Origin of the sequence: Parabacteroides sp. AD58, assembly GCF_023744375.2 — a bacterium.
In the GTDB taxonomy this organism is placed as follows: domain Bacteria; phylum Bacteroidota; class Bacteroidia; order Bacteroidales; family Tannerellaceae; genus Parabacteroides; species Parabacteroides absconsus.
The window spans coordinates 1,440,197-1,496,324 of the sequence record NZ_CP146284.1 but is presented as its reverse complement, the minus strand read 5'-3'; the positions used below and the strand labels follow the sequence as shown (position 1 = coordinate 1,496,324).

67 protein-coding genes and 4 pseudogenes (2 of these 71 cut by a window edge) are annotated in these 56,128 nt (G+C 44.8%); 35 read left to right on the top strand and 36 right to left on the bottom strand.

The genetic code is table 11. From position 1 onward, the window contains the following. The 13 genes from NEE14_RS06580 to NEE14_RS06520 form a co-directional block, all read left to right on the top strand. A protein-coding gene (locus NEE14_RS06580; protein WP_251967053.1) for an N-6 DNA methylase crosses the window boundary here: on the top strand, positions 1–1,286 show its end. It extends 1,717 nt beyond the left edge of the window; 1,286 of the gene's 3,003 nt are visible here — the last part of the coding sequence; the start codon falls outside the window, past its left edge; its stop codon occupies positions 1,284–1,286. An 11-nt stretch (positions 1,287–1,297) separates the two neighbouring features. After that, positions 1,298–1,507 carry a hypothetical protein gene (locus tag NEE14_RS06575; RefSeq protein ID WP_225226238.1) on the top strand — a complete coding sequence of 70 codons (210 nt, stop codon included), beginning with the start codon at positions 1,298–1,300 and terminating at the stop codon, positions 1,505–1,507. Between the two features lies 1 nt (position 1,508). Continuing rightward, positions 1,509–2,000: a hypothetical protein gene (locus NEE14_RS06570; RefSeq protein WP_251967054.1), complete on the top strand. Its 492-nt coding sequence runs from the start codon at positions 1,509–1,511 to the stop codon at positions 1,998–2,000. Positions 2,001–2,012: 12 nt separating this feature from the next. Beyond that, positions 2,013–2,327, top strand: coding sequence for a hypothetical protein (locus NEE14_RS06565; RefSeq protein WP_029426909.1), 315 nt, complete (start codon positions 2,013–2,015; stop codon positions 2,325–2,327). Between the two features lie 12 nt (positions 2,328–2,339). After that, on the top strand, positions 2,340–2,627 hold the full coding sequence (locus NEE14_RS06560) for a hypothetical protein (protein WP_251967055.1): 288 nt from the start codon (positions 2,340–2,342) through the stop codon (positions 2,625–2,627). Between the two features lie 84 nt (positions 2,628–2,711). Beyond that, complete coding sequence (locus NEE14_RS06555) at positions 2,712–3,644, top strand: hypothetical protein (protein WP_251967056.1); 933 nt, start codon at positions 2,712–2,714, stop codon at positions 3,642–3,644. Positions 3,645–3,679: 35 nt separating this feature from the next. Beyond that, positions 3,680–4,261 carry a hypothetical protein gene (locus tag NEE14_RS06550; protein ID WP_251967057.1) on the top strand — a complete coding sequence of 194 codons (582 nt, stop codon included), beginning with the start codon at positions 3,680–3,682 and terminating at the stop codon, positions 4,259–4,261. 13 nt (positions 4,262–4,274) lie between these two features. After that, a complete protein-coding gene (locus NEE14_RS06545; RefSeq protein ID WP_122121518.1) occupies positions 4,275–4,505 on the top strand; it encodes a hypothetical protein in 231 nt (76 codons plus the stop codon). A gap of 9 nt (positions 4,506–4,514) precedes the next feature. After that, positions 4,515–5,111 carry a hypothetical protein gene (locus tag NEE14_RS06540; protein ID WP_251967058.1) on the top strand — a complete coding sequence of 199 codons (597 nt, stop codon included), beginning with the start codon at positions 4,515–4,517 and terminating at the stop codon, positions 5,109–5,111. An 11-nt stretch (positions 5,112–5,122) separates the two neighbouring features. After that, positions 5,123–5,332 (top strand): hypothetical protein, encoded by a 210-nt coding sequence (locus NEE14_RS06535; protein ID WP_005801761.1) that lies wholly within the window; start codon positions 5,123–5,125, stop codon positions 5,330–5,332. A gap of 11 nt (positions 5,333–5,343) precedes the next feature. Next, positions 5,344–6,414: an LPD29 domain-containing protein gene (locus NEE14_RS06530; protein WP_251967059.1), complete on the top strand. Its 1,071-nt coding sequence runs from the start codon at positions 5,344–5,346 to the stop codon at positions 6,412–6,414. Then, on the top strand, positions 6,411–6,743 hold the full coding sequence (locus NEE14_RS06525; RefSeq protein ID WP_251967060.1) for a hypothetical protein: 333 nt from the start codon (positions 6,411–6,413) through the stop codon (positions 6,741–6,743). Before NEE14_RS06530 ends, NEE14_RS06525 begins: the two co-directional genes overlap by 4 nt. A gap of 4 nt (positions 6,744–6,747) precedes the next feature. Next, on the top strand, positions 6,748–7,449 hold the full coding sequence (locus NEE14_RS06520; RefSeq protein ID WP_251967061.1) for a hypothetical protein: 702 nt from the start codon (positions 6,748–6,750) through the stop codon (positions 7,447–7,449). Positions 7,450–8,164: 715 nt separating this feature from the next. Here the strand turns inward: NEE14_RS06520 and NEE14_RS06515 are convergent. The 6 genes from NEE14_RS06515 to NEE14_RS06490 form a co-directional block, all read right to left on the bottom strand. Continuing rightward, on the bottom strand, positions 8,165–8,464 hold the full coding sequence (locus NEE14_RS06515) for a hypothetical protein (RefSeq protein WP_251967062.1): 300 nt from the start codon (positions 8,462–8,464) through the stop codon (positions 8,165–8,167). A gap of 276 nt (positions 8,465–8,740) precedes the next feature. Further along, positions 8,741–10,873 (bottom strand): outer membrane beta-barrel family protein, encoded by a 2,133-nt coding sequence (locus NEE14_RS06510; protein ID WP_251967063.1) that lies wholly within the window; start codon positions 10,871–10,873, stop codon positions 8,741–8,743. 30 nt (positions 10,874–10,903) lie between these two features. Beyond that, positions 10,904–11,287, bottom strand: a complete 384-nt coding sequence (locus tag NEE14_RS06505) for a hypothetical protein (RefSeq protein ID WP_251967064.1) — start codon at positions 11,285–11,287, stop codon at positions 10,904–10,906. Continuing rightward, the gene (locus NEE14_RS06500) at positions 11,284–11,772 is read right to left on the bottom strand and encodes a hypothetical protein (RefSeq protein WP_251967065.1); all 489 of its coding nucleotides are present in this window, start codon (positions 11,770–11,772) and stop codon (positions 11,284–11,286) included. Before NEE14_RS06500 ends, NEE14_RS06505 begins: the two co-directional genes overlap by 4 nt. Beyond that, positions 11,769–12,248 (bottom strand): RNA polymerase sigma factor, encoded by a 480-nt coding sequence (locus NEE14_RS06495; RefSeq protein WP_251967066.1) that lies wholly within the window; start codon positions 12,246–12,248, stop codon positions 11,769–11,771. Before NEE14_RS06495 ends, NEE14_RS06500 begins: the two co-directional genes overlap by 4 nt. A gap of 419 nt (positions 12,249–12,667) precedes the next feature. Continuing rightward, on the bottom strand, positions 12,668–13,012 hold the full coding sequence (locus tag NEE14_RS06490; protein ID WP_251967067.1) for a hypothetical protein: 345 nt from the start codon (positions 13,010–13,012) through the stop codon (positions 12,668–12,670). Positions 13,013–13,345: 333 nt separating this feature from the next. Between NEE14_RS06490 and NEE14_RS06485 the strand changes: the two genes are divergently transcribed. From NEE14_RS06485 to NEE14_RS06455, 7 genes and pseudogenes are all read left to right on the top strand, one after another. After that, positions 13,346–13,636 carry a DUF4120 family protein gene (locus tag NEE14_RS06485; protein WP_055300440.1) on the top strand — a complete coding sequence of 97 codons (291 nt, stop codon included), beginning with the start codon at positions 13,346–13,348 and terminating at the stop codon, positions 13,634–13,636. A 45-nt stretch (positions 13,637–13,681) separates the two neighbouring features. Then, complete coding sequence (locus tag NEE14_RS06480) at positions 13,682–14,605, top strand: DUF932 domain-containing protein (protein ID WP_251967068.1); 924 nt, start codon at positions 13,682–13,684, stop codon at positions 14,603–14,605. Positions 14,606–14,785: 180 nt separating this feature from the next. Continuing rightward, positions 14,786–15,403 (top strand): annotated as a pseudogene (locus NEE14_RS06475) (sugar O-acetyltransferase); the annotation flags it as partial. A 12-nt stretch (positions 15,404–15,415) separates the two neighbouring features. After that, positions 15,416–15,919, top strand: coding sequence for a GNAT family N-acetyltransferase (locus NEE14_RS06470; protein ID WP_251967159.1), 504 nt, complete (start codon positions 15,416–15,418; stop codon positions 15,917–15,919). Positions 15,920–15,946: 27 nt separating this feature from the next. Next, positions 15,947–16,261 (top strand): hypothetical protein, encoded by a 315-nt coding sequence (locus NEE14_RS06465; protein ID WP_251967069.1) that lies wholly within the window; start codon positions 15,947–15,949, stop codon positions 16,259–16,261. 194 nt (positions 16,262–16,455) lie between these two features. After that, positions 16,456–17,061 (top strand): annotated as a pseudogene (locus tag NEE14_RS06460) (sugar O-acetyltransferase); the annotation flags it as partial. Between the two features lie 48 nt (positions 17,062–17,109). Continuing rightward, positions 17,110–17,544 (top strand): GNAT family N-acetyltransferase, encoded by a 435-nt coding sequence (locus NEE14_RS06455; RefSeq protein ID WP_251967160.1) that lies wholly within the window; start codon positions 17,110–17,112, stop codon positions 17,542–17,544. A gap of 197 nt (positions 17,545–17,741) precedes the next feature. Here the strand turns inward: NEE14_RS06455 and NEE14_RS06450 are convergent, their stop codons facing one another. Both NEE14_RS06450 and NEE14_RS06445 read right to left on the bottom strand, forming a co-directional pair. Next, the gene (locus tag NEE14_RS06450; RefSeq protein ID WP_251967070.1) at positions 17,742–18,413 is read right to left on the bottom strand and encodes a response regulator transcription factor; all 672 of its coding nucleotides are present in this window, start codon (positions 18,411–18,413) and stop codon (positions 17,742–17,744) included. A 38-nt stretch (positions 18,414–18,451) separates the two neighbouring features. After that, positions 18,452–19,915 (bottom strand): sensor histidine kinase, encoded by a 1,464-nt coding sequence (locus tag NEE14_RS06445; protein WP_251967071.1) that lies wholly within the window; start codon positions 19,913–19,915, stop codon positions 18,452–18,454. A gap of 359 nt (positions 19,916–20,274) precedes the next feature. Here NEE14_RS06445 and NEE14_RS06440 point away from each other — a divergent pair, with 359 nt between their 5' ends. After that, positions 20,275–22,605: an outer membrane beta-barrel family protein gene (locus tag NEE14_RS06440; RefSeq protein WP_251967072.1), complete on the top strand. Its 2,331-nt coding sequence runs from the start codon at positions 20,275–20,277 to the stop codon at positions 22,603–22,605. Positions 22,606–22,685: 80 nt separating this feature from the next. On the opposite strand, the gene NEE14_RS06435 is transcribed toward NEE14_RS06440, so the two are convergent. From NEE14_RS06435 to NEE14_RS06380, 12 genes and pseudogenes are all read right to left on the bottom strand, one after another. Next, entirely contained in the window at positions 22,686–23,198 is a 513-nt protein-coding gene (locus NEE14_RS06435; protein WP_251967073.1) for a lysozyme, read from the bottom strand. A 13-nt stretch (positions 23,199–23,211) separates the two neighbouring features. Further along, complete coding sequence (locus NEE14_RS06430) at positions 23,212–23,715, bottom strand: DUF3872 domain-containing protein (RefSeq protein WP_422394684.1); 504 nt, start codon at positions 23,713–23,715, stop codon at positions 23,212–23,214. 34 nt (positions 23,716–23,749) lie between these two features. Beyond that, a complete protein-coding gene (locus NEE14_RS06425) occupies positions 23,750–24,628 on the bottom strand; it encodes a toprim domain-containing protein (protein ID WP_251967074.1) in 879 nt (292 codons plus the stop codon). Between the two features lie 6 nt (positions 24,629–24,634). Continuing rightward, positions 24,635–25,207 (bottom strand): conjugal transfer protein TraO, encoded by a 573-nt coding sequence (locus tag NEE14_RS06420; RefSeq protein ID WP_251967075.1) that lies wholly within the window; start codon positions 25,205–25,207, stop codon positions 24,635–24,637. 2 nt (positions 25,208–25,209) lie between these two features. Next, entirely contained in the window at positions 25,210–26,181 is a 972-nt protein-coding gene (gene traN / locus NEE14_RS06415) for a conjugative transposon protein TraN (protein ID WP_132215647.1), read from the bottom strand. A gap of 20 nt (positions 26,182–26,201) precedes the next feature. After that, positions 26,202–27,494: a conjugative transposon protein TraM gene (gene traM, locus NEE14_RS06410; RefSeq protein WP_251967076.1), complete on the bottom strand. Its 1,293-nt coding sequence runs from the start codon at positions 27,492–27,494 to the stop codon at positions 26,202–26,204. 16 nt (positions 27,495–27,510) lie between these two features. Then, the gene (locus NEE14_RS06405; RefSeq protein WP_251967077.1) at positions 27,511–27,792 is read right to left on the bottom strand and encodes a TraL conjugative transposon family protein; all 282 of its coding nucleotides are present in this window, start codon (positions 27,790–27,792) and stop codon (positions 27,511–27,513) included. A 13-nt stretch (positions 27,793–27,805) separates the two neighbouring features. Further along, positions 27,806–28,429, bottom strand: coding sequence for a conjugative transposon protein TraK (gene traK, locus NEE14_RS06400; protein ID WP_251967078.1), 624 nt, complete (start codon positions 28,427–28,429; stop codon positions 27,806–27,808). A 33-nt stretch (positions 28,430–28,462) separates the two neighbouring features. Further along, positions 28,463–29,467 (bottom strand): conjugative transposon protein TraJ, encoded by a 1,005-nt coding sequence (traJ, locus tag NEE14_RS06395; protein WP_025279141.1) that lies wholly within the window; start codon positions 29,465–29,467, stop codon positions 28,463–28,465. Between the two features lie 18 nt (positions 29,468–29,485). Continuing rightward, the gene (locus tag NEE14_RS06390) at positions 29,486–30,118 is read right to left on the bottom strand and encodes a DUF4141 domain-containing protein (RefSeq protein WP_151939916.1); all 633 of its coding nucleotides are present in this window, start codon (positions 30,116–30,118) and stop codon (positions 29,486–29,488) included. 43 nt (positions 30,119–30,161) lie between these two features. Beyond that, complete coding sequence (locus NEE14_RS06385) at positions 30,162–31,211, bottom strand: hypothetical protein (RefSeq protein ID WP_251967079.1); 1,050 nt, start codon at positions 31,209–31,211, stop codon at positions 30,162–30,164. 21 nt (positions 31,212–31,232) lie between these two features. After that, positions 31,233–32,426: pseudogene (locus NEE14_RS06380) on the bottom strand (TraG family conjugative transposon ATPase); the annotation flags it as partial. A 459-nt stretch (positions 32,427–32,885) separates the two neighbouring features. Here NEE14_RS06380 and NEE14_RS06375 point away from each other — a divergent pair. Together NEE14_RS06375 and NEE14_RS06370 are read left to right on the top strand one after the other, a co-directional pair. Further along, positions 32,886–33,467, top strand: a complete 582-nt coding sequence (locus NEE14_RS06375; RefSeq protein WP_008645841.1) for a Crp/Fnr family transcriptional regulator — start codon at positions 32,886–32,888, stop codon at positions 33,465–33,467. A gap of 154 nt (positions 33,468–33,621) precedes the next feature. Next, a complete protein-coding gene (locus NEE14_RS06370; RefSeq protein ID WP_251967080.1) occupies positions 33,622–34,032 on the top strand; it encodes a hypothetical protein in 411 nt (136 codons plus the stop codon). Positions 34,033–34,825: 793 nt separating this feature from the next. Here NEE14_RS06370 and NEE14_RS06365 read toward each other — a convergent pair. From NEE14_RS06365 to NEE14_RS06315, 11 genes and pseudogenes are all read right to left on the bottom strand, one after another. Beyond that, positions 34,826–35,545 (bottom strand): hypothetical protein, encoded by a 720-nt coding sequence (locus tag NEE14_RS06365; protein WP_008645846.1) that lies wholly within the window; start codon positions 35,543–35,545, stop codon positions 34,826–34,828. A gap of 4 nt (positions 35,546–35,549) precedes the next feature. Further along, positions 35,550–36,464: a relaxase/mobilization nuclease domain-containing protein gene (locus tag NEE14_RS06360; RefSeq protein WP_008645850.1), complete on the bottom strand. Its 915-nt coding sequence runs from the start codon at positions 36,462–36,464 to the stop codon at positions 35,550–35,552. Then, positions 36,430–36,813, bottom strand: a complete 384-nt coding sequence (locus NEE14_RS06355; protein ID WP_004315361.1) for a MobC family plasmid mobilization relaxosome protein — start codon at positions 36,811–36,813, stop codon at positions 36,430–36,432. The genes NEE14_RS06360 and NEE14_RS06355 overlap by 35 nt, the downstream gene beginning before the upstream one ends. A 145-nt stretch (positions 36,814–36,958) precedes the next feature. Further along, the gene (locus NEE14_RS06350) at positions 36,959–37,924 is read right to left on the bottom strand and encodes a toprim domain-containing protein (protein ID WP_007656447.1); all 966 of its coding nucleotides are present in this window, start codon (positions 37,922–37,924) and stop codon (positions 36,959–36,961) included. 162 nt (positions 37,925–38,086) lie between these two features. After that, positions 38,087–39,160: an AAA family ATPase gene (locus tag NEE14_RS06345; protein WP_007656440.1), complete on the bottom strand. Its 1,074-nt coding sequence runs from the start codon at positions 39,158–39,160 to the stop codon at positions 38,087–38,089. Beyond that, positions 39,150–39,503: a helix-turn-helix domain-containing protein gene (locus tag NEE14_RS06340; RefSeq protein WP_005856071.1), complete on the bottom strand. Its 354-nt coding sequence runs from the start codon at positions 39,501–39,503 to the stop codon at positions 39,150–39,152. Before NEE14_RS06340 ends, NEE14_RS06345 begins: the two co-directional genes overlap by 11 nt. Before the next feature lie 252 nt (positions 39,504–39,755). Further along, positions 39,756–40,136 (bottom strand): MerR family transcriptional regulator, encoded by a 381-nt coding sequence (locus tag NEE14_RS06335; protein WP_259320644.1) that lies wholly within the window; start codon positions 40,134–40,136, stop codon positions 39,756–39,758. A gap of 27 nt (positions 40,137–40,163) precedes the next feature. Next, positions 40,164–41,393, bottom strand: a complete 1,230-nt coding sequence (locus NEE14_RS06330; RefSeq protein ID WP_007656426.1) for a site-specific integrase — start codon at positions 41,391–41,393, stop codon at positions 40,164–40,166. Between the two features lie 176 nt (positions 41,394–41,569). Continuing rightward, positions 41,570–42,889, bottom strand: a pseudogene (locus NEE14_RS06325) (TraG family conjugative transposon ATPase); the annotation flags it as partial. Beyond that, entirely contained in the window at positions 42,886–43,218 is a 333-nt protein-coding gene (locus tag NEE14_RS06320; protein WP_005801790.1) for a DUF4133 domain-containing protein, read from the bottom strand. The gene NEE14_RS06320 and the pseudogene NEE14_RS06325, both read right to left, overlap by 4 nt. A gap of 2 nt (positions 43,219–43,220) precedes the next feature. Next, on the bottom strand, positions 43,221–43,517 hold the full coding sequence (locus NEE14_RS06315; RefSeq protein WP_005801791.1) for a DUF4134 domain-containing protein: 297 nt from the start codon (positions 43,515–43,517) through the stop codon (positions 43,221–43,223). Between the two features lie 545 nt (positions 43,518–44,062). On the opposite strand from NEE14_RS06315, the gene NEE14_RS06310 reads away from it, so the two are divergent. The 5 genes from NEE14_RS06310 to NEE14_RS06290 all read left to right on the top strand — a co-directional run bounded on the left by NEE14_RS06310 (position 44,063) and on the right by NEE14_RS06290 (position 46,430). Next, positions 44,063–44,644 carry a Crp/Fnr family transcriptional regulator gene (locus tag NEE14_RS06310; RefSeq protein WP_239496967.1) on the top strand — a complete coding sequence of 194 codons (582 nt, stop codon included), beginning with the start codon at positions 44,063–44,065 and terminating at the stop codon, positions 44,642–44,644. Positions 44,645–44,752: 108 nt separating this feature from the next. Then, complete coding sequence (locus NEE14_RS06305; RefSeq protein ID WP_072531853.1) at positions 44,753–45,172, top strand: hypothetical protein; 420 nt, start codon at positions 44,753–44,755, stop codon at positions 45,170–45,172. Positions 45,173–45,279: 107 nt separating this feature from the next. After that, positions 45,280–45,570 carry a hypothetical protein gene (locus NEE14_RS06300; RefSeq protein WP_251967081.1) on the top strand — a complete coding sequence of 97 codons (291 nt, stop codon included), beginning with the start codon at positions 45,280–45,282 and terminating at the stop codon, positions 45,568–45,570. A gap of 24 nt (positions 45,571–45,594) precedes the next feature. After that, a complete protein-coding gene (locus NEE14_RS06295; RefSeq protein ID WP_251967082.1) occupies positions 45,595–45,951 on the top strand; it encodes a DUF4377 domain-containing protein in 357 nt (118 codons plus the stop codon). Between the two features lie 32 nt (positions 45,952–45,983). Next, on the top strand, positions 45,984–46,430 hold the full coding sequence (locus NEE14_RS06290) for a GNAT family N-acetyltransferase (RefSeq protein ID WP_251967083.1): 447 nt from the start codon (positions 45,984–45,986) through the stop codon (positions 46,428–46,430). A gap of 545 nt (positions 46,431–46,975) precedes the next feature. Here the strand turns inward: NEE14_RS06290 and NEE14_RS06285 are convergent. The 5 genes from NEE14_RS06285 to NEE14_RS06265 all read right to left on the bottom strand — a co-directional run bounded on the left by NEE14_RS06285 (position 46,976) and on the right by NEE14_RS06265 (position 50,681). Then, positions 46,976–47,881: an energy transducer TonB gene (locus tag NEE14_RS06285; protein WP_251967084.1), complete on the bottom strand. Its 906-nt coding sequence runs from the start codon at positions 47,879–47,881 to the stop codon at positions 46,976–46,978. A gap of 382 nt (positions 47,882–48,263) precedes the next feature. After that, positions 48,264–49,019, bottom strand: coding sequence for a DUF4122 family protein (locus NEE14_RS06280; RefSeq protein ID WP_251967085.1), 756 nt, complete (start codon positions 49,017–49,019; stop codon positions 48,264–48,266). A 2-nt stretch (positions 49,020–49,021) separates the two neighbouring features. Next, positions 49,022–49,477 (bottom strand): DUF3408 domain-containing protein, encoded by a 456-nt coding sequence (locus NEE14_RS06275; protein WP_251967086.1) that lies wholly within the window; start codon positions 49,475–49,477, stop codon positions 49,022–49,024. A 2-nt stretch (positions 49,478–49,479) separates the two neighbouring features. Continuing rightward, complete coding sequence (locus NEE14_RS06270) at positions 49,480–49,917, bottom strand: DUF3408 domain-containing protein (protein WP_151940027.1); 438 nt, start codon at positions 49,915–49,917, stop codon at positions 49,480–49,482. Beyond that, a complete protein-coding gene (locus NEE14_RS06265) occupies positions 49,914–50,681 on the bottom strand; it encodes a ParA family protein (protein ID WP_251967087.1) in 768 nt (255 codons plus the stop codon). Before NEE14_RS06265 ends, NEE14_RS06270 begins: the two co-directional genes overlap by 4 nt. A 126-nt stretch (positions 50,682–50,807) precedes the next feature. On the opposite strand from NEE14_RS06265, the gene NEE14_RS06260 reads away from it, so the two are divergent. The 7 genes from NEE14_RS06260 to NEE14_RS06230 form a co-directional block, all read left to right on the top strand. Next, positions 50,808–50,939, top strand: coding sequence for a hypothetical protein (locus tag NEE14_RS06260; protein ID WP_262922355.1), 132 nt, complete (start codon positions 50,808–50,810; stop codon positions 50,937–50,939). 415 nt (positions 50,940–51,354) lie between these two features. Continuing rightward, on the top strand, positions 51,355–51,825 hold the full coding sequence (gene mobA, locus NEE14_RS06255; RefSeq protein WP_251967088.1) for a conjugal transfer protein MobA: 471 nt from the start codon (positions 51,355–51,357) through the stop codon (positions 51,823–51,825). Continuing rightward, positions 51,815–53,071, top strand: a complete 1,257-nt coding sequence (gene mobB / locus NEE14_RS06250) for a conjugal transfer protein MobB (RefSeq protein ID WP_251967089.1) — start codon at positions 51,815–51,817, stop codon at positions 53,069–53,071. The genes mobA and mobB overlap by 11 nt, the downstream gene beginning before the upstream one ends. A gap of 34 nt (positions 53,072–53,105) precedes the next feature. Further along, positions 53,106–55,139 (top strand): conjugal transfer protein MobC, encoded by a 2,034-nt coding sequence (gene mobC, locus NEE14_RS06245; protein ID WP_251967090.1) that lies wholly within the window; start codon positions 53,106–53,108, stop codon positions 55,137–55,139. A gap of 230 nt (positions 55,140–55,369) precedes the next feature. Continuing rightward, positions 55,370–55,627 carry a hypothetical protein gene (locus NEE14_RS06240; RefSeq protein ID WP_057282044.1) on the top strand — a complete coding sequence of 86 codons (258 nt, stop codon included), beginning with the start codon at positions 55,370–55,372 and terminating at the stop codon, positions 55,625–55,627. A 10-nt stretch (positions 55,628–55,637) separates the two neighbouring features. Then, a complete protein-coding gene (locus tag NEE14_RS06235) occupies positions 55,638–55,889 on the top strand; it encodes a DUF6926 domain-containing protein (RefSeq protein WP_251967091.1) in 252 nt (83 codons plus the stop codon). 12 nt (positions 55,890–55,901) lie between these two features. Continuing rightward, positions 55,902–56,128, top strand: partial view of a hypothetical protein gene (locus NEE14_RS06230; RefSeq protein WP_251967092.1) — the start only. The gene runs 280 nt beyond the window's last position; 227 of the gene's 507 nt are visible here — the first part of the coding sequence; it begins with the start codon at positions 55,902–55,904; the stop codon falls past the right edge of the window.

The following is a 56,128-nucleotide window of genomic DNA, read 5'->3' as shown; positions in this document are numbered from 1 at the left end:
GGAAACTGAAAAGAGGACTGATGCGTTTCGTGAAACGCACTTCCGGCAAGCTGTGCCTTGTCTTCGACGAGTCGGACGAAATCACCAATCCCACATCGCAGCGTACAAGAAACATCCTGTGCATATTCAGGAGGCTCAGGTACAAGATCCTCGACACGGGAACAACCACCCGCAACAACATCGCGGAACTGTACAGCCAGTTCGAACTACTCTACAACAACTCCGTAAACATGATATGCTGGAGCCCGCAGGTCTACCACGAAAACAGGGACCACGAGATAGAGGAAGAGAACAACCCGGATTACGGAACACCGTTCCCCGCCTTCAGGGGGCATGTCCTTTTCCGTGCCTGCCACTGTCCGGGGAAAGCCACTGTATTCGGCATCGAGAAACAGAACCAGGACGTGTACAACAAGGACGAACTCTCCGAACTTATCGGCAAGACGGTCATCACCCGTAAATTCAGGGACTTCGCAGGAGAGAAATACCGGATACGGACACATACCGTCCGTCCCTCGGAAGGAGAACACGAGGTATACCGTGTCATAATCGAGGAATTCTGCCGCATCTGTGAGCTGTACTACAATAACACGGGAGACACGAAAAAGGATGCAGGACTGAGACTCATGAGGCAGATCAAGCTGCTTATCAAAGCCTGTTCGGTACCTCACCTGATAGAGGGATACTACGGTGACAGTTATCCTTCCAAGACCCGCTATATTGAAAGGCTCATAAGGACAATACCGGGTAAGGTTGCCATCGGATGTACCACATTGGCGGCCTTCGACCTCTACGAGAGCTATATCCGGGAACATTTTCCCGACAGACCTGTATTTGTGGTCAAGGGAGATGTAGCCTTCAAGAAACGACAGAGCATCGTGACCGAATTCGACTCCACCATCAACGGCATCCTGATATGCACACAGCAGAGCCTGAGCAGCTCCGTGAACATACCTACCTGCAACGACGTGATACTGGAATCCCTGCAGTGGAACATCCCCCGTATGGAACAGTTCTACTTCCGTTTCATCCGTCTCGATTCCAAAGAAATGAAGGATGTCCACTACGTCACCTACGAAGATTCGGTCGAACAGAACCTGATGGCACTGGTACTGACCAAGGAGCGTCTGAACGAATTCATCAAGACCGGTGAGGTCAAGGAACAGTCAGAAATCTTCGAGGAGTTCGACATCACAATGTCTGTCATCGACAGCCTGCTCATCCGCACGCAGGACAGTGAAGGCAAAATACACATCAGCTGGGGAAGCCAGCGCATAACAGAATAAATATGAACCGTATGAAGAAGACCGGGAGTTCCATTCCCACCGACAAAGGTAAGCCGCGTCCCCATCGGCTGAGCAAGGTCAGGCCGCAGGCGGTTTTCAGGAAAATCATCCTCGCGGAGCTGCGGTATTTTCCCGAAAAACCCTGCACAGCCGGGACACGGCACCTTGTCGAGGTCGGTGGAATGGAATCCCCGGCATCCACATACATAAAAGACAAGTAATATGGATCTGAACAATGCAGAGATTGCCGTGACCACACAGCATCTCATGGACATAAAGGATTACAGGGACTACTGGCTGCACCTGTCCGACTACAGCGACATGGGCGAGTTCCTGAGTGCCTGTTCCGACCTGTTTCCCGGGGAAAAGGAACCGGAATACCGGTATCCGAAATGGGAAAACATTCCGGACACACTGATCAGCCGTGAATGGCTCTGTCCCAACTTCTTCGAGATCAGGGATGCCCTTGAAAGGCTCGAAGAGGAAGAAACGGAGTTTTTCATAAGCTGGAGCAGAAGTTACGGATATGACATCACCACGGATGACCCGCACATGATGGTATCACACTACCATGACCTGTACGGGGATACCGTCACGGAAACGGAAGAAGACGCGGACACGGGAGAAGATGCCCTGATATACACGGGCGTATCAAGCTACTACTGCGACATGCTTCCCTTCCGATACGAGATATTTGATGACAATTATAACTAAAAGACAAAAGATATGGAAATCAACTTCAAAGGACCTGTAATGCCTATCGACCCATACTCGCAGCTGGCATTCGTGGAAATACTGAACATACTACTGACGGCGGGACACATCGTGGACGTGAACCGCTTCCTCATAAGCAGGAATGTCAATCCGCAGTTCGGCTCACTGTCAGGCTATTTCAGATGGTCGTTCGCCGGAGACCGCTTCACGCTCTGGCAACGCACGGACTACAATTCAACACTGTGTTTCAACCACAGGATACTCGACCTGCCTTTCGGTGTCCTGGCAGCGAAAGACAACGGAAAAGACATGGAAACGGCAAACTGAAAATGAAACGATATGGAAACTACGGTAAAAATACCCAACCGGGAAATCGCGCTCGCGGCATTTGACAGGCTCCGCAGGGAACAAAGGAAGGATGCCGCACTGAGGCTGGCCGGTTGTATGCTCAGAGGGACATACATATCCCTCGGAATCGGTGATACCGACTGGGAAATAGATACCGCCCTGCACAAATGCGGCGGTGAGCCTAAAACCGGATACGGTCATACGGCACATTTCCACTTCGACGGCGAGACGGAAATGGAAACAGAGAAATATGAAAGGCTCAAGCAAGAGAACGAATGACAAGGGAGCGGCCGAAAGGTCGCTCTTCTCATTTATAAACGACATGTACGGGAAACAGAATCCTGCCGTACACAGGTAACAGAAATGGAAGAACAGGAAAGACTGACAATGGAATTCGTGAAATCGCTCATGGACAAGTCCTACACGCTGGTATGGGTGGACTACAACGACAATCTCGACAACTGCCGTGACATCATCCAGAAGTGTCTGGAAGAAAGGAGCTGTGAAAGTCTGTGGGAGAAAGTGGACGAATGGTACGGTGACGCCGAATGGGAAAGCGTCCGTGAAATCATCTCAAAGCTGAAGGATGAGTGCACCGGCTTCCACGGCTTTGAGGAAGAGGAAGTGGACAAGTTCTTTGAAGAACACGAAGACGAAATCAGGGAAGAAATCTATGACAGAAATGACTCTGACACGCTGAAAGAACTTCTCAAAAACACGGATGACATCCTCGTGCGTGTCGAGATGCTGTCCAACTACGACTGCATCAATTCCAACTGGCTGGAATCGCAGGAAGGCTACCGGTACAAGGAATCCTATTTCGGGGATATGATAGACGCGCTGAACCTCAATCCCGCCAAGGTGAAGAAGATGCTGGTGGAGAAAGGCTACTCGGTGTACGGCCGTTTCCCCGACAAAAAATACAGGGACGGCAAGGAACAGGTATCCTATAAGCAATTCTACCAGGAACTCATCAACTCCTGCTGCGGTGCCAACCTGCTGACCTATATCGGCAAGGTAAACCTGCAGGAACTTTATGATGCCGGATTCTCGCTTGGGGAAGTCATTATCCCCAAAGGCAACTGCTGCGGCATCTTCAGCTCCATGTACGGCGGCGGAAGCCTCCTGGAGATGGAACTCAAAAAGGATGTCAGGCTGAAACTGGAAGTCAGGGACTATCACGGATTCCGATTCCGGCTTGATAACGAAAGGTCAGAATATGAATGCTCCATCAAGCATGTGTACGGGGTATGCGACTCCTTTTTCGGTGAAAGGATAGCTCTTGTCGCTTCATAAACAATTCATTTAACAACAATCAAATCATAAGAATTATGGCAAAGTACGAAGTAAGAGTAAGGTACGCCTTCGAGGGTACCTACAAGGTCGTGGCGGAAGACCGCGACGAGGCGGAAAGAATGGTAGAGGAAGACTGCGGTCTGGTATTGGGAGGCAATATCCACACTACCCGCGATGATGACGAGGTGACAGACTGGAATTTCGGCTCTCACCCCGACATGCAAATCCTCTCTGTCAGGGAACGGAACAATAAAGGCAAGGTAAGATACACGGCCATGTGTTTCAGAGACAGGATTGAAGAACTGCGGAAGGACATAATCGAGGCCATCAGACAACTGCTTGATGCGCACGGCCTGAAAGAAATCAAACTTACCGATAACGGAGAAGACCCTGTATGGATTATCTGGTTCGACGATAATGCTGATCCATACGAATGTTATGTTACGGGAATTGAGGTTACTGACAAACATCTTACCGTAATGGCAACAATAAAGGACAGTATGGAAGAGGTTTGCAGCCAGGCTCCCTTCGAACTTGGAGCCAGCAACATAGATTGGCTTAATCAGATGTACGAAGCGGTCAGGCTTCAACTTGAAAATACAAACGGGAACTCTTGAAATGAAAGACGATATGGCAACAAAAGTCAATATGGACAGACACGTCCGGGAAGGATGGACTGTCGGAGCGTTCATCAGAGAGCTGACCCCGCAGGTGGAAATGATCATGAGCGGGCAAAGCTGGAGGGAACCTTTCAGGAACAAACAGGAACTGGCGGACTGGTGCAGGGACAACCAGCCCTATTACAAGAAAAGGATTCCCGAAGTGAACAGCCATTTTGCAAGAATGTATAACCTCAAATAAATCGGAAGTATGAAATATCAAGCGGAAAATGCAGTGTCCAGCTTCTTCTACTACATGTGGAATGCTTGGAGTGAGGAAGAGTGCAGGACAGTCTTCAAGGAAATGTACCCACATTTTTGGGAAAAATGGAGTCTGATGACGGACAAGGGTGTATTCGGAGCCTCCGAACGGTTCTATGCGGAACTGACGGACCATTACCGGGAAAAACTGGTGGAACGGGCCGTCAGTCTCTATGACGGCAAGGCCAGACGCAAGCTCCCTGACGATTCAAGAATTCGGGTATGCAGCGACTGCGGTTCTGCAGAGATTGAGATACAGGCATGGGTGGACGTCAACACGAACGAATACCACAGTGACGTGGACGACGACATCTGGTGCTCCCGGTGCGCGGACAATGTGGAGACCTGCTCCAGACAATCCTTTCTTGAAAAGATGCAGGAATGGTGGAAGTCCAACAATACCGAAGCTCTTGAATACCTGACCGGACTCAAGGCGTCCGACTTCCCTTCAGACGATTCCGGGCAGACATTCGCCGAGGCCGCCGATGAGTGGTGGAACGGCAAAAGCTATGACGGGAAACGGGACATATACCTGACAAACAACTAAAGACAACGGATATGGCACGGAACATCATTGACCTGATCTGCAACTCATGCAGTTGCGGCAAGGAAGAGGCACAGGAATACCTGGACGACGAGATAAGGAACCTGCAGGAACTTCAGGAGGACAACGACCTGAGAAGCGAAGACTTCGAGATCGCGTGCAGCAACCTCGGACTCGACCAGGACTGGCAGATATATTTCATCAACCGTCTCGCGGGACTTTAACATCTACGATCATGACTTATTTTCAGAACATACACTCACTGGCGGACCTGAAGAAGGAATACCGCCGACTGGCAATGCTTCACCACCCCGACAAGGGTGGTGACACTGTCCTCATGCAAAAACTGAACACCGAGTTTGAGAAACTTTTCGAGATATGGAAAGACAGGCCTGGTGTCTCCTCTGCCGCTACAGGGTATGAACACGACTATCAGGATGCCACCGCAAGGGAATACACCGAGTACGTGTACAATGAATACCGCTGGAAAGGGCGTAACTATACCGGACAGTCCTCGCCGGAAATCACGGAACTGGTCAGGACATGGCTCAAGGAGACCTATCCGAGATACACCTTCTCGGTCCGCAGGGACGGATACAGCTCAATCCTTGTCCGGCTGATGAAAGCGGACTTCGAGGCTTTTACAAAAGAATCCGGCAAGGTACAGGGAGACATCAACCACTACAACATCCAGGCATCGGACAGTCTGACCGACCGGGCCAAGGAGGTGATGACAAACGTCAGGGATTTTGTGATGTCATACAATTTCGATGAAAGCGACCCTATGACGGACTATTTCCACACCAACTTCTACCTTACGCTCGGAATCGGCAGCTACAGACAGCCGTACCGGATGGAACTGCCGAAGATTACGGGAAAAGACAGTCCTGAAGTGTTCCGCCATCCCGAAGGATCGGCACACAAGGCAATGCGCCAGGCACTGGGCAAGGCCCGGTTCGGCTTCATCGAGAGCCGGAGACATATCGGAGAAATGATACTCGGAGAAGACTTTTACGGCTCACAGGGAGAACATTATTTCTGGCCCAAGGAATATTCGAGTGCGAAGACGGCACAGAAACGCATCGGGAAACTGGAGGCAGCCGGAATGCGCTGCGAACTGACAGGCTGCAACGGCGGATACATACGCCTGCTCGGATATACTCCGGAAACGGAAAGCAGTCTGGAACGGGAAAGGCAGGAATATACCACGGCATACCGGAAGTGGATGTCAGAACACGGCGTATCCTCAAATACGGGAAGCATACACCAGAACATTTCAAATCCAATCAGACAGATACAATTATGACAAACAGGGAAATCATCAGAGAACTGAAACGCCGCGGCTACAGCCGGGTGGACATTGATACGGACAGTAGAGCCGCAAAGACTTTCTATACCTACCATGGCGGGGTTCATATCAACGGTACGGAAAATCTGTCATTCCATATCGTACCGCCACAGGACAGTTTCGGACTGGGACGGTTTGCAATATGCGCTACCCGGAACGGGGAAAGCTCACAGCTGGGGACAGACCATGCCCCGTTCTTTTTCCGGCGGCTGCTTGCCTTCCTCAAAGGTGAGAGAAAAGAGAATGAGATAATAGATGAAATTTGTAACGACAGAAAAACTGAATAGAAATATGAAAACAAAAGTATTGAAATACAAGTTTGACGGCAATACTATCGTTGCCCCATACATGGAACTTGAACCGTATGCGGAGAATGTATTCATCTCGCTGGCAAGAAAAAACGAATATGGAAACGAAAGTGAAGACAGTTTCCATGTAATCTGCAAGATAGGTGATGTCCATTTTTCCTGCGGGCAGTATTCACGCAGAATTCTTGACAAGGAGGGGCACCGGGAAGAAGCGGCGACCTATTGCAGGAACTGGATTGAAAACACCCTGAAGGATGTGGAGGAAGGAAAAATCATCCCCCTCTTGTCTGTCCATGTATTCAATGCCCTCGGTCTTGACTCCACCCCTTTGGTACAGGCCCGTGAGGAATATGCAAAAAGGCAGGAAGAAAAGCGGCTGGAACGGAAAAGAAAAGAAGAGCTGGAAAGAAAGGAGAAAGAAGAGAGATGGCAACAACAGCTTGACGAGAACAAGCGGAAATTCCTGAGCGGTGAGAAAATAACGGCAGAAATGTTTCTTGAAATCACCGGAAGGGACGGCTTTGACATCCATATCAGAACCAAAGGGACATTCAACCGACATGTGACGGCAATCGACAGGAACGGGACGGTAAGTTTCAGGAAATACAAAGGCCGCCGTACTCCTGACTTCACCGGGTGCCATAAGGCTGTGGCAGACTATCTTGCTTTTCTTGCCGGAAAGTGAAAGATACTTGCGAACTGAATCATTTCCCACATTCTAAAATGTATCAGAATGTGGAAAGTCTCTTTCCGACATCAAGCGAAATATTTATTACATGACGGAAATACAGCTAATTCAAATAAAGCCGAACTCATGGAAGCATCAGAATTGTTTCCGTGATATAGCCAATGTTCAGAAAATACTTTATTTAAACTTAATCTTCTTATTCTCTTTTCCAAAGAACCATAAGATAGATATATATGTAAAATAAATCAGGACAGATATTCCCATATAGATAAACGAACGGTAAGGAAATAATTTCATATAAGAACCCCATAGTAGAATAGGTATGATTACAGGAATTACTGCCAAATATTTCCTTTTCGTGAATTGTACTATTAGCATTCCTATCAATAAAGTCAGGAACATAACTATTACACTTAATCGCAAAAGGATTCCTATTGAAATATCCATGTGGACAATAGGCCTGTATATATTGACCAGACTGATACAAAAGCAATACACTATGCAGAATATTATACTTAGTATGACAGGTATATATTTTTTCATACCACTATTCATTTATAAAGGTTTCAATAGCCATTACTCCTCAAAATATTAAAGAGAATGCATAACCTACTTATCCGTTTTTGACTGTAAAATACGACGTAAACCATAACAGTATTCTGGCGTGCGTTAGTTTAGCAGCAATTGCTTTCGTCCAGATAGACATCCAGTTTCAAAAGCACAAATCCTCTTTGTGAATGACATCTCCATAATTGTTTATGAAAATTGCCACTTCATCATCTTCTTGCCACTCCCATATATACGACAGTCTGTACTTTACTGTATGATCTTTAATGTATAGCTTTTCTATGCTGCCGTCTGTTCCTGATACCTTCCCCAGATATTTGCTCTCTTGTAAGCTTTGAAAAACAATTGTCGAATGAAGTTCCCGATATAGCCATCCAAACAATACAAAAACCACTATAATGGCTATGATTATCATTCCTTTATGTCGTCTCAATCTTGCAGTCATTGTTATATTTTTTGTTTTGTTAGTAAAAACCTTTCAGGAGAAATTCAACCGTTTGTTATCTACCATTATTTCGTCCGTTTAATATGTTTTTGAAGAAAACCGATCAAAAAATTGGCATACATCCTAAAATAAATCCAATGAATCCCCACAAATAACTAACTATATTTCAATAAATTCAAAGAGCTATTTAGCCACTTTAAACTTTAATAGGAAAGTAATGATTCTGAAAGTGAATACACTTATTTTACATTTTTCTTATTTGTTGATATTATTATGTCAATATGTTCTATTCGATTCTCTTTCTTTTGTATCTCTAAATACATTGTTTACCTTATTTCTACCAAAGTTATAGGAAATTCGGAAGGAAAAGAATCTAGCATGAACATCATTGCGTGTTTGAACACTATAACCCTTATAATGAGCAATGGATCTTGTTATATTCCATCTGAAAGGATCTGAAATAGATGCGGTAAGTGTAAGACGATTGTTTAGTAAAGTATATCTTATATTACAGTTTAATAATGACATTGCTTTATATTGTTGCATTCTTTCATGGTAAGGTAGATAGTGATTGAACCTGATATCCAATACCAAATTTTTTTGCCGATTAAGAATAAATGATGTACTTAAATCAATTTTCCCACTCCAACTAGTATCATCTGTTTCTTTATAATCTTTTAGCTTTGATTTTGTATAAATACAGAATACCTCACCACCTAGATTAATATTCCACCATCCAAATAACGAACGGTAATAGGATGCATATAATCCTGTTTTATTGCTATTGATATGATTTTCTGGGATGGTGTACTGGGAGCCATCGGTATTGAATCGGGTAATATAACCTATAGCATCATTATTATATGAATTATACAATACCGCATACACACCCTTAAAACTGTAATTTATTTCAGCATTATGAGCAAGACTTGGTTTTAAATCAGGATTGCCAGATACATAGTCACTCGTTGTAGTATAGTATTTATAAGGATTCAAGTCATTAAAGTTTGGTCTAGTGATTCCCATTGAATAGGAAAGAGATAAACGCCCCATATTTTTACTATTCCAACTGAAGTTGAATGTCGGGAATAAATAATTGTAGCTATTTCTGTTACTATCCATTTTAATACGCTGATAGCCTTTAGTACGGGTAGATTCATAACGAAGTCCTAACTTTCCAAAAAATGACTCAGAAAAATTTTTCTCAAAACTCACATAAGCAGCAGCAGTATTTTCATCATAGTCGAATGCATTAGTTTGTTGTGGGTCAAGTACCCATGAATTGTCTTCAAGATAGTGAATGTCCAAAGCAGTCTTATTCCCGATGCTTGTAATAGCTAAACCTGTTTCCATACGGAATGTCTGAAAAGGAAGGGTAGCATCCAATTTCATTGAATGAATATGATATTTGTTGTCACCTGTGTTAGTTAATCTTGTTTCTACATTGCTTTCAGACGTTGTTACATCTGAAAAATTTTTTACTCTCTTATTAAAATAATTATATGTAAGGCTAAGCATCTTACCCTTCGTATCAAGCTCCCAATCGGAAAAGGCAGTGATTGTTAATGCATTATTTGGGCGAGAAGGAGAATAGTTTGAAGATATCGATACAGCTTCATGGTCTGTAGTAATATCATTAAGGCTACTATTCAGTCTACTGGTATAATAATTAAGTATAATACCAGCATTAAGATTATCCGTAAACTTGTATTTAAGCAGGCCATTTGTCCCGAAAATCCGATTTGTATAGTTTGTAGAGCGTTTTGATATTTTCGTGTATTCAGGGAAAGTATAAAATCGATCTAAATCATTGATGCCTTTTGAATCATTCCAATTTACGTCTGCCGATAATTCTATTTTTCGGGTTGTATGTGAGATATTTCCTCCTAGTTGATAACTGAAGAATTCACGAATGTTACCGTTAGCCCATACATTTCCTTTTGTGCCTAATGATTCATTACGTGAAGTAATGCTAATATAAGCAACATTATTATCAGTGGAATACTTCGCTGGTGGTGTTGTTAATACCTCTATTTTTTCAATTCCACTAGCTTGTAAATTTTTAAGACGCATTACCATGGATTCGTCAGATATTTCCATCAGGTGTCCGTCTATGATGTAGCGTACGGAACTTTTTCCTGCTACTGTTACCAAATCATTTACAACTGAAACTCTTGGTATGCGATCCAGAACTTCAATACCATTCATCCCTTTAGCAAATCTATCATTCTTGGTTAAATATATAATTCTGTCGGGAGCCTGTTTAACTACAGTACGTGATGCCACAACGACAACTTCATTTAATTCAAGTTCCCGTTCCCAGTTGATTGCTGTTGAATCAGAGACATTCTGAGCTAATAAATTAATAGCAAAGAATAACCCTCCAATTGTTATAATCATTGGTTTCATAAATAGCTTTACTTTATATCTAATAGTTAATTATTCAAAAGCTTTTTCTTTTCCTTGGATAAAGAAAAAAGCGCCACCTGATTTGTCACGTTGCAGACCTATATAGATAGTCTCGCCATTGTTGACTATTTGAATGGAAGTGTATCGTCCATCTTCTGCTTGGTAGTCTGAATATTCTTTTGAACGATGTTTATCCTTTTCCATAATTTTGACTATATCATTGATTATTTTTTGATTGTTCTTAACTGTAATTCCGCGATAGTAATTGCCATTATTTTTATAAATGGAAATAGTGACGCTTTTGTTGTTATTATACCTTCCATCAAATAGGCATTCCACATTAAGCTTAGGAGGTTTAGCGTAAGCTGTTAAACCTACAATAGCGAAAAAGAAAATTAATAAGAAACGTTTCATTTTTGTTGATTTATATGATTTGTAAATATTCTGACCTTATCCTGTTCTATAGATTTTTGTTTTTCAACATATTGAATGAATGATGCAACTTTAACTATTTCTGCTTTTGCCATATTACGAGCTGTTTCTTCATTTACGGGCTTACCTTCCACATAGCCAATATAATAGCTGTCATCTCTTGGAGTAGAATAATTTTTTAATAGAAATATTCCAACAATAATTCCTAAACTTGCAGCTACTCCTAATGTCCAACAAGTAAATCTCCGGTAGACGGTTCGTCTTATATATTGTGATTTTTTCTCAAATTTTATCTGACGAGATATACCCATAAGTTTTCTAGTCTCATTGATAAGTTCTGAACTGAATGATGTACTTAACAATAAATACTCTAGCTCAGATTCTTCCAACACTGATAGTTTACATTCATTGTATAGCTGACATAAAGTCTCTATATCTTTTATGCTTAATTCATTAATCTGTTTCATCTTTCAATTTTTTTATAGGTCTCACGTATTTTTTTTCGAGCACGGCTCATATTCATTCTCACAGCTTCAACTGTTAAAGATAACTCCTTGGCTATTTGTTCGTAATCATATCCATCGTGGATAATGAGATTGAATATCTGCTGTTGTAAAGGAGTTAATCCTTTTTGTAACAGTTTCTCATAAGTTTTAATATCATCGACTTCCATTTCGTATTGTAATGCATCTGGAACTATAATATCGTCTAATGCTTGCAATTTTTTCTTTCTTAATTTATCTATACATACATTTCGTAACACACAAATAAGTTTATTTTTTGCTTCTTCTGAATTCGACACAGATGATTTTAATTTAATCCTAAGCCATGTGTCTTGAAGTACGTCTTTAGCATCCTCATCGTTCTGCAAATATCTTAAAGCGATGTGGTGTAATTTTTCACGCAAATCAATGAATGATGATGTTAATATATCTGGCTTCATATTATATAATACGAATTAAAGTCTAAAACGTAACAAATAAATTAATTATATAAAATGAAACTATCTAGTTTCATATAATACAATACGAATTAAAGTCTAAAACGTAACAGATTATTTTTATATTCGATAATATATGCATCAAATTTAGTATTTAATTTTAAGTAGTCATTAGTGTCCCGATTTTAACGGTACACTAATGTTATTCAACAAAGGTATATAGCACGTTTATAATCAACAAGAAACTATTTCTTTGTTTTTCAATCTTGTAGTTATCGTCCGAATACAGGAAATACAAAACAAACGAGAGGGAAGTTTACATACTATCCGTAAACTTCCCTCTCGTTTTCCTGAACCTGCGGCGAAAGAATTGGTTTGAAGAGCAATCATGCCCTCCAAATACTTTGTCCGAATAATCCCTGTTACAACTTTCTGTTCAGTACCATAGCCAGCGGGAACATATACTGATTGTAAACCTTGAGCTTCTTCAGATCCAGCACATACCCTGCATAGGGGTTGGTACAATCCGAATAGAAAAACACGTCGGTAAAACCCGCATGTTCCTTTATGATTTCCCCTTCCAAGGAAATCTCGTCCACATCAAAATCCTCCAAAGGCAATTCCTCAAGACGGGCATGTTCCTTATTGCCCAACACATTGAGGTTACGGTTGAACAGCACGTATCCTCCTTTACGGTAATCCACACGCATACCATACGGACGCTCCACAAGGAAAGCATCCGCAGCTTTCTTTATATAATCTTCCATGATTTTCAAATTAGGATTTGCAAAAGTACACCATTCCTCCGGCAATGACGAACAAATCAGAGAGAATATCACCATAACATGTACGGAAAACTACAGCATATACCCCTTGTATATTTTATTTCCCTCCCTGCAAAGGTAGTCCCGTGTCCAATGTACCCGGACAAGGTCAGGCCCCTGCGGGGTTGGCTGAAAGAAAATCATCCTCGCCGATGGCTGCGGTATTTTCTTTCGCCAAACCTTGCGGGTACGGCCACGGGACAGTCAGGCAGGCGAGAAATAAAAAATACCGGCTCCCGGAGCCGGACGTGTTTAACAGATAAAATACAATGAGTCATGAAAATCCTGAATGAAGAACATTTCCAGAATGTAAAACGCTATGCCGAATCCATCGGTGACACCTCACTCCAGAACTGTCTGGACCGACTGAAGAGCTGGGAAGACAATCCCGATCATCCAAGCGAGATTTCGCTCTACTATGACCATGCTCCCTATTCGTTCGGTTTCACACAACGCTATCCCGACGGAAGCATCGGCATTGTAGGCGGTCTGCTCTATCACGGCATACCGGACCGCTCTTTCGCCGTAACGCTGCAACCGTTCCACGGATGGCAGATACATACCTGAAAAATGACAGACAATCATAGTATTAACTTTATAAAATTCAAGATTATGGAAGCATTGGCAGTATTGGAAAAGCAACAGCAGTTTGATTTTCAGAACAACGGAATCGAAGTAATGAACCTTGAAACTCTCCAGCGTACCTACAAGGAGAATGATATCTACGGCAAGCCTGTCCAGGGCATCTATCACTATCAGGTCCTGCAGCGTATGATGGGCATTTGCGAGAAGTATAATCTCGATTACGAGGTAGAGGAAATCTTCGCGGCCCAGAATAGGAACAAGACACAGCCGGGGGTGAGCATTCTCCCGCAGGTGGAACAGACACACGGTGAAAAGGCAGTGGAAGCCCACATCCTCCGACGCATCTTCGCGACTATCCGAATCAAGGACTGGGAAACGGACGAGCTGACAACTACGCTGGTCGTCGCCTACCATCAGGATGGCATACAGGCGGCCATAGGCCCATGCGTGAAGATATGCCATAACCAGTGTATCCTCTCGCCGGAAAGGAGCATCTGCAACTATGGAAAGAACAAGGTGACAACGGAAGGTGTATTCGAGACGGTGGACGGATGGCTTGCCAATTTCGAAGTGAACATGAACGAGGACATTGCACGCATTCAGCGGCTGAAACGCAGAATCGTCTCACTGGAAGAAGTGTATATGTATATCGGTCTACTGACAGCGTTGCGTGTCTCCCATGACAGTTCGGACAGGAACCTGTCATCCTCGGTTGAAACCTACCCGTTGAACCAGAGCCAGATTTCCATCTTCACGGAAGAGGTGCTGAAACTGGTCCGCGAAAAGGGACAGGTTACTGCTTGGGACTTGTATAATGTAGCAACTGAGATATATAAGCCTGGCAGAACGGATTTCCCGGCACTGATTCCGCAGAACGGAGCCATGGCGGAACTCCTGCTTTCCCGTCTGCCATCAGAGGTGGAAATACAGGATGCCATTCTGGTAAGTTAACTCTAACTAATCGCAACTGCTATTTGGAAAAACAAGATGTAAGTAAGGGAGAACCTGACGGATATAGCCGAAAGGTTTTCCCTATTTTATTTAATCTATGATTCAGAAGAACAAAAAGGTTAATCCAATACAGTGAATTTGTGGATTATGCGTATCTTTAGGGGCATAATAAAGAAAAGCATGGAGAAAGAACACAGTCAACATCATACAAGCAATTACGACCGATTCATGTCCGGAGAATATTGCAACAGTCTGAACCCGGAGGTACTTGAAATGATTTCGAATACCAAAGCCTGTCTTGCCAGACTTGACAGCCCGGACTTGGAAGATTCTGAGAGAAGCGGTATTTTAAGAAATATGCTCGGGAGCATAGGTCTGCGGTCGTCAGTAGGACGTAATTTCTTATGCCAGTGCGGAAAGCATATTTTCATTGGGGATAAGTCTGTCATCAATGACAACTGTACAATGATGGACGAGAATCATATCCGTATAGGGAATCAGGTTCTGATAGCCCCCAATGTACAGTTCTATACGGCTACACATCCGATAGACTACAACGAAAGATTCGTCGAGAACTGGGATGAAAATTCGGGCGAACTATTTTTCCGTACACGGTCTCTTCCTATTACCGTAGAGGACAATGTGTGGATTGGTGGCGGCAGTATAATTCTTGCCGGCATAACAATAGGAACAGGAAGTGTGATTGGTGCCGGAAGTGTCGTGACAAAATCAATCCCGGCAAACTGTGTAGCTGTCGGGAATCCGTGCAGGGTAATCCGATACCTGAAGTCTGACAATAAAATCCAAGCAATTAAATCATTCAAACTACGAACTTGGACCAGAGCGGACATACCGGCACTGGCAAAATACTTGAACAATAAAAAAATTTGGGACAATTGCCGTGATGCTCTTCCTTATCCCTATACGGAAAAGGATGCAGAGCAATTCATAAGTTTTGTTGAAGGACAAAGCGAACAGAACAATTACTGCATTGAGATAAATCACGAAGCAGTAGGAAATATCAGCTTCATCAGAGGTACGGACGTTGAGCGGTATAACGCAGAACTGGGATATTGGCTTGCAGAGCCATATTGGAACCAGGGCATCATGTCCGAAGCTATCAAGCAGGCCGTGGAAGATTATCTAAGCCATTCCGATACGGTGCGGATCCATGCCCATGTTTACGAAAACAACCCGGCATCGATGAAGGTTCTCGAAAAAGCCGGTTTCCATAAGTGCGGCATCCTCAGAAAAGCCTGCTTCAAGAACAGCCGCTTTGTCGATCTCCATTGTTATGAATTACTGAAGCTATAATATAACTACACAAATAGATTCTCTCAAATGAAAACGATGTATTATATTATCCCAATAGTTTTCGTCATTCTTTGTTCATGTGGCACTACATCCCGCATGACCTATAACAATGGCTATATTCTTGATTCAGAAGGTAAAGTTTTAGGGAATTACGCCAATGGACATATATTCGATACACAACGGAATATAAAAGGGTATTATGCCAATGGTTATATCTACGACAAATCCTACAAGATCAAAGGAAAATATAATAATGGATTCGTAAAAATGAACTATGCCTCTGATTCCATTAAATGGAATGAAAGCTATGGCAACACAAAATATAGCGGCAGTCCCAAATAAGACATATTTACGATCCGGAACTGACAGTTCATCAAATGAAGAAGATGGGACTACTGAAGAATATGAACACAAGCAAAGAGTAAGCCTGTGAACCGGTCACGATCCTTCTATGTCTTGTTCTGATCACAATCTGCTTCATTGCAGCCATCAATTTATTCTACAAGAAAAGCTACAGATTGCAATAGAGAAATTATATGGGAAAAGAACTGACTCAACATCATACAAGCAATTACGACCGATTCATGTTCGGAGAATATTGCAACGGTCTGGACCCGGAGGTACTTGAAATGATTTCAAATACCAAAGCCTGTCTTGCCAGACTTGATAGTTCGGGATTGGAAGATTCAGAGAGAACCGATATTCTAAGGAATATGCTTGGAAGCATAGGCCAGCGATCGACAGTAGGACGTAATTTCTTATGCCAGTGCGGAAAGCATATTTTCATTGGGGATAAGTCTGTCATCAATGACAACTGCACAATGATGGACGAGAATCATATCTGTATAGGAAATCAGGTTCTGATTGCCCCGAATGTACAGTTTTATACTGCTACACATCCGATAGACTGCAACGAAAGATTTGTAGAGAATTGGGATGAAAATTCGGGTGAACTCTTTTTCCGTACACGGTCTCTTTCGATTACCGTAGAGGACAATGTGTGGATTGGTGGCGGCAGTATAATTCTTGCCGGTATAACAATAGGAACAGGAAGTGTGATCGGTGCCGGAAGTATTGTGACAAAATCAATCCCGGCAAACTGTGTAGCTGTCGGGAATCCATGTAAGGTGATTCGATACCTGAAAACTGACTATAAAATCCGGACACTTGATGAAAAGGATATTCCACAGATGAAGGACTTGTTCCGCATGACCGTGTTAAATGTGAATGCGAGGGATTATACCGAAGAAGAAGTGAAAGACTGGGCATCATGCGGAGACAGTGAGATACGGTGGAGGGAGCTCCTTGCCGGGAACCGATATGTCGGGGCATTCAATGAATGTAATGTTCTGGTCGGCTTTTCTTCAATGAACAAAGACGGCTATCTGAATTCCATGTTCGTGCATAAGGATTTTCAACATAGAGGTATAGCGACGCAACTTCTCTCGGAGGTTGAACGAATTGCCGGGCAATACGGAGTTAGATACATTACGTGTGAAGTCAGTTTGACCGCCAGAACATTCTTTGAAAAAAAAGGATACGAAATTGTCAAAATACAGAAGTACAAGGCGAACAGATTGGAACTGACCAATTTCGTAATGCGTAAGGTGTTGAATTGTGGATAAGCAAAATTGAATATGGAGACATTCAAACTGAGAGCCTGGATCAAAGCAGACAGCCCGCAGAGGTGGAAATACAGAATGTAGTTCTGGTAAGTTAACTCAAACTAATTGCAACTGCTATTTAGAAAAACAAGATGTAGGTAAAGGAGAACCTGATGGTGATATGCTATCGGATTCTCCCTTGTTATAATTTGTATATATTAATTAACCATTAAAATATATCCCTTCTTCTTTAATGATACAATAGAAATAGAGTTGTCATCCTTCAATATGTGACGCAGATAAGTGATCTGAACATTAAGAGCCAATGAATTCTCTATACTATCATCTCCCCATATTTTTTTTAGAATCTCCTTACGATCTACAGTTGAACCAAGATGCTCTGCCAAAAGGGACAATATCTCAGTTTGCCGCAAAGAAAGAGAGACTGTGTGGTTATTATACGTTACGTTAGACAAATTCCTATTAAACAAAGTGTTGCCTATGATAAAGTTTTGTGGAACTTCGTGTTTTCTATTCTCGAAACGCTCCTTGATTCTTGCTATTAACTCTTCCGGATAAAATGGTTTAGGAATATAATCGTTCCCTTTGAGGCTGAACCCTTTCAATCTATCATCCCGTTCTGTACGATCCGTTAGAAAAAACAGAAGCACTTCGTCGTCTGTTTTTCTTATCATTTTTGCCAACTCAAATCCGTTCATTCCAGGCATGTTGATATCAAGAAGAACCAAGTCGGGATGATCAGAATTAAAAAGTTCCCAACCCATGTTCCCATTACTGGCATACGTTACATTATATCCTTCTACCTCTAAGAATCTTTTTAGAAGCATTGAGCTCTTAAGGTCATCATCCACTAATAATATCTTTATCATATAAAATGTATTTATACCATTGTTATTTAATGCAGTTCTTAAATAAATTCATCTTGCGGCAACGTAATCGTAAATTCAGCGCCTTTTCCTTCCTCGCTGTTTACCGACACCTTCCCATCATGAGCCTTGACAAGCAGTTCAACGTATGCCAAACCTAAGCCCATGCCAGGTATATGATTATCTATAACTTCTCGACTCCTATAAAATTTGTCAAAGATAAATTTTTGGTCATATTTAGATATGCCGCAACCATTATCTTTTATAGATATAGTTACACTTCCTTTTTTACTTTGCCCATAAGAAATCTTAATTAATCCATTCTCCGCGGAATATTTTACAGCGTTCTCTAACAAGTTGCTGATAATATTAGTGATATGCATTCTATCAGCATACAAAACAATATCACGTTCAGAGATTATTTTAATCTCTATTTTCTTGGTTCCTGGTATATTTAGTTTTTTAACACAATCATTGATAACTTCACCCAAGCTGAATGAGGACTTGTTTAAGGGTATTTCGGTAATGTCATCGAATGTAAGATCTCGTAGCTTCGAAAAATAGGAAGAAAGGTTATCCAATTCGTTGTACGAGTCGGATATGACCTCAGCTCTGCTTTGGCTGTCTGCCATCAGTATGTCGTTACGCATGAATGATACACACATTTTCAAAGTATATATTGGTCGCTTTAATTCATGCACCATGGTTTGAATGAAATCTTTTCTCAGGACCTCTATCTTACGCTGACTACGTATGGTTTTAATTTGAAAGACAAGACATGAAATCAACATAATTGAAATAAACAAAGAGAGCACCATTGTTCCAGACATTCTTTTCATTATAGGTGACATTCCTATGTCAAAATTCATCCGGACAACTTCTCCTTCAAATATGTCGTACGGGTAAATGACTGTCATATTAGGTTTTAAAATGTTCAAGTGAGAAAACTGCTTTGGTTTCCATACCATTGAATCCATTTTTTCGGTAGTAATACTGGTTGTTTTCAACCCGTACTTCTTTAATAAATCTTCCAGCCTCTTAATAGAAAATGGACATATTTCATCCACTTGAAAACGCTCCAACCCTACATAGGCTTCCCGTTCATTCTCACAATTCCTGATTGAGAACTCATATTTCTTGATTCCTTCAGGTTTGTATTTTTCGTATAAATTTAATATCCTGTCTGAATATGTAGAGTCCTTGTCTCCATATTTGGAGCCATCTATCACATATACGTCAAAGAACAAGTTTATAGTATATTGCATTTTAGTATTATCGACTTTTATAGACGATTCTGTAACAAAATCAATATTCTTTCTTTCGCCTGAAATGCGCCTATTTTCAAAATCTTCCTGCATAATACCCAATATACTTTGATATAACTCTTCGTTATAATTCTGCCAGATATAATCATAGCGGGTATAAAGCCACCAGCATTGTGTTATACAGAATACGATGATGGCTATAATAGTACAAACATGCAATATCTTTATTTTCTTTTCCATATTACAAAATTATGCTTTTGATAATTATTCAGGAAATATTTCACTGCCTAAAGAACATGGAGTAATAATTTAGTAATAATTGCCAATGATTGAGTAATATAAATTTAGAGGCGTAACGTCAAGCCCTTTCTATCTTTGCCATAGATTCAAATAAAGAAAGAATATGAAGAATAAAGTTATTTATCATACAGCTGATATAAAATGCATCAGTGGTACTTTATAATACTATTGTTCACATTCTACAAAAACATATTGATTTTTAACCGAAACGTCAGAAACCAACTTAGGACATCGGCTAATCATCAACAAGTTCGAATTTTGCAATTGATATTTTTTATTAATAACATAACTTTATCATTATGAGATCTTTATTTACAGGCTTATTTTTATTTTTTTATTGCTTTTGTTTTGCTCAAAAGCATACAGTAAAATTTTATTTGAAAGATGAAGCAGCACAACCTGTCGAAAATGCAGTATGTAAATTTATAAAAGATTCAAAGACAATTGAATCCATCTCCTATACAGATAGTTTAGGCTTTTCATCGACTGAAGTTCAAAAAGGTGATTATCTGTTGTCCATTTCCATGTTCGGACATATATTATATGAAGCTCCAGTTGAAATAGCACAAGATACCGATTTAGGAACGGTAACAGTAAGGTCTCAGGCTCTTCTTTTGGATAATGTTACCATTACAGCTAAAAGGAAAAGTTACAAGGAGCATGATGGGAAATTGGTGTTTGATGTCCGGTCTTTACCAATTACGGAGAATGTCACAGCAGTTGATGCTTTAGCCTATACCCCTTTAGTCACACTTACCTCTTCAGGGGTAGAGGTAGCGGGCAACACTGGAGAGATTAGAGTAAATGGAATTAAACAGGAAAAAGGTTCATCATTGTTGTCTTACCTTAACGCTGTACCACTAAGCGAAATAGAACGTATTGAAGTGCACCAGGGAAGAACGGCTGATATGGATGCCTCAATAGAAGGAGGCTATGTGAATATTGTTATGAAAAATCCATCAGGTTTTACTGGAGCAATCCAAGCCACATTCGGTTTTAATGGAGTTGAAGGTAATGACCGACCATTATTTTCAGAGAATCTTAATGTAAGCACTATTTATGGAAAAGGAGGACTGTCGCTTTTTGCTAATGTTGCTATAGGTCAAGCCGAACCAAAAGGTTTAAAATCAATAACTACATCTCAAATCGAACAGTTGTACCAAGAACAAAAACAGGAAAGTCATACATCCAATATAAGGAGACAGAATATAGATGCAAGTTATGGCTTGAACTATACCAAGGGCAAACATGGGTTTGGTATAGAAGGATCTCTTTATGGTAATCTGAACAGCAAGAGTCAAAGAGAAATAGCTATCCAAACAGCATTAAAAGATGTTCTAACTACTTCGCAAGTGGAAATTAATGAAGTGCCAAAAGTCTTTTCTCACTCTTTGACAGCCAATTACTTTTTTACTCCTCAGAAAGGGAAGAACAAATTGCACTGGTTGGCAAATTTTATTACAAACAATGATGAAACCCAACAGGATTATTTCCTTTATCAACCTACATCATCCCAGCATCAGGAATATATAGGCAACAAAGCGAACTCTACCATGTTTTATACACAGTTATCATATTCTCACCAAATAATTAAACCTTTCAGCATCAATGTGGGTACAAAATATGCTACAACCCATCGAAAGAACACGAATATTTTTGAAATTAAGGATCAATATAAAAATGAAGACTTTTACAAGTATCGAGAGAATATTACATCCGCTTATGGCAATGCCCAGTTGTCCTTGGATAAATGGTTTATGACTGTAGGGCTAAGAATGGAATATACGGATTTAAAGTCTTACAATACTGATATTCAACAAAGGTATATAGATTGGTTTCCGTCTGCAGTTGTATCATATAAAGCAAACGAAAAGGTGTCTATCCGCCTTAATTACTCCAGAAGTGTGTTTCGCCCACCATTTGCTCTTTTGAATAACTATTCCATTAAAACATCTGAGCAGGTATTCTCTGTTGGAAATCCATTATTAAAGGCGCAAAAAACAGATAATATAGGACTGAGTTTTATCTTCGGAAGACATATTCTAAACTTTGGATGGGCCTACACTCCATCGCCTATCACAAACTATATATACAGCGTTCAAGATACATTGTATATGACTAATATAAATGGAGGAAAGCAAACGACTTTTGATGTGAGCCACAGTTTTGGAGGAAAATTATTTCCGTTTTGGCACCTCTCCTCTAATATTGGATTGCAATATATATATCTTCCGGAAAGCTCTTACAAGCAAAGAATTTTACAAGGTTATGCTTCTTTGCGTAATACATTTTCAATCGGCAAGGCAATTAACATCAGCTTGAATGGGAACTATGCCTCTCCTTGGATTATGAATGACAGAAAAGTTGAAGACAGATTTAACATAGATGCATCTATACGCTACTCTATTCCTAAGTACAATTTAAGTTTTATTCTCTCTGGGAAAAATCTTGTTGCAAGAAGACGCACTTCTTCTGTAACGAGTAATAAATATGTTCTATACCAAAGTTGGTCTGAGACAGCTCCTTGTTCGGTTACATTCGGAATAAGTTGGAACTTCTCTGGCGGTAAAAAGAAAGATGTAGAATATAATGCTCCTCAGGACTACAATATGGATAAATATCGATTATAAAAGAATATTCTCCAAATTATTTCAAATTAAATTAAAGGGAGAACCAATCGGCTCGATACCGAAAGATTCTCCCTTCTTTTTTATTCTTCAAAAAGCAGCAGATATTCCACCTTCCTCCTTCGCTCGATACTTGGAACTACCTTGCCTTTGTAACATCGGAAAGAGACATACTCCTTATAAATATTCCGGTTCCCGGCCTCCAGCTTCTTGACAAGACTACTCTTGGGTATTTTCTTGCTACCTAAAAGCCTGTACGGACCGACATTATAGGCAAGTGTGGCCAGCAGCAGAGAGTCCTTTCCGAATTGCCTGAACATGGCGCAGAACTTACGTAAATCCTTCCTGAGAAGTTCATCAGCCTGTTGCCTTGTCATGGTATGGGCAGAATATCTTTCCCCCGGTTGCAGGCAATGCCCCCAACCTACATAGGGGTAATGCCGGGAAGAATGCCAGCCCTCGAACCGCTTGATGCATTCGACAGCAAGACTGAACCTGTCCTGTTTCTCCCTTACCGGATTCTCCGCCCGCAACGGTATGCTCCCGAAGCAGGCGATGGCGAAAAACGCCGCAAACAATTTTGCTCTTATTCCCATAGGCAGGTCAGGTTCATTGTGACACGATGACGACAGGCTGTTCCTTGCCGCCAGAGGTAACCACGGTATCCTCATCCTCCGCCTCATTGTTGAAATCGAAGGTCAGCTGGAAAAGCTGTGCCGGCTCGCTGTTGTCCTCAAAATAAATGTCAATGCTCTGCTGGTCCTCACACTCGGAGGTGTAATAAAGGCGGAACACTTCCCTGTCCAGGGGATAACGGTCGTTGGGCAGCAGCACCATCCCGTCGTCCATGCGCAGCTTGCCTTCACCGTCCGGCTGGAAACAGCGGATGGTATAGCGGGCATCAGAGAACCGTCCTTCCCGTTTCAGTTCACAGCGGATTTCCACGGTCTCGCCTTTCATGATACGCTTGGGAACCGGCATCGTCTCCACCTTAAAAGGATAGGACTGCTGCACGTCAAGGTCATCGCTGCACGAGGTCAACATACTGAAGGTCATGCCCATCAGGGCGCATACAAGGGCAAACAGCCCTTTCTTGTTCATAATCGGTTTCATATTCATTTCTTGTTTTAACGGTTTATAAAAAAAATTACTGTTCAGGCGGAAAATTGCTTTCCAGATATTCGTTCAGGTCCTTGCATCCGGCATACAGGTCGGAACAGTCGTCAATCCTGTCACCGTAGCGTTTCCGAAGGACGGCCAGTGTCCTTTTTCCGGCATCGTCATTGTCCATGTAGCACCGGATCTTCCCGTAATGGTCCAGATAAGGGAACGAGCGTTCAAGCAAGGCCACCGAATTGAGGACCAGATAGTCCTCACCGCGGCTGATGCCGAGTACCTTCCACGAAAGGAAATCGATGAAACCCTCAAACAGGTTGCAGGTAAGCGAGCCATTGCGGATAACCGAAATATCCTTGGGCGGCAGACACCATTTCATGAACCTGCTCCGTAGCTCATAGCCTCCGCTCATATTCCTGAAGCCTACGGCAAAATACCGCTTGCCGTACAGCCGGAACCGTACTTCCTCGCACTCTGCACGGGCAATTTCGGCAGGAATGCCGCGTCCTTTCAGATAACCGAGCAGGACATTGCAGTACAAGGGACTCCGTACCACTTCCTCAAAGCGGGAAGCCTCTTTCCGCTTTTCTGCCCTGATACCTTTATTCCCTTTTTTCTGTCCGGCATATTCAGGTATTGTGCCTCCATATACTCCGGCGATGAACCTCGCCTGAGCCATGAAGCCGTCACATCCCGAAAGTTCTCCCGCAAGGGTGAAGATGTCGCCTCCATGCCCGGTACCGAAGTCGTGCCATACACCCTTGCGGGTGTTCACATGGAACGAAGGTGTCCTTTCCTCACGGCACGGGGAGAGATACCAGCATTCGTCGCCGTGCCGTCTGACCGGCTCCTGTCCCAGACGGGACAGGAATTCCTCAATGGGAATGCCTCTGATCATCTCTATATCCATAGGCGTCTAATTGATGATGAAACGGACTCCAAGCCCGAACTGTGTCGTGAACTTTCCCAGAGAACTTCCCCAAAGCACACGTTCACGCACATGGGCAAGCAGCACGATACGGTCCGTCACATAGCTTTCCAGCTCCAGCGTCAGGGCTCCGCCATAGACGAAGGCATCCCGGTGGGAAAGCATGGAACCGTCATACAGAACCTTTTCTCCCCAGTTCAGTGTCTCATATCCCACCAGGGCGGAACCGCCGACAGAAAGGAAGAATATCTTCGCCGGATCGGACAGGAACTTCAGGTAATAACCGCCCTCGGCCGTAAACTGGGCCCGTGGAACGGAAGTCCCGCGATAGCCGTAATTCTTCAGCAGGTATTCCACGCCAGCCACCCAATGGTTGGCCCTTTTCGTATAGCCCGACACGGCAAACCCCGTGTACCAGTCAATCGGAGATTGCAGGCTTCCGGCAAAGCCACCCCTGAGTTCCACGCCCTTCATTCCGGGAAGGTAACGCTGGGCGTATGCCTGCCCCGATGACAGGGCAAGCGATACGCATACGGCAAAAAGAAACAGATACTTCTTCATGGTCATTTCACTTTAAGTTCATTGATCACCCTCGCTCTCACAATGTCCTCACTCTCCACGGTGAAGGTCTGATGACGGCCTCCGCTCTTCTCGTGCATCTCCACCACCAGCATCTTGTCGGCGGGAATGGTGAACTTGTCAAAGACAAAGACGGTACGCTCGTCCTTCTTTCCGGCAACAGCCGTGGCATAGTTGTAGGCACGCAGCGGAAATATCACCTGCTCCTGGATGGCCGTGCGCTTGAGGACCTTCTTGTCCACGATCTTGAACGTCACGAAATCCACCTCATAAGGCACGTTCGACGTGTTCTTCACCTGGGTATGGAAATAGAGCAGCCCGTTGTGAGTATAGAGCCCGCGCAGCAGGTACTGGATGCCGAACGCCTTGCTTCCGATATGCTTGATATGGCGTCTGTTATCCTTGTGGATGGCCTTGGCAATAAGGTGTACCAGCTTGGGCGACTCGCTGCCGAGTTCCTTCAGGTAGATGTCGAGGGCATTGTTCGGGCGGTTCACCTCGCTGCCGTCATGGATGAAATCGGCCATCTCAATGTTGAGCAGCAGGGGCTCGTCGGCATACTTGACATTGAAGGTGTAGAAACTTCCGCTTTCGGTAATCACCGACATGTTGGTCTCCTCACGGAAGTTCTTTCTGGTAGCCTTGACCCTGATTACATTCTCTGAACCGTCCGCCTTGCCCGCAATCAGATTCGGAGAACCGAGATCCACATAACGGACAGCCGAGGGAAAGATGATATGGGTCGTCTTGTCATACGTCACTTCCAGCCCGTATGGCGGAATCATCCGGTCAAAGGTGAGCTTTCTGGACAGCCCGTGATAGAGGTCGCCGTCCTCCTGCTGAGGATAGATATCCGCCTTCAGGGTCAAATCATTTACGGCCGTGGTATCAGCCGACTGTGCATGTGCACTTGCAACGCCGCCTGCGAGAGCAAGCATCAAAAGAATCTTTTTCATGTCTTTACTGTTTTAATGGGTTATTGATTGTTGTTCTGATAAAGCATCAGTTCGTAGCCTGATTTGAGATGCACCTTCTCCTCGCGCATCTTCTTGGAAATGTACTGCGACACGCCCTGTATGGCCCCCCGTCCAAGCTCGGAGAGAAGCTGGTCGCCTGCCGACTGGTTGGTGATGGAGATGGTCGTGCCGAGATTCTGTCCCATGTTGGCGGCCACTTCCCTTACCGCATTCGCCTCCGTCGAACCGGGAATGAATATCCCGTCCTGTCCGTCACTGTCCAGCACGGTCAGTTCCACGGGAATGACATTGCCGTCATATTCGACCTGAAGGATTTCAATGCAAAGCCGCTCGCCCTGGATACGTCCCTCACCGGTCAGCAGGGTATTGCGGGGAAGCACATATCTTCCCACACGCATGGCCTCCAGCAGCCTGAGACGCACGCTTTGTCCGCTGATGACAGTCTGGTCGCCATGCACGCAGGCACGTATGGTATTCTTCGTCCTTTGTGTCCCGGCACTGCCCACAGCCGTATGGAAGCCGGCATCCGCACCGGAAAGCAGTCTCGCGAACTGCACCGAATCGGCAAGAGGCTGAGGAAGGGACGACACGACCGGAGAGGAAACCAACCCGACGGGAACGGCTTTCGCCTTCCTCTCCCTTGAGGGGTTTTCCGTCTCCTGACTCTCCGCTGTTCCCGTGCTGCCGCCCGAAGGCATATATTTGGCGGCAAGCTCATAGGACTTCTCCAGCAGAGCCACCTGCTCCTCGTAGCTCGGTCCGGCCGTCTGCGTTGCGGCAGCCTGGCGGAGCTGTTCCACCTCTGCTTTCAGCGCCTCCTTTTCCGGGTCTTCCTCCGGACTCTCGTAAAAGCTGCCAAGCGTGGCGTTGATGTCGTTGTAGGCCGAGGCGGAAGAGGCGAAGACTCCCGTCCTGCCGTTTCCTACGGAACGGTACGCACGGCTTTCATTTTCACTTCCAATTTCCTGTGCCGGTTCTGTTTCCGGGACATTCTCCTGTCTGTGTCCATCGGCCAGGGCGGAGAAGTCGGCCAGCGTACGCTTCTTCTCCTCCTGCCGGCGAACCATGTCCGCCTGCTCATAGGCTGCCATCTTGTCCGCCTCGATACCCGTACCCCTCGGGTCGGGAAGTTCGGCATTGAAGCCCGTCTTCCTTTCCGCCTCCTGCCTGTCTTTCTCGGACGGAGCGAAAATCAGCCACATACACCCGAGGAACAGCAGGAACATACCGGTGAAAACCAGATATTTCCTGATTTTCTGCTTCTGTTTCAATTTTTCTGCATCCGTACTCATAACCTTACCTGTTGAACTAGTTAAAAAACTCTTCCATCTCACGGATTTTCACATCGGAAAGGGTATCCGCCGGCACAAAGTCGGGAACCTCAAGCGGAGTAATCCTGATGACGTCCTGCCGGGCGTCCTCCCGCCCGATGTCATAAACCGCCCGGAAAATCATGTAGAAATTGACCAGCGCGAAAAGGGAAGCCATCACGATGACGGCGATTGCCCTCTGACGGGGTGTGAGCCTGTCACAAAGGCCGCGCAGCCTGCCCCCGATAAAATCCTTGATTTTTACATACATCTTTCTCATACATACCTTGTTTTTATCTGTCATACATTCTGATATCCCTGTTCTCCAGCACGCGGAACCCTTCCAGGATGAACCCGTGCGGATTGTTGTCACTGCGGGTGGAGTTCCGCAGCCTGCCATGCGTGACAAGGCTGCGTTCCGTCACGCTCTTCTCACGGATGATGAAAAGACGTGCGTATGTCATGACATCATACGGATAGGTGTTGAAGTCGCACTTCACGCTGTCTATCTCGATACGCTGGCTGACATTGCCCGAAATGATTCTATTGTAGTAACCCTGTTCGGCCAGATCACCATAATGGGAATAGGCGGAACGGTCGCTCAGGAACATGGCACGCTGCACGTTCCCCTCGATGGCACTCTTGTCGGGTGCCAGCGTGAAGAACAGCTCGTGGAAGCGTCTGACATGCTCCCTTGCCTCTACGGGGCGGTTCTGCTCCAGGTCCTGCGAGAGGGCGAGCATGAGCGACTTTCCTTCGTCCAGCACATAGATTTTCTGGCGCTGGGCTTCGGCAAAGCTGTACGCCTTCCACACGGAATAGCCCACAAGCAGGGTGCAGACGCCCAGATAGACGATTCCGAACAGGCGCAGATGCCGGAAGCTGGTCTCGATATTGTTCAGTGATTTGAATTCCATTGTCTTTCAGTTTTTTTGATTGTCATTACTTGATTACTTGAACAGTCTTCCGGTCACGTTGCCCACGGCGGCACCGGTGGCGCCTCCCACGATGGACCCGGCCTTGGAAGCCGTCTGGTTCACGTTCTTTCCGTAGTTTCCGGCACCTCCTCCGGCCTGCACGATCCAGTTCGCCACGGTCGGGATGGTGAAATACCCGATGATGCCGATGATAAGGAACGTGATATACACGGCATTGGAACTGTCCGGAATGAAGTTGGGGTCAGACAGCTGCTCGATGTCCTTCTGAAGCATCAGAGTCTGTATGCGGGCCAGCACACTGCTGAAAAGGTCAGAGACGGGCAACCACAGATAGATGCTGATATAGCGGACAAACCACTGGCTGAGCGAAGCCTGGAAACCGTCCCAGCACGAAATGGCAAAGGAGATGGGCCCGAGTATGGAAAGGACAATCAGGAAGAAGGTCCTGAGCGTATCCACCACCAGTGCGGCGGCATTGAACATCAGTTCCAGCAGCTCGCGGAAAAAGTTCTGCACCGCCTTCTTCATGTTGTACATGGCACGGTCCACGTACATGCCGCACGCCTCGATGGCGTCCAGGGCTCCCAACTCGTCCAGCTTGTTGTCAAAAGCCTCCTTGTCCACCAGGTAGGCCGTCTCGGGATTCCTCCGCATCGCCTCAATCTCCAGCTTGTCCTTCTGCTCCCGGTACTCGTTCATGTCGAAAGTCTGCGTCTCCAGAATCTTGTGCGTTCCGGTCACGACGGGTGACAGGATGCTGTTGAGCGTACCCAGCACAATGGTCGGGAAAAACATGATGCAGATACCCAGAGCAAACGGGCGCAGCAGGGGGAACACGTCAATGGGTTCGGCCCTGGCCAGCGACTGCCAGACACGGTACGCCACATAAAAGAGGGCTCCCAATCCGGCAAGGCCCTTGGCCACGCCGGTCATCTGCGAACAGAGCGGCATCATGTCCGTGTACAGACTTTGCAGAATCTGGTGCAGATTGTCAAAATTCACAGCCAACAATACCATAAGCAATCCTCCTTGAAATTACCAGTAGCGTTCGTTGGGTGAACCGTACAGGGCCATCACGCGGTCAAGGTCATTCTGCTTCTTGGCTCGCAGGTACGACACGCCGATGTTCTTGTTGGTATAGTACTGCACCAGACTGCGGTATTGCAGCATGTCGGTATAGCAGCGGTCGATGATGTCCATACGTTCCTTGTCGTTCATCGAAAGCCCGTTCTCATTGACCACCGTCTTCAGGTCTGTCAGCAGATTGGCACTTTCCTCCAGCAGCTTCGTGTAGCCAAGGGCGATGGCACTCAGTTCCTCAGGGGTGAAATAAGGGTCACTGAGCATACGCTCATAACTGGTCACATAGATTTCCGTGATGTCACCGACCATCAGGATGGTCTGCTGCACCTTGCGGGCATCGCGTACCAGATTCTTGACCTTCCTAAGGCCGTCATAATACTCCTTGCCCTGCTTGTAAATCTTGACCGTCTCCTGAAAATTGTTGAGCATGTTGCTGGCCGTCGAGGACGTGTGGACAATATTCTTGGCGGCGTTGATGATGCCCTGGGCAAGATTCCCGGGGTCGGTCACTACCCATTGGGCGTGTGCCTTGCCTGCCGAAAGAAGGCAGATACAGCATAAGGCTGTCATAATTCTTTTTTTCATGTCGTTAATCTTTAATGGTTGATAAATCTTTTTTTCCGTAAGTTCAAAGTCCCATCTTTCGCCCTTTGGACGGCGGGTTACGGAGGATAGGCTTGTGTACCGATCTCGGACGGTCTGCCTCTGCCAGTTTTTCTTTCCCGTGTCTGAGGGAGGCGAAGAATTCGTCAGCATACGGTCTGCGGCTGGTAACCCGGACTAACCTGTCATCCAGTTCTTTGTAGGCTTTCTGTGCCTGACGGGATTGTTCTTCCGGGGCTGCGGTCTTGTCAATACCGTATTTGATCAGAAAATCCGGTTGCACATTGATAAGATCGTTTGAAGCATCCGGTGACACGGCGATACGCCCCAATTTGTCAAGCTCCCGGTCAAGTCTCTCAAGATAGAAGTCCGGCAGACGGACTCCGGGGATATTCTCGACCGCCTTTTCAGCCGCCGCACACATCTCGGCTTCTATACGGGGAATGTTCATCCTGACATCAGGCTCAATGCAGCAGTCATCCCTGTCCATCAGATAGCTTTCGAGCCATTCATAGGTACTGCATTTGTCCTCAATGCCATAGCGCAGCTTGACGTAGGTCGATGGAAGCATGCTGTATGAGGCGAGTTCGCATAGTTCAGATACATCCCGGCTCTTTCTCTGGAAGTCCAATATTCCTATTGCGGATATTACTTCACTATGTGGCGGGCGTTCAATTCTATTCATCGGATATTTCGTACATCCCCAATCACGCATAACGGTGTACATTGCGAACAAGCCATGCACTGATGTGGCTTCCGATGGTGGGATATCCGTCAGTTGAGAGCCGTGTTTCGCCATAAATGGAGTATCCGTCAATACATCCATCATATTTACGGATTCCTTTTTCATCGTTGATATGGGAGAATCGAAGGGTTCGGATTTCGCTATCAGCAGGGCGATCTGTTCAATAGCTTTTTCCGAATGACTGTACTCCCTGATAAGCTTTGCAAGTTCCCCGTGATTGTACACACCGGCAAGAAGTTTGGCTTTTTGAGCAATCTCCTGCAATTCCCGGTAGTCCGGTTCCCGGAGACGACCGACAATCCGATGTCTTATCCATTCGGTAAATTTCATGTCTTTCTTGATTTTTGAATGTTACTTACTGTTACGTTTACTCTCGGCCAGCTGCTTGATTGCCAGCTCGATATTGCCACCCAGCTTCCGGGTAAGCCGCATCAGTTCCAGCTTTTCCGTCTCCTCGGTCGTGTAGGTGTAGTACTCTTCGGGCGAGACCTCGGTGGCATAGACCGCCGACTGCGTTCCGCCGAGACCTATCCACACTTCCTTGTACTTGCGGGACGGGCTGTTGGCCATGTTGATGGAGAGAATCTGCGCACGTTCCTTGTCGGTCAGGCCCAGCAGGGACTGGATTTCATCGAACTTGTTGACATACTTCCGCTGGTCCAACAAAATCTTGCAGTCACTGTTGTTGATGATGGTTCCCTTGACGATGGGTGACGAAATGATGTCTTCCACCTCCTGGGTAACGACAACAGCCTCCCCGAAAAACTTTCGGACGGTCTTAAAAAGGTACTTCAGATATTCCGCCATACCTTCCTTGCTGATGGCCTTCCATGCCTCCTCCAGCAGAATCATTTTGCGAATACCTTTCAGCTTTCTCATCTTGTTGATGAAGGTTTCCATGATGATGATGGTGACAATCGGGAACAGTACCTTGTTGTCCTTGATATTGTCCAACTCAAAGACGATGAAGCGTTTGGACAACAGATCAAGCTGTTTATCGGAGTTTAACAGATAGTCGTATTCGCCACCCTTGTAATAAGGTTCCAGCACATTCAGGAATCCCCACACGTCAAAATCCTTCTCCCGTGTACGCTTGGTCTTCAGGATTTCCTGATACTCGTCGCGGATGAACTCATAGAAGGTATTGAAGGACGGAACCACGGTACTGTCCGTGCGTATCTTCTCCAGAAAGAGATTGACCGCATTGGAGAGCGCCACCTCCTCGGCACGTGTCGGCGGCTCGTCGTCACGTTTCCACAGGGTAAGGATAAGCGTCTTGATAGACTCCTTCTTTTCGATGTCAAACACACCGTCCTCCACGTAGAAAGGATTGAAGGCAATCGGATCGCTCTCCTCATAGGTGAAATAGATGCCGTCCTCTCCATGCGTGCGGGCATGGATAAGGCTGCATAGTCCCTGATAGGAATTGCCCGTGTCCACCAGCAGCACATGCGCTCCCTGTTCGTAATACTGGCGCACCATGTGGTTGGTAAAGAATGACTTTCCGCTGCCCGAAGGTCCGAGGATGAACTTGTTGCGGTTGGTAGTGATTAATCCGTACCAACATTTATTTATTTAATACTAAATATCAGTTAATTATGGTATAAACCACATCAATATTAATATTTTTAAAGCATACAATTTGCATACAAATAGAGTGATTATAAGAAAACAGAAAAGGATATTTGTTGTTAAGGGGTAAATGTGGTAGGAGATGTTTTTATATCTGTTTTCTCTCGTTTTTCAGTGAAAAATAGACATGATACTGGCAAAAAGAGAAAGAAACTCTGTTTTTCTTTTTTCGCCAGCATATATAATTTGCTGTCTAAATAAGTTTAGTTCGTTTTGGATATACAGACAAAGAAACGTACTAAACCTTTGAACTTAAAAATATAACAAACATGTTATGTTACATACTTTTTTGAATATTTAAACAATGTAGTTAAGTACTATCAAGCATATTTCAGGCATTTTTTATACATTTGCACCAATGACAAGTAAATGATGACTGAATTTAATTCATATATGAGCAATATAGACATAGATTTTTTTAAAGAATTGTGTCTAAAACATGGAGAGTTACGACATTATAAAAAGAATGAGTTTATTCTCCATGAAGATGATGTATGTTCTTTCTTCGGGTTTATCTTGTCAGGTGTAGTCAAATACAGTTGTACCAACCGGACAGAAAACAAGCCGTATAATGTCGGTTTTTCCTTTCCAAATGAATTTATAGGCGATTACCCCACTTGCTTATATGGCATGAAATCAGAATTGAATATACAGGCAATAATCCCGTGCGAGATTTACATCTGTTCTTCTGCATTCTTACAGCAAAAATTCGAGGAGAACAAAGAAAGCCAACGGATAGCCCGTATCGCAGCCGAACAGATGTTTTTCCAATCATATTCACGTTATTTGGATTTATTCAGATTCACACCGGAAGAGCGTTACCTCCAACTTTTAAAAAAATGCCCTGCAATCCTTCAAATGGTATCACTAAAAGAAATAGCATCCTACCTTAAAATTACACCCGTACACATGAGCCGAATCAGACGCAAGCAAAGTCTTGACAACAAAAAATAAACATAGGTTTAGAAATTTACATTCATAACAATATTCCAAGAGTATCTTAATCTGCCAAAGGATTCTTCTTTTTATCTTTGTCTTATCTTTGGTTGGTTCAACGAAGAAACAAAATAAAGATTGAATGAGTTAAACAAAAAATAAAAAAGAGAATATGAAAACAAAAGAAATTCTTGGAATACTTATGCTATTCCTCTGTACATTCTGTTTTATAAACTGCGATGATGATAATGAACAGACAAATGAATTAACCCCCGAAGCACTTTATCAGACTTCATGGCGTGGAATAGGGCATTGTGAGGCTTGGACAGTACAAAATATGGGGGTCGGTATGCAATTTGTAGATACTCAGAAAGGGAAAGTAAATTGGGAAGGTTACGATGAAATTGATATTACTTATACAATAGAAGGGAAATATATCACATTTAATAGCAATGCTTTATATTTGGGTGGAGCCCCTTGGATTATCAAAAGCTATACCCAAAAACATATAACCATTATACAGAATGAAATTAGTCCAGATAAAGAGAAAGTAGCTACGATTGAATTAGAGAAAATAGATTAAACTGAATCATAGGAACATTAAGTTGCATAAATGTATGCTACAACAAAACAAAGAGAACCGTGAGATTCGCAAATTGAGCAAAGAAAGGATGAAAGAACATATAAATACCTTGTAAACAAAGGGAAAATGCAGATTCATCTAATATTCCTTTATGTGCTATTATCGGGCTGGTCTATGTGCTGAAATACAAGGAAAAGAGATTCACCTTGTTCTCTTGTATAGGATTGGTTATTGGGATAGGATGAGCAATTTATATGCTACTGATAATAAGGTCAATGTAAATCAAAGTAATATGAAACTGAAATATATATTGAATGCTATAATATTTGTTTTGGCATTATCTTTTTTGTCTATGTGTATATTTAAGACTACAGAGTTAAGTTTGAAATGTATGCAATTTGCTGTATCTATCTCCTGTATAGGAGCAATGTTTTCTACAAAAAGATATAGATACATATTTGCATCTATTGCTTTAATCATTATAGGAATATCTTTTTTACTTTAAATGTCCATAATAACGATAATGATTTGATTGTTGCTAATGTCTTCATAATAGCATCTGTCAAGTATATTTACTTCAGCAAACGCCCCCGTAGGTGCAGTTCCTATTCACAATTAAATCATTGCCTAATCATCATCCAAACAATTCAGCGGATTGGGGATTTTGGGCTTTTCAAATTAGACTATCCGCAAATATAGAAAAAGTGCAATACACCACGAAGATGCACTGCACTTTTCTCCATATATTGGGTGGGCTTTAACATTTACAGTTTGTATCCCTTGTTTTCCCGGTTTATGGCTTGCCCAGTCGGTTGGCTTCCTTTTTCAACCGCTCGGCTTGTTCATTGAGCAGCCTTGCACGCTCCAACGCTTCCGCCTGCTTCCTGCTGCGGAATTCAAAATCCGTCACCGAATCAGTCAGGTTTTGGATGAAAGCGTTATCCCGTTCCCTACTAAAATTCGTTTCCAGCAAATCAAGGCAGCCCCCGTCCGCTTCCCCTTTCATCAGAATGTAGCGGTATTTCATATCGTTGTCCTGCAACTGCTGCATTCGTCCAGCCAAACGGACATTCAGGAACAAAGAAACGAAACAGACAACCAGCCCTGCCAAAAAGAGAAGCAGTTTCGGACGCAACAAACCGCTTATCCGCTGGGACAGCGATGCTGGTTCGGTTTCCGCTTTTTCAGTTGTGCGTTCCTTATGGTAAGAATCCAACGCATCCAGCATTTCTTTCAGACAACGGTAGGTAGCCGTTACAAATTTTCTCACTTCTCCTATGGATTGCTGCTGCTCCTGTTCCGCATTCCTTATGTCGGCAAGTTGGCTTTGGATAGCCTGCAATTCCTTTTCGGGAACAGCCGGGCTACTGTGGAGTTCCGATAATGCCTGCTCGATTGCTCCCAACCGTTCGAGAGTTTCCTCCCGGCTGGCTGGCGTTACCTGTGCTTCCTGCTTCCCTTTCAGTTCCGTAACCATAGAGAGAAGCCCCTCTAAAATCAAATAGTCTTCCATGTCTTTACAGTTTAAGTCGTTTTTTCTTCTTCTTTCTCAAATTAAAATTAGGTTCTTCATCCACTGGGGGAGAAGAAGCGGAAAACAGACCGAGCGAACCAGTTATCAACGGACTGTCAGCCTTGCCCGGTACAGGTGCTTGTTCCCGAACGGGCGCGAAAGTTATTTGCCGTTGGCTTCCGGCAACATTCATTCCTGCATACCCGAAACATTTGTCCAGTTTGGAAAAACTGAAACTCCGGTCTATCTCCGAACCCTTGAACGTGTATTCACCTTTGGAAAAGGATATGCCCTGTATCTCGTCGGTCTGTCCCTTTCGTTTGAACCGGACGGTAATACCCTTTTCTGCTAACCGCTCCTGCAACTGCTGCCAGTTACGGGATTTGCCGATTTCGTTCTTCACAGCCGTGTAAATCTCGTATTTCGACTTGTCCGGCTCTTTCAGTCGGTGCTGCTTTACCTGTTCTTTTCCACCAGCGAAATAAAGCCCGTGTTTGGCTTTCAGCTTCTTGCATACCTGTTCGTTACGGTACATATCGTTCCTGTCCGAAATGGTCTTGCCGTTATTGTCTATGCGGTTGAACACGATATGCACGTGCGGATGTTCCCGGTCTTGATGACGCACGATGATATACTGCGTATCGGTGATTTTCATTTCACGCATATACTCCTGCGCAAGCTGTACCATCTTCCCGTCTGTCAATTTGGGCGCATCCACTGTCGAATAACTTAACGCAATATGTCCGACAGGCTTCTTCAAATCGGGATTCATCCCGGTCTGCATACAGAAGCTGCGGATTATATCACCCCGGCTTTCAGTCAGAACCCCGTCCGCATGAAGCAAAACCGCCTGCTCCTTGCCGAGCACATAGTTCACACAGCCCTTAAAACCGCTTCCCTTTTTTATTTTTCCAATCATCCGACAAATGGTTTATGATTCCAATAATCCTGTTTTTGAGCTTCACCAGTTCCACCGCCACCAGTGCGAAACCTCCGGCATTCGCCCGGTGCGCCAACTGGTTGATGTTGTTGGCTTCCCCTGCCAGTTTACGGATGGTGTCCGCATCCTGCCTGTTCAGCCGGGGTATGACCTCTGCCGAAACAACCGCCTGCCTTACATACTCACTGACACGCAACCCGGCTTCCCCGGCTCGCTTCCTGATGGCGTAATACTGCAACTCGGTCAGTTTCGTACTGACAACCCGTTGCTGCTTCTCTATCCGTTTCTTTGCCGGACGTCCCCCCGGCTTGTCCTTTATACTCGTCATGGTTTTTTACGTTTGAATGGTGTCTTAAAAATTGCGACCAACGGGAGAAATTTTCTTTGCGGTGAGCAAAGCAAGGTAGTTTCGGTTTACCGAAACATAACCTTGCTCTCCAAATAAACCGCCAGCCGTTGATAGTCCTGCCGGATTAAATGCCCCTGCCTCTCTTTTGTCTTGGGGCGGCACGTTGTCCGGTTTCCTGCTTCGTTTCCTGCACTTGGCTGGCTTCGTTTTTCTGTTCCTGCTTCCTGCCGCACAGGTAATCGTTCAAGTCCGAATATCCCCTGTAATTGTGTGAGAAGTCACGTACACGGTAGGAGTATTCCAACTCGATATCCCGTGTCGCTTCATATCCAGCCTTGTCATTGTCAAGCATACAGTGGATGCGTTCATACAGGGACATCACGTCAAGGGCTTTCGACACATTGGCGGTAGAGTTAAGAATGACATAATCCTGCCTGTCAAGGTCGGGCATGGTCGGACAGTTCCTCATGCGGAGCGTAAGGAAAGAGAGGTAGTCCATGAAACCCTCGAACACCAGACATTTCTCTCTCGGCTCTCCCTGCTGCCGTATATGGGTGATGTCTTTCGGGGCGATGCAGCCTTTAAAAAAAGAGTTGCGCACCTCATAACCTCCTGTCATGTTCGGGAAACCGATAGCGAAGAACGGTCTGCCGTTATTGGTAAAATGGAGTTCCTTACATTCTCTTTTTGCCAGTTCGATATTGATACCCCGTCCCTGCAAGTAACGGAGCAATGCCGGATGGGTAAGGTCACGGACTTCCAAATGCTGGAAACTCGGTTCTTTCCTACGCTGGGGAAAAGAAAAACTGACCGGACGGATGTGCGGTGTCTGTTCCGCTATCCGGTTTAAAAGGTATGGCAAGCTGTCTGAACAATAGAGTTCCTTTGCCAGTGCGATGAGGTTGCCGCCCTTGCCTGCGCCAAAGTCATACCAAAGGTTGCGGTCAGTGTTCACCTTGAAAGACGGTTCGTGTTCCTCCCTTAACGGTGATTTGTACCATAAACCGTTACCCTGCTGTTTGACAGGAGAGTAACCTAAACTGTGCAGATAGTCTGCGATGGGTATTTGTTTCACATCTTCGATGTTCATAACATTTTCTTTTTGGGGATAAAAAAATAGTTGAAAAGTGCACCAGTCCTGTTTAGTCCGTTATATATACACCCGTACCATACTAAACCTGCCTGTTCCGATACTGGGAAATAGTAAGTCCGTTCCTCTTGTATATACACCCGGACTAAACCAAACTGACTTTTAATAATGGAAATCGGGATTATAGCGGTAGCCCTTGCCCTCTTTCACAATCATGCGCTTGTTCACAAGAAACTTGTTAAGCGACACAAGAACATTGCGTCCACGCTCGTAACCGATACTCGCATAACCCTGTTTCAATGCCGCTATGACATTGGAATAGCCTTGTACCACCTGCTTGCCGAAACCGTTCTCCAACGCTTCCCGGTGTTGCTGTTCAGTCAGTTCCGTAAGCGAAAAGTTCCTGTCCTGCTTAGGTTGTTGGAATACATAATCATCCACGATTTCGGGTAAAGCGTTGTCATTGATACGGAATGCGAACGGGTCAAATTCCCGGTCACGTATGTGCATCGCCTTTACCTCGCTTATGTTGCCGTCCTGCTGGCTTTTCGTGATTTGCAGGACGGTTTCAGCCTTGTTGTTCAGTTCCGTACCGATATGCCCCCTTGTGTTGTCATCCCCCTTGTTCAAATGCAGCACGGTGTGGATATGCAGGTTATACCCACTTGACCAGCGCATCAAAAGGTTGATTAGGTCGGTTGATTCGCTGGGGCTGTTGATGTCGTACATCAAGTCACGGATTCCGTCAATGATGAGCAACCCCACATCGGGCATATTTTCAAGCATATAGCCGATAATCTGTTTCCGCTTGTCGGGGGTCTGCTCTCTTAGCACGATGAAAACAAAATCGTCCCTGTCCTTGTCGGTAGGCAGTCCGGCAAGTCGCAAAATACGCTCCATGACCTTATGGCAATGGTATTTGCTCTGCTCGGTATCTACATAGAGGATTTTCCGTTTGTTCGGTGGCAGGTATGCCGAATACTTCAGTACCTCGTCATTCTTCAACGCTGCCGCAACAATGGCGGAAATATTGAATGTCTTTTTGCTCTTGGCTTTGCCTGTGGATGCGCTGAAATTACCCAGCGTGCCAATGGTAGAGCCGTTCACCCAGAGTATTTCGGGCGGCACTTCGTAAGTGTCCGTCACCTTTAAATGAATGGTTTTCCAAAGGGCTGCGAAATCCTCTTTCTGCATGGTAACACCCTGCCCGGCTTCTTCTTTCCTCTTATTTTCCATAGTTACGGATTTTCCGGTTTGCGCTCTTGGCGATGGCGAGTGCCGCCTCGTCCTTGTCGTTCACCCTTTTTGCAAGGTTTTCCGCCCACGTGAGAAGCTCTTTCCGTGAGAAAAGTAATTTGTTCCCGTATTTGCGGAACGGCACTTCCTTTTTTGCGGTCAGCTTGTAGAGCCGTGCCTTTGAAATCAGAAAACCGTGTCGTTCCAGCACCTCTACCGCCACATCGGGCGTGAGGTTGTCGGGTTCGTTCCTCGGCTGGGTGAATCCTGCCAATGACTGGGAAACGGTTTCGCTCACGATAGCCCGGAGTTCTTCGGGCGTTGTCAGAATAATGTTCGTCATATTTTCTTCCTTTTTTAGTTATTACTTGGCTACCGTCATAGCCGTTGCAACCGGTTGATGCCGCAAAGGAAGAATAAAAGAAACCGATTATTCAATTACTAATCACTTGACACAGACCGGACAACTTGGGACAATGCAGGACATCCGGCAAGATTGGAGCGGGATAAAAAAAGGGACAAACGATGTATTGGTGATTTTGTCCTTCCAACACACCGTTTGTCCTATGTATGTTAAGTGATTATGCGAATGCCGCTATTTCACATCCTTTAACCTTTCAAGTTGGGAAACGACTTCTTTTATTACGAAATATTTGTTTCCCGACAGCCCTATGTCCGAACGGGATATGAAACCGAGTTCCTCCCACCGGGCTACGGTCTGCCTGCTCACGCCCGCCATTTTCGCCAATGTCTTTTGGTCTATCAGTTCCCTGCCCTCGAATACGGGGTACTTGTATTTACGGGTGGCATGGCTGAACCTTATTTTCTCTATCGCCTTGTCCACGTCTTTAACAGTAGGGGGAATATATGATTTCACTTGCAGTACGGCTTCTTCTATTTCGTAGCCTGCGTATTCGGGATTCTGCGCCAGTTCCTCGTAAATGGCACTGAAACATTCAAGGTGTCTAATCTTCACCGTCTTGGTTTTCTTGTTCGGCATGGCTCAATCGAATTTGGTTAATAACTGCGCATTCCTTATCCGCTCCTCCTGCTCGAAACTGGCGAGGTAGTTCTCCGTGATGGCAAGGCTTGAATGCCCCAAACTCTCGGATATGTAAGCGATGTTCGTTCCGCTGCGTTTTAAGACAGTCGCATAGGAATGCCGGGCGGAATAGGTCGTGAAACGGGGGACACCGACAGCTTGGGCTATTTTAGCCAAAGCGATGTTGCAACGGTGCGTTACCCGTCTGACAATATTGGAAATGACAAATTCGTCCTCCGTTTCTCTGGCGTACTTGAACAGGAAAGTATCGGGTTTCCCATCGTCAGGGTTTCCCCACCGTTTTATAATATCCCGCATTTCGGGAGTGAGTACCGCCCTTATTTCCCGTATATGGTTGGACGTGTGCGATGTCTTGGAGCGTACAAAGCAGATTTCACCGTCCACGATGTTCCCATACCGCAAGAAAAGCATATCCCTGAAATTGATACCGTTGCACAGGTAGGAGAAAAACCAAAAATCCCGGTACTTCTCAACGGTCTTGCTGCCCTTGTATGTCACGACTTTTTTTATCTGTTCCATCGTCAAGGCTAACTTTCGGCTGTTGCCGCTCGGAATCTCGTACTTCCCCCTGCCGAACGGGTATTGGGCTTCTTTTAAAATCCCGTTGCGTCTTGCGTCATTCACCACGCATTTAAGGGCTTTCATATAGAAATTTATGGTGGTGACGGTCTTGCCCTCGTTCCGCAGGAACTTGTCAAGGCGTGACAGCCAGTCCGCAGAAACCGCAGAGAACGGCACGCTGCCGCCTGCGAACCGTTCTATGCTTTTCAACGTGCTGCGGTAGTTATAATATGAATTTACCTGCCCGTTGAGTTTGAATGCGTCTATTTTCCCCTGTATGGCTGTGTTAAGGGTTGTACCCGTACACCTGCCCAACCTCATGCTGAGCGCATCGAAACAGAAGTCCCCACGTTCCGCAAGGGCTTCCACTTGGCTTTTTATGATGGAGAAACTGTTTTCCACGCTTGCCCGTATCTCAATCAGTCTGCGGCTCTTGCTTTCGGCAAGGATTTCCCAGTCCTCTTTGGACAATTCCTTTCCGGTGGAATAATATTTCTGCTTGCGGTTGTGTATCACTTGTATCTTGACAGGGAACAGACCGCTTTTCTTCGCCCTACGTGCATCCAGTACCGATAGTACGGATATTCCATCTTTTGAATACTTGAACATAGGCTGCCTTGTTTATTGTTATACGTCTATTTTGTACATACGATTTGCATACAAAAATAGAGATTATCGGAAAAAACAGCAAATCAAAAGCCAAATCATTTTCCTAATAATCTCTAAATATCAGTTATTTATATACAAACTCAAACAATATAAAAATGGTAAAAATATAGGGTATTATTACGGTTGGTAATCGTACCGTTCTTCATCGGCAGGTCGGAAATGTCCAGATGGACAGGCTTTCCGGTCAGACGGTCCACCATGCGGATGCCGAACGGAGAAAGCGAATCCTTGTAGGACGTTTCCCCGATGAACAGGCACAGGGCCTGCTCGATGAAGGTGTAGAAACTTTCCTCAGACGGAAAATCACCGGCATTGCCGGGAATGGCCGCCCAGAAGAGTGTAGGTACATCGACGGTATTATGACGGGGCTTGGCTTCCATCAGGGCAATCTGGCTGCCCACATCATTCTTGATACGCTTCAGCTTCTCCCGGTCGTCGCTCCATGCAAAGACATTGCAGTGCGCACGGATGGAAGTGAGTCCCTTGCTGTGCGCCTCGTTCAGGTACTCCTCAATCCATTCACGGTTGATCTGGTTGGAACGGCTGTAACGGGACAGCGAGTGCATGTTGCGGGCGGTCTGCTCGAACTTTCGCAGGTTCTCCGCCGAATCGTCTATGAAGAGATATTGGTTCACGATATGGTTGCACGTGAGCAGTATCCCTATCGGTGCGGCAAAGGATAGGCGGCAGTCACTGCGATCCGTGGACAGCCGTTCATAACGGCTGTCCGTACCCACGGATGACGGCAAATCCTCAGTTTCAGAAAGGGTATGCAGGCAGAGCATATTGTCACCGACCTTCATTTCCCCGGCTCCGAGAGTGATGTCCTGCAGGCTGGTCGTATCTTCCTGCGAAAGCGAAAAATACTTTTCGATAATGCCTGCGGAGGTTTCCGTACCGGTAATCTCTTCGTCCGTCAGCCTGACCATGCGGAGCAGACCGCTGTCGTTCACGATACGCTCGAACTGCCCGCAGCATTCCAGGAAGCGTGCGACGGTATCCTTGTCCTGCATCTCCTTGGGGATGATGAACCCGCGCGTAAGAGCGTTGAAACTGCTTGTCGTGCGGCTGTGTTCCTTCGTGGTCTTTGTCAGGAACAGATAGCAGGTATGGTTCAGGTACGGCCGTTCGTTGAAATGCCTTTCAAAACTGCGGCTGAGGAAACTCAGGTCATCACGGCAGATGTCAGGTCTGTAGCTCTCCTCAATGAAGATGTCCTGCTTGTGGACGATGCTGTAGTTAGGCAGAACCCTGACTGCCTTCGCCCATGTGGAATGGAGGGCCTCGTATTCGGCGCGTGTCAGCGTGAACACTTCCGGCAGTTCCACCCTGTAGGCCACGGTAATGTCGGCATCCTTGCTGATGATGCACCCGTGCTCGACGGCCATCAGCGGAAATCGGCTTTCCAGCGTGGCGGCTTTCATTACATTTCTCATACATTACGTTTTTTCGGGGTTGGACAAATCAACCGGAGGAAACCCTTCCGGCTGATGATGTAGCGGGGATGGCGGCGCAGCGCCTGCAATTTCATCAGTCCCCATTCACCGTATTTCGCGTTCAGGCGGAAAGTCACCCAGACAAGCACCGAGGCGCAGATGACACCGAAGCCGATACATACCCACTGGTCGATGCCTGCCATGTACATGATGACAAACAGGACGAACAGGGCGAGCAGTCCGCCGGCGAAGATGAACAGGTACTGGCTTTTCAGCCCCTTGAACTCAGGGCTGCGGCCGATTCCCTTGTTGATAGGATACTCCGCCATAATCAGAGGAAGAATGAGCGTAAGATTGTGGCGGCTACGATTAAAAAGATGCAGGCACCGAACCAGCTGGCTGCCGTCTTGGAGGTGTCGGGATCTCCCGAGGAAAACTTGGAATAGACCTTCACACCTCCGATAAGGCCGACCACGGCTCCGATGGCATAAATCAGTTTGGTTCCCGGATCGAAATAGGAAGTGACCATGTTGGTGGCTTCAGTGATACCGCCGATACCGTTACCCTGGGCGAAAGCCCCTGTCGTTGCAAGCAGCATCATGGCTGCAAAAAAGAATCTTTTTTTCATGTGTCGAAACTTTTAATTGGTGAGACAAAAAATGATTTCGACCACGAATATATAATACGTAATTCATTGATTTACAACACTGACGATGCGTGACATCGGGTGTCATTACGTTACATCGGCAGGGGGATTCCAGCAACGGAAAAACAGTGGAAAAACGGCTTTTGATTCTTCCGGCGAAGGTAGCTCGTGCCTTCGCTACTTCTCGACATGCGACAGCCGGAATAGCAGAGAATCATAATCCGTACATACGACGGATTTCATAAAGGACAAACGGTATGTAAAAGGAGATAAAAAGGGACGCATTTCCCTATAGCCGGGACAAGGGCTGATACAGGAAAATGCGGACTAAAGAAAACTCTATGAACCAATCATGAATAAGGTCATAAAACACTTGGTCGTTAAAAAGAAATCCGATAATTTAGGGACGTATTTTGATTTCTTGAAGTGCTAATATGAATTTTTGTTAGAAACTTTCAAGGAATATGTGTAAATACGAAATAAACCATACATAAGAAAATATAATGCTTTCGTAAAATGATTTTTATATGAAAATGGATACATTTAACACATATATGTCCAACATACCCACTGAATTTTTTAAGAGCTTATGCCTAAAATATGGAAGCGCATATACCTATAAAAAAGGGGAATATATCTCTAAAGAAGGAGAGATATTTCCTTATTGGGGATATATAGAATCAGGTATTATAAAATACACTTGCTACAACGTGACAGAAAAAAAAGAATATAATACAGGTTTTTCTTTTGCTGGCGAATTTATGGCTGATTATCCCACATGTCTTTATAATATCAAGTCTGAGATTTCCATACAGGCTTTGACAACCTGTAGAATATATATTTGCCACTCTGATAAACTAAAAAAAGAATTTGAAAGAAGCATAGAAAATCAATATATAGCACGTATCGCAGCAGAACAAATGTGCTTTCAAACCTATTCAAGATATACCGACTTTTATAGACTGACCCCTGAAGAACGGTACAGACAACTTATTAGAAGAAGCCCGGATTTACTTCAACTCGTTCCCCTAAAGGAGATTTCTTCTTACTTGAGAATAACCCCCACCCACATGAGTAGAATAAGAAAAATGGCAAGTTTTGACAAGTGAATCTCAACATATGTTGAGATTTTGATTTGTAGCCTGCAATTGAATAAGATATATTGTTTTCTATAAATATTTTATAGTACCTTTATGTATTAAAAAAACAATAGTTGTATGAAGACAATAAACTTATATGGAATACTGATGCTGTTCCTTTGTGTATTTAGCTTTTATAGCTGTAAAGATGATGACCAAACACCACAGTTTGAATTTACACCGGAATCATTAAATCAAACGGTCTGGAAAGGTAATATAACTGATCCAACCTATAATGGAGAAGTTGGTATAAATTTTGAGACTAAAGAAACAGGAGTAATAAATTGCGTAGATCCAGAAAATCCGGAATATACTATGGTGGAAGGTTTCACGTATGAGATAAAAGGGAAGTACATTTACTTCAAGAACTCTATTATACTTAAAAGCCAACCATGGAGTTTGATAGAAATATCTAATGACAAAATGATACTCAAATACAATCTGGTTGATATAAAACCTCAATATCAGTCAACATTAGAACTTACAAGAATTGATTAGTTAATCTGACAAGAAAAGCGGCAAGAAATAACTTTGTCGCTTTTTTATTCCAATTCCTATTTAAAACCAAATGCGTCTATCAAGACATAATCATTAATAAAAAGCTTATGGGTACTTTAGGTTGTATAAATGATATGATGCGGAGGGACAAAGAAAACCGAGAACTTCGCAAATTAAATAGGGAGAGAATTAAAGAACACCATAAATATCTTATGGGAAAAGGAAAAAATGTTGATTTACCGAAGATGTCAATTGAAAAGTTAGAGGAAATACATAAAAAAACTTTAGAAAAAGAGGAATTGGATAAAGCCAGTATATTCAAGGCTAAACTTGTGATTTTAACAAGTACCTTGTTTTTATTTTTATTATGCTGGATTTTATATCAATGTTTTTTTTAATAAACAAACTTCTATAAAAGCAATATGAAGACAAAGAATCTATTTGGAATGCTGATACTGTTCCTTTTGACATTCACCTTTACCAGTTGTGATAAAGATGATCTGACAGACAAAGTAGAAATTGTAACAATGTATGTTTCTGCAGAAACAGATACTTATACACCTTGGGGAAGTGAGACTCCTATAGAGTGTATGCTTGTTAAAGAAGAAGGAAATGCAAGCTATTCAAAACTTCCTTTCAGTGGTATAGACGGATTTGTTTATAAGAAAGGGACTGAATACACTCTTAAGGTTGAAAAAACGACCTTAGCAAATCCTCCTGCGGATGATAGCAATGTCAGATATAAACTGATAGAGATTTTAACAGAACAAGAGAAATGAGGTAATAATACATAATTCTAAATCATAGTGATGTGGATATAAAACTTATTACTTCTAATAAGAAACAATTCTTGGATTTGCTGTTGTTGGCAGATGAGCAAGAGAGCATGATAGACAAATACCTGGAACGTGGTGAAATGTTTGCTCTTTATGATAATGATCTTAAGGCAGTCTCTGTTGTTACATGTGAAGGAGGGAGTATCTACGAAATAAAAAATATAGCCGTTTATCCCTCTTCCCAACGCAAAGGATACGGGAAACGGCTCATTGATTATCTTTTCGAATATTATCAGGGGAAATGTTCCGTCATGTATGTCGGTACGGGAGATACACCTTCAGCTCTCTCTTTCTACGAACATTGCGGCTTTCGCATCTCACATCGACTGAAAAACTTCTTCTTAGACAATTATGATAAACCTATTTATGAAGACGGAAAACAGCTTACCGACATGGTGTACTTACGAAAAGACTTCTCTTAATTCATGTCTGATAAGTAAGTAAGATCTATTTCCCACTATAAAAACTTTTGTTATAATTTGTATAACGAAATCAAAGTTCTTCAGGCGTATAAAAAGAACACAGAAGACTCTACCGGGGACTCAATGAACAGAAAGCTATAGGGAAAATAAAAATAAATACTGATTATAACTTTTAAAGTAACAAGCATATGAATAACATTTCAAGAACAAAAATTATTAGTTGTATGGCTGTTATTATGCTAATACTTATTATAACAATAGGTTTTTTTTCAATACCTATAGGCATAAGTGTATGCTCTATCCTTGGTATAATATATGGCTATAAATACAAAGATAAAAGTTTTCTAAAATGGTCATTAGTAGCTTTATCTATCGGCATAGCTTCTATTATTTACACCCTTGTATTGATAAAATCAATGTAATTTTATATTGATATATATAAGGGGGATATTCTTCAAAACTCTGCAGAGTATGTGACGAACAGAAAACAATATTCACCTTAGCTGGCGGCACAACCTGTTTCAAGATGCTTTTCACCTGACCAATCAGTCTGTCTTTTCCCCCTTCTTAAAGAATATGGGTGTTGTCCATACAGAATTGCGATATTCCCCTTTGCCATAATAATTGATAGTGGGCGTCCAGCGAGGCATGTCTTTGATTATTTCCAATACTTGATTATCCCATTCCTGTATTCCACAACTTCGCACAACATCAGCCTCATATACTTCTCCATACGAATTGATTCGTATCGTATAAAGTCCTCTTATTTGCTGTTTGTCGCCCAACAATGAAGGGTCATACACCAGACGTTGAGTGATGTAATCTTGTGCGGCCCCCGGTTTTCCATCTTGGAAATAAGACACGGCTTCCCATTCTACAAAGCTCTGTTTTGCATTTTCTTCTGCAATACTGTCTGCCTTTACTCTGTCTCTATAATGTTGTGGCAGGAATGGAACATATACCGTGTATAGACATTCCATGCGTTTGCCGTTCTTGTCCCTGCATGGCAGACAGTGTGGAAGCTCCTTAACCAATCTGATTACTTCCTTGTCAAAGTCTTTATGCCTGGTTGTCAGAATACTGACATTATGAGGCAAGCCTAAAGTATCAAGAGAGAACATGACGATGGAATATCCGGCCTGGTTCTTTGTCAACATATGTTTGGGATAAACCATCCGGGAGGTGAAATATTTCTCCAGGTCATAACCCCATATTGCCCATCTTGGAGATTCGATTACGGACAAGTCTTTAAATGGTTTTCCCGACATGTCCAAAACGCCCAAATTCCAAATGTTCTCTGCACGCCAAATACTGTCCAGACATTTTTCTTTCATCCTTTCTTCCTGCATCTTGCTTGCCGACAAAACGGATATATCAGCAAAATGGTTGTTCTGGGCAGAAAGTCCGTTCACTACAATCCACGAAAGCAATATAAATAAAAGCGTCTTCATAACCAGTCATAATAATGATACTCAAAAATAAGAAAAAGAAACAACCTGACTAATTATCAGACTATTCCTTTTCTGTTAAGTTTAAGACAATTAACTCTTATTGTTTTATCTAAACTGTTTTGATCCCATGACAATACAATTCATTTAACAACAATTTCTACAGTGCTTTTTACTTCACTTATAAAAAACACTTCCTGCCTGTGTAAACCGGATAAAGGCTTCATATCCCTATTCATGAAATACCCCCACTTCTCCCTAAATACGAAAAGGGGAAGCAGGGGTATGAAACCAAAGTTTTCATGTGCGTATCACTCTTTCAAATTCAACCTGTATCTCCTTCAAGGGTTCGATCGTTTCAGGCTGGCACGTTTGATCTGCTTAATCACGCATACTTATCTATATCGAAAGGCTCATCTTCCTTACTGCCTTTTCTTCCTGATACACCCCTCCGGTTTCCCAGATACTTGTCAAGCAAACCGTTCACCTTCTCCAGATTGCTCAGCTTGTCGGTCAGGAAAGCCAGTATCTCCGTTTCGCTCAGTTTGTAATGGATGGTTCTTGCGGCACGCAGGGCTTTCTGTTCGTCAACAATCCCGGAAGTAAGTACTTCCGCTACGTTGTTTATTTCCTCGATTGTCAATGCCGTGTTGAAATCCGGGTCGGGTTCGGTATCTACGGGAGCCATCAGTTTCTCACGCTCTTCTTCTGTCAATCCTTTGTTTTCCTGCTCCACATCATCAGAACCGATATCCTCGTCTTCCTCCAATGGAATTTTCTCCATCGGCTCGGAACGGGTTGGAGTCATCCTTGCAACTTTCGGGTCTTCCAGATAGATGACCTTTGTCTTGCCTATCACATCATCATCATCCGAAGAAGAGGACGGAACAGTCATTTCGGTTTTTCCTTTGGACTTATCCGTTTCCGGCTTTCTGCGCCTTGCCTTTCTGCGGGCACGACGTTCCGCCTCTTCCTTGCGTTGTCTGCGGTATCTCCACACTCTGACACGGGCAATCCGCATCAGCCTTAAAATGCGGTCCCATATTCCGTACATACGTCTGTGGAAAATAAATGTCCACAAATGGCACAATATATAGACAGCACATACTGCCTTTACGGTAAAATAAAATATCGCAGTCATAATTATAAAGGTTTGGTGATACATTCCGTGTACAGCTTTGACATCTCATGCTCGTACTTCTTCAAATGTTCATCTATAATCCTGTTTACAAAACCGGAAATGGGCACCTCAGGAGCAGTAACTGCAAGAAAACGCTTGATATGGGAGTGATTTTCCTTGTTGATATAGACTTGTATCCGATTTCCAACAGGATAGTTTACCAGATAGATGGATTTATAGAAACCGCTTTCCGGAGACCTGGAAGCAGATATGTCTTTCAGTATCTCAAACGTTATTTTGGAAGCATCATCATCCCCATTGTCATGTCTTTTGATGTCTGCCGTTTCAACAGAAACGTCATGGACATCCTTTCCGCTTTTCCTGCCCTTGAACAGCCTACGGAAAATAAACAAAGACAATCTGTAAACAGTGTAAATGCAGCAACAGGCAACAATGGCCTGAAAAATAATCTGTGTCATAATCAAAATGGTTTTAACGGTTTATAATACTCTTTGTTATACAATTCGTTGATTTCGTCCCAGTGTTTCTGCAGATGGTCCACAAGGATATTGCTGATAAAGCCGGATATGCTCATCTCCGGAGCGATGACAGGCAGTACCCGTTTGATGCACTCGGCCACTTCACGGTTGATATACACATGGGAGCGGTTTGAAGCGGGTATATTGACCAGAAACCTTTCCCGGTATCCGAAGGATTCATCCTTTTTCCTTTTGGGCTTCTCCGCGGCGGGCTTTTCCGCTGGAGTATCTGCCGGTACGGTTGCGGCAGGGCTTTTCGCTTCCTGATGTTCCACGGACTTTTCTTTCGGGGCGGGGCTGTCCTTGCCGAAAACAGGTATGTCGCCGACGATGATATCCTTCAGGACATCTTCGTCCACCTCTACGATTTTCTTTTTCATGACTGTCCGAGTTTAAGTTTGACAATAAGCTCTTCCGCAAGTTCCACCAGTCCGCTGCCTTCCAGTTGCCTGGCCGGAGGTGGCATCAGCGTGCAACGGAAAAAGGCACGCTTGGCATGGGTAATCTCCTTTTCATAACGGCACAGGTCAGGAAGCGTGCTGTCAAGGACTGTCAGATGCAGCTCCCTCATGACTTCCGAATATGACCTGAGAATCTCCACATTGGTACGTTTTTTCAACTTGTTCCAGAAAAAGAAGATGTCCTTGAGCAACGGAGTATTTTCCATCTTCTTGATGTGGTCAAGCACGGTCGTGGCAAAGGACAGCGTACTCTGCATCACAATCAGGTCCGGAACGGTGGGAGTAAGCACGTAATCCATATTGACAATCGTACGGAATACCCCGGTGGACTCGACTGTTCCGGGAAGATCCACGAAAATAAGGTCGTAATCCCCGCTTGCCGCAATCGCATCAGCCGCCTCCCTTGCCTTTTCAGCGGTGAAGCCTACAATGGGATAGGCCTTTTTCTGCACTTGGTTCCACTGCTGTTTGATCAGTTGCCGGTAATAGGCACTGTTGGAAACAGCCTTTTTGTCACGCTCCCTCATACGTACGAGACTGTGTTGGGGAGAGTCACAGTCAACGATAGCCACGTTCAGTCCCTTCTCGAAATGGAAGTAACTGGCAAGCACTACGGACAGGGCCGATTTCCCGACCCCTCCTTTCTGGTTGCTGATCGCAACGAACAAAGTTTCTTTACTCATAAGTCTTTCTTTTTAATTGTTATTGAATAAATACCGGTGTCATCCACTAATCCGTGAATCCGCAGACGTTTCTTTCCAACCATCCGAATCCGCATCCGTTAACGGTATCATCCGGTGTCATAACCTTTGATGCTACTGTTACCGCATCTTTCCGACATCGCTTCCATCCGCGGTCTGTCTGTTGGTCATGACAATCCGTCAACGGTCCCGTCCGATATTGCTTCCATCATCCAAACCGTTACCGGAATCATCGGATAACATGACCATTATTCCGCTATCAGAAGGCCGGTCGCAACCGTCCGCACTGCAAATAAAAAGGGATTTTCCCGAATAATCACCATCATCCGGAGACGGTGACGACCCTTGTCACCGTATGACATCTTGTTACATATAATCCTCTGTTTTACAGATAAATATACCGCCGTAACTTTGCCACCGACAACGGGATGGATGCCGGATGGAGCTATCCCGAAGCCGAAGAATGAGGCTGAAGGTCAAAACTCAATTTGACTTCAGGCAAATTCATGTTCAAGCGAACATAGCAAGTTGTGTTTTGGGCAGCCCGAAATGATTCGGGCATCCCAAAACAAACTTGCCACTCGCCTGAAGGCTCGGGAGGGATTTCCTCCAAAGTCGGAAATCCATGACGTAAAATCAGAAACAGAAAATCTCAATGCGTATGGAAGAAAACAGTAAAAGAAGAACAAGAAGAAGCACGGGCAGAAAACCGAAGACCGACCCGGCAGTATTCCGCTACGGTATCAAACTGACTTCGGAAGAGAACGGAAATTTCGAGCTGCTGTTTGAAAAATCCGGGATGAAACAACGGGCAAGATTCATCAAGGCGATGATTTTCGGACGTGAAATGAAGGTCGTCAGAATCGACAAGGCTGCGATGGACTACTACATCAGACTTACAAATTTCTATCACCAGTTCCAGGCCATCGGCAACAACTACAACCAGACGGTGAAGGCTGTCAAGTCCAATTTCGGCGAGAAACGGGCGTTCGCCCTGCTCCGAAACCTGGAGAAAGCTACCATTGACCTGGTGGTACTGAGCAAGCGAATTGTCATGCTTACCCGGGAATTCGAGGAGGAATACCTTATAAAAAGAAGGAAGGAGGAACAGCAGAATGGTGGCTAAAATCAACCGGGGTGTATCGCTCTACGGGGCGGTCATCTACAACCAGCGTAAAGTGGACGAGGCAACCGCCCGTATCATCGCGGGCAACCGCATGATTACCGACCTCACCGGAAATCCCCACAATGTCATGCAGCAGACGCTGTGGGCTTTCGACAGCTACCTCGCCGCCAACAGGAACACGGAGAAGCCGGTACTGCACATCTCCCTGAATCCCTCGGTGGACGACCGCCTCACGGACGGGCAGTTCGCGGAACTGGCACGTGAGTACATGCAGAAGATGGGCTACGGCGACCAGCCCTACATCGTCTATCTGCATGAGGACATCGACCGCAGGCATGTCCATATCGTCTCCACCTGCGTGAAGGAGAACGGCGAGAAAATCAGTGACGCATACGAATGGAACCGCTCGATGAAAGCCTGCCGGGAACTGGAAAACAAATTCGGGCTCAAACCTGTGGCAGACAAGCGGAACGAACTGCTGGCACCGTATCTAAAGAAAGCGGACTACCGGGACGGGGACGTGAAACGTCAGGTCGGCAATATCCTCAAGAGCGTGTTCACCGCCTACCGTTTCCAGACATTCGGGGAGTTCAGCGCCATGCTCTCATGCTTCAACATCGAGGCCAAACAGGTTCGAGGAGAATTTGAAGGCTCACCCTACAACGGTATCGTATATACCCTGACAGACGATACGGGCAGGCCGGTATGCACGCCCATCAAATCTTCACTCATCGGCAAGCGCTTCGGCTACGAAGGAATAGAAAAAAGGATTGGCGTCAATGTCCGTGACTTCAGGAACCGGAAGTGGCAGCCGAAAATCCATGACACCGTCGCGCTGGCCATGCACGGATGCCGTGGAAACCGGGAAGACTTCATCCGGCTTCTCAGGGAAAAGGGCATCAATGTGGTGTTCAGGGAAAACGAGGAAGGCCGCATCTACGGTGTAACCTTCATCGACCACAAGAACCGTGAGGTATATAACGGCTCCCGTCTGGGCAAGGAGTTTTCTGCCAATGCCTTCGAACAGCTTTTCAGCAGGCCGCAGGAATTTCCGGAACAGGAAGCTCCCGGACAATATGCCGGCACCCGGGAAAGCCTTTCCGACAGCATGGAAAGTACCATCGAGCAGGCTTTCGGGATATTCAGTCCCGACATCAACGGTCCTGACCCGCAGGAGGAGGCACTCGCCCGCAAACTGCAACGCAAGAAAAAGAAGAAAAAACGCCGTTCACGCGGCATATCCTGATTGTCAATTACCAACCATCAAAATTTTTACAGTTATGCAACAAGAAGATGATTTGAGAGGACTGGCCAAGGTCATGGAGTTCATGCGTGCCATTTCCATCGTGTTTATTGTCATCCACGTCTATTGGTTCTGCTACGGGACATTCGTGGACATGGGTATCAACATCGGAGTCGTGGACAGAATCCTGCTGAACTTCCAGAGGACGGCAGGACTGTTCAGCAACCTGCTTGTGACGAAAGTGTTCGCTTTCATATTCCTGGGCCTTTCGTGCCTGGGTACGAAAGGGGTCAAGAACCAGAAGATGACGTGGCGGAAGATATACGCCGCCTTCCTCGACGGCATCGTCCTTTTCTTCATGAACTGGTGGATGCTCGACCTGCCGTTCAACCCGACGGTGAATGCGGCCATATATACGCTGACGCTCACCGCAGGTTACATTCTCCTGCTCATGTCGGGAGTATGGATCAGCCGTATGCTGAAGCACAACCTCATGGAAGACGTATTCAACACCGCCAACGAAAGTTTCATGCAGGAAACCAGGCTTATGGAAAACGAGTATTCCGTCAACCTGCCCACGAAATTTGTCTATCAGGGCAAGGAATGGGACGGTTGGATCAACATCGTGAACCCGTTCCGAGCCTCCATCGTGCTGGGAACCCCGGGCTCGGGAAAAAGTTATGCCGTGGTGAACAACTACATCAAACAGCAGATCGAGAAATCCTTTGCCATGTATATCTACGACTACAAGTTTCCGGACCTTTCGGAGATAGCCTACAACCATTTGCTCAAACACAGGCAGAGTTACAAGGTCAAACCGGAATTCTACGTCATCAATTTCGACGACCCCAGACGCAGCCACCGCTGCAATCCGATCAATCCGAGATTCATGGCAGACATCAGCGATGCCTACGAATCAGCCTACACGATAATGCTCAATTTGAACAAGACCTGGATACAGAAACAGGGTGACTTTTTCGTGGAATCCCCGATTATTCTGCTCGCTGCAATTATCTGGTATTTACGGATTTACAAAGATGGAAAGTATTGTACGTTTCCTCATGCAATCGAATTTCTTAACAAGCCGTATGCGGATATTTTCACGATTCTGACCTCGTATCCGTCCCTCGAAAACTACCTTTCCCCATTTATGGATGCCTGGCAAGGCGGAGCTCAAGACCAGCTCCAGGGCCAGATAGCAAGTGCGAAAATCCCGCTTTCACGCATGATCTCACCACAGCTTTATTGGGTAATGACAGGGGACGATTTCACCCTTGACCTGAATAATCCCGAACACCCCAAAATCCTCTGTGTGGGCAACAATCCTGACCGCCAGAATATCTATTCTGCGGCATTGGGACTGTACAATTCCCGTATCGTGAAGCTCGTGAACAAAAAAGGACAGCTCAAGAGTTCCATCATCATCGACGAGCTTCCGACCATCTATTTCCGCGGTATCGACAACCTGATTGCGACCGCCCGAAGCAACAAGGTGGCCGTCTGTCTTGGCTTCCAGGACTTCTCGCAGCTGGCACGCGACTACGGCGACAAGGAAGCGAAGGTAATCCAAAACACGGTGGGCAACATCTTCAGCGGACAGGTGGTCGGAGAAACGGCAAAATCATTGTCGGAACGGTTCGGCAAGATACTCCAGCAGCGGCAGTCCATATCCATCAACCGTCAGGACACTTCAACTTCCATCAACACGCAGCTCGATTCCCTGATACCCGCCTCCAAGATAGCCAACCTCTCGCAGGGCACATTCGTGGGTAGCGTGGCAGACAATTTCGGAGAAGAGATAGACCAGAAAATTTTCCATGCCCGCATCATCGTGGACAGCGCAAAGGTATCGGAAGAAATGAAAGCCTACAAGAAAATCCCTGTCATCAACGAGTTCAGGGACGCGGACGGAAACGACATCATGCAGCAACAGATTGACCGCAACTACTCGCAGATAAAGGCGGACGTGTTGCAGATAATAGAAGAAGAAATGGAAAGAATAAAAAATGATCCGGAACTGAGACACCTCATCCCGCAGCAAGAGGGAGAGGGAAACAATGACGGTGAATAGACGAAAGCGGAGACCGCTGTTTTATTTCCGCCTGCAAAGGTCGTCCCGTGCCCGCTGGATCGTGCAAGGCCGGGCCCCTCCGGGGTTTGCTGAAAAAATCATCCTCGCCCGAGTGCTCCGGTATTTTTTCGCAAAGCCTTGCACAATCCGGCACGGGACAGAAAGGCAGGCAAGAAATAAAATACCGGCTTGACAAGCCGCAGATGTCTAACTCAAAAAAAATAAAAGATATGAGCAGAAGCAACTTCACCCCGATGGAAAGATTCCATGAGATTCTAAACGGACACGGACTACAGGCCATGAACGTGGGTATAAACCATATCCGCATCTTCAGGGACGGCCGGAAAATGTTCGACTACTATCCGCTAAGAATGAAACTCTTCGACTACCACAACTGGTACCAGCTTACCTATCCATCCTTCGGCAATGGTGATGGGAAATGGGAACAGGAACTTCAGGAGATAATCGGCAGACTTTCCGCCGCATAAACGGTATATTATGGCAGCGCACATGAAAAAGACGGAATGGGACAACATCCCCGAATGGGCCATATATGCCCTGGAATACGGAACGGAAGAGGATGGCAGCCTGAACGAAGAGGAACGGGCTATGATTGATAAGTTTGTCGGCACACATTTCCCGAAAGGATACACGATGAGCGTGGATTGGAACGCCTGCAACGAGTTTGACCGCTATCCCGCATTTGGAGAGCCTTGCAAGACCTGCAAGGTTCTTTTTGTTTCACCATAAATACACAGAAAGATGAAAAGAATGACACTGAGCGAATATCTCGCAGTCCCGGAGGATTACCGGGGAGTATGGACTACCGAACGATGGGACATTCCCGATTGGGAGACCAAAAGAAAAAGCCACATGGGAAAACGTACACTGATGGTATATGACAGAGGCACGTGCCTGCTTGTCGAGGGACTGAGCCTTGAAATTGTGGACGACAGTGCCTGGAAGAAGCCGGAGGAAATCAAGAAGGA

Bases quoted from the DNA above. Each gene is read 5' to 3' on its own strand.
- NEE14_RS06575 (WP_225226238.1), top strand. From the start codon at position 1,298: ATGAAGAAGACCGGGAGTTCCATTCCCACCGACAAAGGTAAGCCGCGT.
- NEE14_RS06570 (WP_251967054.1), top strand. From the start codon at position 1,509: ATGGATCTGAACAATGCAGAGATTGCCGTGACCACACAGCATCTCATG.
- NEE14_RS06565 (WP_029426909.1), top strand. From the start codon at position 2,013: ATGGAAATCAACTTCAAAGGACCTGTAATGCCTATCGACCCATACTCG.
- NEE14_RS06560 (WP_251967055.1), top strand. From the start codon at position 2,340: ATGGAAACTACGGTAAAAATACCCAACCGGGAAATCGCGCTCGCGGCA.
- NEE14_RS06555 (WP_251967056.1), top strand. From the start codon at position 2,712: ATGGAAGAACAGGAAAGACTGACAATGGAATTCGTGAAATCGCTCATG.
- NEE14_RS06550 (WP_251967057.1), top strand. From the start codon at position 3,680: ATGGCAAAGTACGAAGTAAGAGTAAGGTACGCCTTCGAGGGTACCTAC.
- NEE14_RS06545 (WP_122121518.1), top strand. From the start codon at position 4,275: ATGGCAACAAAAGTCAATATGGACAGACACGTCCGGGAAGGATGGACT.
- NEE14_RS06540 (WP_251967058.1), top strand. From the start codon at position 4,515: ATGAAATATCAAGCGGAAAATGCAGTGTCCAGCTTCTTCTACTACATG.
- NEE14_RS06535 (WP_005801761.1), top strand. From the start codon at position 5,123: ATGGCACGGAACATCATTGACCTGATCTGCAACTCATGCAGTTGCGGC.
- NEE14_RS06530 (WP_251967059.1), top strand. From the start codon at position 5,344: ATGACTTATTTTCAGAACATACACTCACTGGCGGACCTGAAGAAGGAA.
- NEE14_RS06525 (WP_251967060.1), top strand. From the start codon at position 6,411: ATGACAAACAGGGAAATCATCAGAGAACTGAAACGCCGCGGCTACAGC.
- NEE14_RS06520 (WP_251967061.1), top strand. From the start codon at position 6,748: ATGAAAACAAAAGTATTGAAATACAAGTTTGACGGCAATACTATCGTT.
- NEE14_RS06515 (WP_251967062.1), bottom strand. From the start codon at position 8,464: ATGACTGCAAGATTGAGACGACATAAAGGAATGATAATCATAGCCATT.
- NEE14_RS06510 (WP_251967063.1), bottom strand. From the start codon at position 10,873: ATGAAACCAATGATTATAACAATTGGAGGGTTATTCTTTGCTATTAAT.
- NEE14_RS06505 (WP_251967064.1), bottom strand. From the start codon at position 11,287: ATGAAACGTTTCTTATTAATTTTCTTTTTCGCTATTGTAGGTTTAACA.
- NEE14_RS06500 (WP_251967065.1), bottom strand. From the start codon at position 11,772: ATGAAACAGATTAATGAATTAAGCATAAAAGATATAGAGACTTTATGT.
- NEE14_RS06495 (WP_251967066.1), bottom strand. From the start codon at position 12,248: ATGAAGCCAGATATATTAACATCATCATTCATTGATTTGCGTGAAAAA.
- NEE14_RS06490 (WP_251967067.1), bottom strand. From the start codon at position 13,012: ATGGAAGATTATATAAAGAAAGCTGCGGATGCTTTCCTTGTGGAGCGT.
- NEE14_RS06485 (WP_055300440.1), top strand. From the start codon at position 13,346: ATGAAAATCCTGAATGAAGAACATTTCCAGAATGTAAAACGCTATGCC.
- NEE14_RS06480 (WP_251967068.1), top strand. From the start codon at position 13,682: ATGGAAGCATTGGCAGTATTGGAAAAGCAACAGCAGTTTGATTTTCAG.
- NEE14_RS06465 (WP_251967069.1), top strand. From the start codon at position 15,947: ATGAAAACGATGTATTATATTATCCCAATAGTTTTCGTCATTCTTTGT.
- NEE14_RS06455 (WP_251967160.1), top strand. From the start codon at position 17,110: ATGAAGGACTTGTTCCGCATGACCGTGTTAAATGTGAATGCGAGGGAT.
- NEE14_RS06450 (WP_251967070.1), bottom strand. From the start codon at position 18,413: ATGATAAAGATATTATTAGTGGATGATGACCTTAAGAGCTCAATGCTT.
- NEE14_RS06445 (WP_251967071.1), bottom strand. From the start codon at position 19,915: ATGGAAAAGAAAATAAAGATATTGCATGTTTGTACTATTATAGCCATC.
- NEE14_RS06440 (WP_251967072.1), top strand. From the start codon at position 20,275: ATGAGATCTTTATTTACAGGCTTATTTTTATTTTTTTATTGCTTTTGT.
- NEE14_RS06435 (WP_251967073.1), bottom strand. From the start codon at position 23,198: ATGGGAATAAGAGCAAAATTGTTTGCGGCGTTTTTCGCCATCGCCTGC.
- NEE14_RS06430 (WP_422394684.1), bottom strand. From the start codon at position 23,715: ATGAAACCGATTATGAACAAGAAAGGGCTGTTTGCCCTTGTATGCGCC.
- NEE14_RS06425 (WP_251967074.1), bottom strand. From the start codon at position 24,628: ATGGATATAGAGATGATCAGAGGCATTCCCATTGAGGAATTCCTGTCC.
- NEE14_RS06420 (WP_251967075.1), bottom strand. From the start codon at position 25,207: ATGAAGAAGTATCTGTTTCTTTTTGCCGTATGCGTATCGCTTGCCCTG.
- traN (WP_132215647.1), bottom strand. From the start codon at position 26,181: ATGAAAAAGATTCTTTTGATGCTTGCTCTCGCAGGCGGCGTTGCAAGT.
- traM (WP_251967076.1), bottom strand. From the start codon at position 27,494: ATGAGTACGGATGCAGAAAAATTGAAACAGAAGCAGAAAATCAGGAAA.
- NEE14_RS06405 (WP_251967077.1), bottom strand. From the start codon at position 27,792: ATGAGAAAGATGTATGTAAAAATCAAGGATTTTATCGGGGGCAGGCTG.
- traK (WP_251967078.1), bottom strand. From the start codon at position 28,429: ATGGAATTCAAATCACTGAACAATATCGAGACCAGCTTCCGGCATCTG.
- traJ (WP_025279141.1), bottom strand. From the start codon at position 29,467: ATGGTATTGTTGGCTGTGAATTTTGACAATCTGCACCAGATTCTGCAA.
- NEE14_RS06390 (WP_151939916.1), bottom strand. From the start codon at position 30,118: ATGAAAAAAAGAATTATGACAGCCTTATGCTGTATCTGCCTTCTTTCG.
- NEE14_RS06385 (WP_251967079.1), bottom strand. From the start codon at position 31,211: ATGAAATTTACCGAATGGATAAGACATCGGATTGTCGGTCGTCTCCGG.
- NEE14_RS06375 (WP_008645841.1), top strand. From the start codon at position 32,886: ATGACTGAATTTAATTCATATATGAGCAATATAGACATAGATTTTTTT.
- NEE14_RS06370 (WP_251967080.1), top strand. From the start codon at position 33,622: ATGAAAACAAAAGAAATTCTTGGAATACTTATGCTATTCCTCTGTACA.
- NEE14_RS06365 (WP_008645846.1), bottom strand. From the start codon at position 35,545: ATGGAAGACTATTTGATTTTAGAGGGGCTTCTCTCTATGGTTACGGAA.
- NEE14_RS06360 (WP_008645850.1), bottom strand. From the start codon at position 36,464: ATGATTGGAAAAATAAAAAAGGGAAGCGGTTTTAAGGGCTGTGTGAAC.
- NEE14_RS06355 (WP_004315361.1), bottom strand. From the start codon at position 36,813: ATGACGAGTATAAAGGACAAGCCGGGGGGACGTCCGGCAAAGAAACGG.
- NEE14_RS06350 (WP_007656447.1), bottom strand. From the start codon at position 37,924: ATGAACATCGAAGATGTGAAACAAATACCCATCGCAGACTATCTGCAC.
- NEE14_RS06345 (WP_007656440.1), bottom strand. From the start codon at position 39,160: ATGGAAAATAAGAGGAAAGAAGAAGCCGGGCAGGGTGTTACCATGCAG.
- NEE14_RS06340 (WP_005856071.1), bottom strand. From the start codon at position 39,503: ATGACGAACATTATTCTGACAACGCCCGAAGAACTCCGGGCTATCGTG.
- NEE14_RS06330 (WP_007656426.1), bottom strand. From the start codon at position 41,393: ATGTTCAAGTATTCAAAAGATGGAATATCCGTACTATCGGTACTGGAT.
- NEE14_RS06320 (WP_005801790.1), bottom strand. From the start codon at position 43,218: ATGGCGGAGTATCCTATCAACAAGGGAATCGGCCGCAGCCCTGAGTTC.
- NEE14_RS06315 (WP_005801791.1), bottom strand. From the start codon at position 43,517: ATGAAAAAAAGATTCTTTTTTGCAGCCATGATGCTGCTTGCAACGACA.
- NEE14_RS06310 (WP_239496967.1), top strand. From the start codon at position 44,063: ATGAAAATGGATACATTTAACACATATATGTCCAACATACCCACTGAA.
- NEE14_RS06305 (WP_072531853.1), top strand. From the start codon at position 44,753: ATGAAGACAATAAACTTATATGGAATACTGATGCTGTTCCTTTGTGTA.
- NEE14_RS06300 (WP_251967081.1), top strand. From the start codon at position 45,280: ATGGGTACTTTAGGTTGTATAAATGATATGATGCGGAGGGACAAAGAA.
- NEE14_RS06295 (WP_251967082.1), top strand. From the start codon at position 45,595: ATGAAGACAAAGAATCTATTTGGAATGCTGATACTGTTCCTTTTGACA.
- NEE14_RS06285 (WP_251967084.1), bottom strand. From the start codon at position 47,881: ATGAAGACGCTTTTATTTATATTGCTTTCGTGGATTGTAGTGAACGGA.
- NEE14_RS06280 (WP_251967085.1), bottom strand. From the start codon at position 49,019: ATGACTGCGATATTTTATTTTACCGTAAAGGCAGTATGTGCTGTCTAT.
- NEE14_RS06275 (WP_251967086.1), bottom strand. From the start codon at position 49,477: ATGACACAGATTATTTTTCAGGCCATTGTTGCCTGTTGCTGCATTTAC.
- NEE14_RS06270 (WP_151940027.1), bottom strand. From the start codon at position 49,917: ATGAAAAAGAAAATCGTAGAGGTGGACGAAGATGTCCTGAAGGATATC.
- NEE14_RS06265 (WP_251967087.1), bottom strand. From the start codon at position 50,681: ATGAGTAAAGAAACTTTGTTCGTTGCGATCAGCAACCAGAAAGGAGGG.
- mobA (WP_251967088.1), top strand. From the start codon at position 51,355: ATGCGTATGGAAGAAAACAGTAAAAGAAGAACAAGAAGAAGCACGGGC.
- mobB (WP_251967089.1), top strand. From the start codon at position 51,815: ATGGTGGCTAAAATCAACCGGGGTGTATCGCTCTACGGGGCGGTCATC.
- mobC (WP_251967090.1), top strand. From the start codon at position 53,106: ATGCAACAAGAAGATGATTTGAGAGGACTGGCCAAGGTCATGGAGTTC.
- NEE14_RS06240 (WP_057282044.1), top strand. From the start codon at position 55,370: ATGAGCAGAAGCAACTTCACCCCGATGGAAAGATTCCATGAGATTCTA.
- NEE14_RS06235 (WP_251967091.1), top strand. From the start codon at position 55,638: ATGGCAGCGCACATGAAAAAGACGGAATGGGACAACATCCCCGAATGG.